Origin of the sequence: Bacillus sp. FJAT-25509, assembly GCF_001420605.1 — a bacterium.
GTDB lineage: Bacteria > Bacillota > Bacilli > Bacillales > Bacillaceae_G > Gottfriedia.
In genome coordinates, this window is the sequence record NZ_LJIZ01000021.1 from 115343 (window position 1) to 173013 (window position 57671).

The following is a 57671-nucleotide window of genomic DNA, read 5'->3' on the forward strand; positions in this document are numbered from 1 at the left end:
TTCTCTACTACGTTCTGAAGCAAAAGTAATCTAATTTTATTGAATATTAGAACTTAAATAATAGATTAATATCGTAATAGAAAATTTTGGAGGGAAATAACATGTCACGTAAAGTATTAGTATTAGGCGAAGTTCGTGAAGGATCACTACGAAATGTTTCATTTGAGGCAGTAAGTACGGCTAAAACAGTTGCTGAGGGCGGAGAAGTAGTTGCTGTTTTAGTAGGTAAATCAGTTAGTGCATTAGCTACTGAAATGATTCAATACGGTGCAGACCGTGCAATCGTTGTTGAAGATGAAAAATTAGCATCATATACTTCTGATGGATATTCTCAAGCACTTTTAGCAGTTATTGACCAAGAAAAACCAGAAGGTCTAGTATTCGGTCATACAGCTTTAGGTAAGGATTTATCTCCGAAACTTGCTGCTCGTATGCAAAGTGGTCTTATTTCAGATGTTACAGCAATCGAAGTAGCTGGTGGTAATATCGTTTTCACTCGTCCGATTTACTCAGGTAAAGCATTCGAGAAAAAAGTTATGGTTGATCCATTTATTTTTGCGACAATCCGTCCAAATAACATTTCAGCATTAGAAAAAGATGCTACTCGCACTGGTGATGTGGCAACTGTTTCAGTTGAAATTAAAGACTTACGTTCAATCGTAAAAGATGTTGTGCGTAAAGCGAGTGAAGGTGTAGACCTTTCAGAAGCGAAAGTGGTCGTTGCTGGTGGCCGTGGAGTTAAGAGTGAAGAAGGCTTTAATCCATTAAAAGAATTAGCTACAGTATTAGGTGCTGCTGTAGGTGCATCTCGTGGTGCGTGTGATGCTAACTATTGTGACTACTCTTTACAAATTGGTCAAACTGGTAAAGTTGTAACGCCTGATTTATATATTGCATGTGGTATTTCAGGAGCTATTCAACATTTAGCTGGTATGTCAAACTCTAAAGTAATCGTTGCAATTAACAAAGATCCAGAAGCTAATATCTTCAAAGTAGCTGACTATGGAATCGTTGGTGACTTATTCGAAGTATTACCTTTATTAACAGAAGAATTTAAAGCTGTATTAGTTAACTCTTAATATAGAAGTTATAAATGATGCCCACAAGGTTAGTATCTTGTGGGTTTTTTATGTTTTTTCAAGTGGTCGTCATATAAAAAAGAGGGTTCAAAAGTACTTTAACTTTTGATACACCTCCTTTATAGTTCTTCTATTCGTTTACAAGCCATTGTCATTACATCCTAACAATGACTGATCCACCGCCACTTGTTACAACTTGATTTTGCTTTTGTTCAAGTTGTCTAAGTAATTCATTATTTGCTTCGATTGCTTTTACAAGGTTCGTAATTTGATTTTCAAGATTCATGAACATTTGCATAATTGATTGATGATCAGTTTGCACATGACCTTGAATACCGTTTCTCATAGGAAGATGGGGATGATGCGGATGTGAATTCCAAAAAGGATGATGCATACTTTTACCTCCAATTTCTAGACCAATGTACTATATAGTACGTCTATATTATTGTAAGAGTTCGCCTATTTTAGTTGGTTCAGTAATTATTGCTACTTATATCTATATGAGAAGATTATAGTCAAATTTAATTTCGTTTTTATAAAATTTAGTGAAGAAATATTAGAGCATATATATAAGAAAGAAGGAGTTTTGTTTTTTACCTTAGGTGTTCGGATGTATGGGGACGTTGAACATGAACTAATAGGTAGATTCAAGGGAAAGGAACAAATCCTTTTAGAACAAAACAAAAAAAGTAATCCCTCTTAAGGATTACTAAAAATTTATGATATAGCTTTGCCTAGTTTATTTTTTTCGGATAATAAATCGTGGCGTTTTTCAATTTTTCTTTCAATTTTTTCAATTTCTTCTTTGTTTCGTAATAAAGATTGTTTATTCTCATTAACTAATTGATTAAACGATTTACGTAAAGGTTTTCTCATAACTGCCACTCCATTCGTGATAAATTTTTTGAATATTATTATTATATTCAATAATATATTAACATAAAAAAAATACAATAATCGGCTGAAATTTTACAAAATTGTGACAAAAGCGGTGGATGTGTCATTACTCATGAACTTGATGTTTTCATGGAGCAACAATCACTAATTTAACATTTAAATATGAAAATCTGATGAAAAAACTTTTTCATAAACTTCTACTTCAATTCCATCTGCATTCGTTTTATTTTCAACATATTTAAATCCGTGAGTTTTCCAAAAAGATTTTGCTTGTTGATTAGTAATTAACACGCCTAATCTTAACCGATGAATATTTCTTTTTATAAGTATCTCTTCAAATAAAATAAATGCGTTTGTTCCAAATCCAAATCCATGGTAATCATTATGGATCATTAAAAGACCTAGCCAAGGAAAACCATCTTTAGGATTTAGTGCTAAAAAATCAATTAATCCTATATAAGTATCATCTAATTTAATAAAATAAGTTTCTGTTTGGTGTGAAGAAGAATAATATTCCTTCATTAGTTCTTCTTTTGTTCGCGTTAAACGACCATTCTCCATTAAATTGTAATTTTGATTCGAATTTGTAATTTCTTCAATTACTTCTATTAAGTCAGTTGTAATTCTTTCAAATGTTATCACTTTTTTAGTCCTTTCATTGGTATATCAACTATTTGTTTGGAAATAGTAAGTTTGAGCAAATAAATAGAAAATGCTAATTCTCATATGGTATACTTTCTTTAAAATTATAACAAATTATGTCAAACTACATATTTTACTTATGTAGCTTGCGCAGGTAGGAGGAAAAATAAATGGCAATTGTTAATGCAACAAACGCAACGTTCGCAGAAGAAACAAAAGAAGGTGTAGTATTAGTTGATTTTTGGGCAACTTGGTGTGGTCCTTGTAAAATGATTGCTCCTGTATTAGAAGAATTAGCTTCTGAATATGGAGAAAAAGTTAAAATTGTTAAAGTTGATGTTGATGAAAACCAAGAAACAGCAGCTAAATTTGAAGTTATGAGCATTCCATCATTATTCGTTCTTAAAGACGGAGAAGTAGTTGAAAAAACTTTAGGTTTCAAACCTAAAGAAGCTTTAGAAGAATTAATTACTCCACATATTGGTTAATTATAATTTGTAAGAAATGCACTCATAATATGAGTGCATTTCTTTTTTTTTGCATTTTTAACTAAAAAAGTCTTGGCTGAAACAATCTATTTAAAACCTATTCCTTAAGCCAATGTAAATGTTTTCATTATAATTAGCAATTTTCTCAATTAGAGTAATGTTAAAAATTTCTAATGTAAATTAGATTGACTATTTTTCTGTCACGTTTTATATTTAATAAGCATTAATATTTAACATACATTAAATATTTATTTGGATTAATTGTTAAAGGAGGTTAACTTTCTTGGGAAACAAAAATGAGTACATTGAACGGATTCAAATCGCACTTCAAAGTGCTATTCATAAAATGCAACCAAAAGTGACAGAAAGCATGAATAGTCATGGTGTAACGGCCACTCAATTTTTTGTTTTGATGTACTTACGAAAAAAAGAAAGCTGTAAAATATCTGAAATAGCAGAGATGATGGGTGTAAAACCAAGTGCGGTATCATTTATGATTGATCGACTTGAACATAATGACTTTGTATATAGAGAACATGATAAAAAGGACCGAAGAGTTGTAAATATTATGTTAACTGAGGAAGGTATAAAAAAATTAGAATCAGTGATAAAAGATCGAAAAGAAATTTTTGAAAGTTTCTTGTTTAACCTTTCTGACGAAGAGTTATTACAATTTGCAAAGATTACTGAAAAGCTTGCAAATGCTGCAGCAGATTTATAGAAATTTTTACAAGATACTTTTTGGTATTAGTAATTATAAAAAGAAAAAAGATATGGGAGAGAAGGGAGAAATATATTTTGACTACAAATACAAATACAGTTGTACAAAAAGATAGCAATCGTAAACTATTGCTAATTGGTCTAATTATTGCAATGTTTTTCTCGGCATTAGATGGCACGATCGTTGGTACTGCAATGCCTAAAATCGTTGGGGACCTTGGTGGTTTAAGTATGATGACTTGGCTTACAACAGCATACTTATTAACTTCAACTACTGTAGTGCCAATCGCAGGTAAATTAGCAGACTTATTAGGTCGTAGAAGTGTTTATATAGCTGGTTTAGTTATATTTATGGCAGCATCAGCATTATGTGGTATTGCCCATAACATGACTGAATTAATTATTTACCGTGGTATTCAAGGTATCGGTGGCGGTGTAATGATGCCGATGGCGATGATAGTAATTGGGGATTTATTTACAGGTAAAGAACGTGCGAAATTCCAAGGGGTTTTCGGTGGTATTTACGGTTTAGCTTCAGTAATCGGTCCACAAATCGGTGGGTGGATTGTTGACTCATTAAACTGGAAATGGGTATTCTACATTAACCTTCCAGTAGGTATTATCGCAACAATTTTTATTGCATTAGGTTTAAAAGGAAGAAAAAATACAGGACCAATCAATTTCGATATCGCTGGTATGGTGACTATGATTGTCGGTGTTGTAAGCTTACTCCTTGCTCTAAGTTTAGGTGGAGTTAAATATGATTGGAATTCTTGGCAAATCATTGGTTTATTTGTATTAGCAGTAGTTGGAATCATTAGCTTCGTTATTGTTGAAAATAAAGCTAAAGAGCCAATTCTACCAATGCATTTATTCAAAAATAGAACTTTCGTAACATTAAACTTAATTGGTTTCTTTATGACAATAGCGATGTTTGGTGCAATTATGTTCGTACCATTCTTCATGCAAGGTATTGTTGGAGTAAGTGCAACACAATCGGGGACAATTATGACTCCAATGATGGTCACAATGATTATTGCAAGTATTATTGGTGGTCAGGTTGTATTTAAAGTCGGTATTAAACCACAAATTATTACGGGAATGTTCGTAATTGCATTAGGTTTATACTTATTAACAACTTTAGATATGAATTCAAGTAAAACAATTGCAACAATCTTTATGGGAGTTATGGGTCTAGGTATTGGTTTAGTAATGCCGACAATTACACTAGCTCTTCAAGAAGTATTCGATAAGAAGGAATTAGGGATTGTAACATCTTCTAGCCAATTCTTCCGTTCAATCGGTGGTACTTTTGGGGCAACTGTTTTAGGTGCTGTAATGAATAGTAAATCAGGAACACTTCTAAACCATGATTTAGTTCCATTTTTAAATAAATTACCAGCTCAAGCTGCACCATTAGTAGACAAATTTAAAGACATGATTAATACAACTCCTCAATCTGTATTTACAATGTTATTTAATGCTGATGCTAAGAAGCTAATTCCAAAGCCAATTTTAGACGGTATGTTACCGATCATTAAAACATCTTTAATGGATTCATTACACCAAGTATTCTTTGTTGGTTTAGGATTCATTATAATTGGTGCAGTCGTAACATTTTTCCTAACACCAATTAAATTAACAAATAAAAAAGCCGGAGATAAAGAAGGTAATGAGCAAGAACAAGTAGAAGTAGAAACTGCGACTTCTTAATTTCTGAAGCTACAATAAAAGTGAAAACCATCCAGAATTATTGAAGTGCACCCCAAATGTTAGACACGACTAACATTTGGAGGTGCATTTTTTATGACTAAATTTACTACTGAACATAAATTAGCGGTAGTTATGCGTTATTTAGAAGGTAAGGAAAGTTTTCGTTCTATTGGTAAGTTATTTGGAACGTCCCATGCTGAAGTGAGAAACTGGGTAGCTCAATATAAGGAAAATGGGATTAATGGCTTGCTTAAAAAGTCATATACAAGTTATTCGGTACAGTTTAAACTAAACGTATTAAAGTATATGAATGACCACGGGACGTCACCGAATGAAGCAACTGCAATTTTCAATATTCCTTCCCCTAGAACGATTCGAAAATGGAGGACTCAATTTGAAACACAAGGACAAGACGCCCTAGAATCAAAGAAAAAGGGGCGATCTTCCATGAAAAAAGAAACAAAGAAAACAACTCCACTTAAAGGATCAGTAGAAGAGCTTCAAGCTGAAATAGAACGTTTGCGCATGGAAAATGCGTATCTAAAAAAGTTGAATGCCTTAGTTCAAAACAAGGAAAAATCACGAAACAAGACAAAGTAAAAGTTGTCTGTGAATTAAGGCATGAGTTTTCGTTAAAAGAACTTCTACTGCTCGCCAGTATTCCGCGTAGTACGTACTATTATTGGATGAAAAATCTAGAACGTCCTGATCCAGACACTGAGATAAAAGTAATGATAAAAGAAATTTATGAGGAACATGAAGGTCGTTATGGCTATCGTAAAATTCGAGACGAGCTTACGAATCGTGGTTATAAAATAAATCATAAAAAAGTTCAACGACTCATGAAAGTACTAGGGATAAAATCACTTGTAAAGGTAAAGAAATATCGCTCTTACAAAGGTGAAGTGGGTAAGGTTGCGCCTAATATTTTAGATAGAAATTTCCAAGCAGATAAACCAAATGAGAAATGGGTTACAGATATTACTGAATTTAAATTATTTGGAGAAAAGCTATATTTTTCACCTATGTTGGACTTATATAACGGTGAAATAATTGCTTATACAATTGGTTCACGTCCAACTTATTCACTTGTATCAACTATGTTAGAACAGTCTCTTGAACGTTTAACAGATTCCGATATACTACTAATTCATTCAGACCAAGGCTGGCACTATCAAATGGAAAAATATCGTACTACCTTAATTAAACGTGGTATCACGCAGAGTATGTCACGAAAAGGAAACTGTTACGATAACGCAGTAATAGAAAGTTTCTTTAGTATCATGAAATCTGAACTACTTTATCTAAAAGAATTTAACAGTGTTGAACACTTTAAACAAGAACTAGCTAAATATATAGATTACTACAATAACAAACGAATTAAGGCAAAATTAAAAGGCATGAGCCCAGTAAAATACCGAGTTCATGCCCAACAAGCTGCCTAATTGAAGTAACCAGTCTAACTTTATGGGGTCACTACATTATTTGGATGGTTTTTATTTTGTGTAGTGTGAGGATGTACGAAAAAAAAAGAAAGGTTTCATAAAAAGTTTCCCTTTTTAGGAACACCCTCATTATTTTTTAAATAGCCATGGATACTTTTTCTTTTCTTTTTCTCATTTTTCGTTTATTACTCCACAAGATCCAAGATAAAGCTAATCCTGTTCCAGTAAGGATAAAAAGACCGATACCACTTATTAGACCAATTATGCCGGTATGTAAGCTTTTCACTGAAAATGCAGACTGCTCAGGTCTTTTTCCAAAATTTTGAAATGGGGTTTGAGTATTGTCACCACTTTGTCCATTTTGTTGGGTTGTGTTTTGATCGCTATTTTGAGATTGTTGGTTACCGTTAAATTGACCACCCGATGGAAACTGACCTTGCATTGAAAATCTTCCTTTTTCTTCGCCACCTTTATTGAAATACAGAATAATACCTGTAGTAGATTCGATTAGTAGGAAAACTGAAACAATCACACCAATCCAAAAATGAACTACTCTTACTTTTTTCATTTTGACATTGCTCCTTTTCTTCTTTTGATGAAATTAAAGTTACAATAGAAAGCTTAATTTTTACTTAATATCATTAAAGTATTTTCAGTTTTTGAATGTGGGGATTATAATATTAGTGTACAATTGCACGAAAGAGGTGAGAGGAAATGGACAATCACTTAAAAGAAAAATTAGCGCTTCTACCAGATCAGCCTGGTTGCTATTTAATGAAAGATATTCAAGGGACGATCATTTACGTAGGAAAAGCTAAAGTATTAAAAAATAGGGTTAGATCTTATTTCACGGGATCCCATGATGGTAAAACCTACCGATTAGTTCAAGAGATAACTGATTTTGAATATATTGTTACTTCTTCAAATATGGAAGCATTAATTCTAGAGATGAATTTAATTAAGAAATATGATCCGAAATATAACATCATGTTGAAGGATGATAAATCATACCCCTTTATTAAAATAACTGCTGAAAAACATCCTCGCTTATTGATTACGCGAAATGTAAAAAAAGATAAAGGAAAATATTTTGGCCCATTCCCTAATGCTACTGCCGCTAATGAAACAAAAAAATTATTAGATCGTTTATATCCATTACGAAAATGTACTTCAATACCAGATAAAGTTTGTTTATATTATCATATTGGTCAATGTCTTGCGCCTTGCGTAAAAGAAGTAACTGATGATCAAAATCAAGAGATAGTTACTGAAATTGTCCGTTTTCTAAACGGAGGGGAAGACCAAATACGAAAAGAGTTAGAGGCAAAAATGCTTGCGGCATCTGAACAATTAGATTTCGAGCGCGCGAAAGAGTATCGAGACCAAATTGTATCAATTGAAGCCACTATGGAAAAGCAGAAAATGATGAGTAGTGATTTAGTAGATCGAGATGTATTTGGATATGCGGTTGACAAGGGATGGATGTGTGTTCAAGTATTTTTTGTTCGAAGAGGAAAATTAATTGAGCGAGATGTATCATATTTTCCAATTTACGATGAACCAGAGGAAGAGTTCCTATCATTTATTGGGCAATTTTATGAAAAACCACATAATATAAAACCAAAAGAAATTTTTGTACCAGATAAAGTTGATACAGAAATTTTAAAAGATTTATTAAAAATCCCTGTATTCCAACCAAAAAGAGGCCAAAAAAAGGAACTTGTTGTATTAGCAAATAAAAATGCCAAAATTGGACTCGGAGAGAAATTTAAATTAATCGAGCGAGATGAAGAAAGAACAGTTAAAGCAATCGAAAAACTAGGGGATATTTTAAATATTGAAACTCCGTATCGAATTGAAGCATTTGATAATTCAAATATTCAAGGAACAAATCCTGTTTCAGCTATGGTTGTCTTTATAGACGGTAAACCTTCAAAAAAAGATTACCGCAAATATAAAATCAAAACTGTTGTAGGACCCGACGATTATGATTCAATGCGTGAGGTAGTACGTAGAAGATATTCAAGAGCATTAAAAGAGAATTTACCTTTACCGAACTTGATAATTGTGGATGGTGGGAAAGGACATCTAGCTGCTGTGGAAGATGTACTTCAAAATGAGTTAGGTTTATTCATCCCAACAGCTGGACTTGTTAAAGATGAGAAGCACCGCACTTCAGAGTTATTAATAGGACAACCACCTCAAATTGTCCAACTTGGTAGACAAAGCCAAGAATTCTTTTTATTACAAAGAATTCAAGACGAAGTACACAGATTTGCGATTGAATTCTATCGTCAACTCCATAGTAAATCAATGGTTCAATCTGCTTTAGATGGCATAGCTGGTGTTGGTGGTACAAGAAAGAAAGCATTGCTTAAACATTTTGGATCAGTCAAAAAAATAAAAGAAGCTTCAGTCGATGAATTAATGGCAGCTAAAATGCCCAAAAATGTGGCAGAAGAGATTTATCAGCATTTCCATAAAGAGTGACAGAGTTACCAAAAATTTTATCTTGACACTATTTTCAAAATAATTTATATTTTAGTTAAAATTAAATGATTTTCTCTCGTAATAGAGGTGCAAAACTTAAGAGTATGCTGTCATAGACGTGTGGCGTTGTGATGGACAGTTGAAAGGAAGTTTTGCCGAAATAAAATGAATCCACAATTCATTTTGTTGGGACTGCATTTAAGAAATGTAGTACTGTCGCATAATAATTATGCGGGGAGCTATTGAAGAGATGTTGATGATTTGTCTATTTTATTTTGTAAATTAGGCGCGTGAACATTGCTTCACGCGCTTTTTTGTATTCTTTTTTAAGTAAACAGGTGAGGATGAGAAAAATGGGAATTATTGTTCAGAAATTCGGTGGTACTTCAGTAGGCTCAATTGAACGAATTCAGCATGTTGCTGAAACAGTAACCAAATCATATAAAGAAGGAAACCAAGTAGTTACAGTTGTATCTGCGATGGGACATCATACAGACGAACTAGTTAGTTTAGCAGCTCAAATTAGTCCACAAAACAGTAAACGTGAATTAGATATGTTACTTACTACAGGGGAACAAGTTTCGATTTCTTTACTAGCAATGGCAATCCAAGCAAAAGGTTTTAAAGCAATTTCACTAACAGGTTGGCAAGCTGGAATTCAAACTGAACCTGTCCATGGTAATGCGCGTATAGATACAATTCATACAGAAAGAATTCAACAATTACTTGATGAAGGATATATCGTAATTGTTGCTGGTTTCCAAGGTTTAAGTGACAACAATGAAATTACGACATTAGGTCGTGGAGGTTCAGATACAACAGCAGTAGCATTGGCTGCGAGCTTAAATGCAGAACGTTGTGATATTTATACGGACGTATTAGGGGTTTATACTACGGATCCAAGAGTTGAACCAAGTGCATCTAAATTAAGCCATGTCTCTTATGATGAAATGTTAGAGCTTGCAGCTTTAGGAGCAGCAGTTTTACATCCAAGAGCAGTAGAATTCGCAAAAAATTATAATTTAATTATTCAAGTTCGTTCAAGTCAACATGATGAAATCGGTACATTTATTGGGGAGGAAACACAAATGGAACAACAATCAGTCGTAAGAGGAATCGCATTCGAATCTAATGTAACAAGGATGACTTTAAATGGTTTAAATAACCATGTTGATTTATTACCTAAAATTTTTACTTTACTAGCAAGTGAAGGTATTGATGTTGATATAATTATCCAAAGTGTAACATCAGATAACTTAGTAAATCTTTCATTCTCGATCAAATCTGAAAATATGATGGAAGCAATAACGCTTCTAGAATCGAAGAAAGAATTTTTAGGATACCGTTCATTTGATTTTGAAAGTGAACTTGCTAAAGTTTCAATTGTAGGTAGTGGAATGGTTTCGAATCCAGGAGTTGCTGCAAAAATGTTTAAATTTTTAGCTGAAAGTGAAATTCCTGTAAAAATGGTAAGCACTTCTGAAATTAAAGTATCAACAGTGGTACCAAAATCAAAATTACAAGAAGCAGTTCATGCTCTTCATAAAGGATATGAATTAGATCGTATTAATGAAGAAGTAGTAGTAGAAAACTAAATATTTTAATAAACCCTTTTAGGTGTACAAATTCTTATATATAGGCTTTGAAATATTGATTTTATCAATATTCATCACGTTCAGAGTTACTGAGCCGTATAGTATAGAGATGGAGCTTAAAAGGGTTTTTTATTCGTTAAGCGAATAAATTATATAAAGATTCTGTAAATTTAAAATAAGTAAGGCGAACGGCTAAATGGTAATTAAAAGAAGGAGGTATTAATAATGAGGCATAGTTTAATTGCCTACGGATATGGAGAAATTGTGCTACAGTTCGTTCTATTAATACTCGCCATTTTGTTTTTTGTTTGTATATGTTTATTCTTGTTAAATTCTATTATTAAAGGAGTTAAAAGAAACAAGAATTTTGAGGTAATTAGAAGGCAGGATCAAAGTAATGAAAAGAAAGAGAAGGGGTAGGAAATGAAAGATGATATCATGTCCTTAACTGAACTATTCTTAAATTAAAGTAAAAATTGAACTTGATCATTTATTTATAAATACTCAATTTATAAACTAGTTGTACCTGTATTTGAACTTATAATTCAATATTTCAAGAAAAAATCATTCAAATGAAAACACCACAAGGGACTTAAACCTTGTGGTGATTTTCATTTTATCTCCTTGTAATAGGATCCTTTAAATCCCATTTTACTTGGAACTTTACTTTGTCGCCTCTTTTGCTTTGCTCTTCATACGTTTCAGCTATAACATCGATTTGCTGTTGAATTTGCATCGCTAGAAATCCAGCTTCTAATTGGTAGGATACGTTCTTTTTTTGTTGATTTCTGTATGTAATTAATTCAGAAGATAGAGTTAAATGAACTTCTTGCTTCTTTTCTTCTTCTACAGTAAGAGTACCCCAACCAGCCTGATCAAAAAATTCTATAATTTCTTCAAAGGTTGCTAAAGGATATTTTCTGGCAATCATTTTACCCGCCCAATATAAAATATCATTTTGCTCTTTTCCTAATAAATCATTCAATAAGTCGTTACGTATTAGCTCATAGCCAAAACCAGAAATATTTCCCGGAATATTTAAATCTTCAATGCCGTTCGTCATGGTCGGATAACTCTCCCTTTCCTAAAAAACATGTTTTTATTATATACAATATTTAATAGTAAAAACAATAATTCGACACTTGTAGATTACAAGGATTACCAATTTAAATGAGAAGTTTTTTCAGTAAAGAAAAATGTACGCGTTTTCTTGACCTGCTATATTATCAGGAGTAAAATGGGTTGTAGATAAATGTCATAAAAATTTCGACTTTTTATGCGTCTTACTTATTTATTCTATTTTTTTAGAATAATAGAGGAGTTAAATTTTCATGTGCACAAACTAAAGGGGGCAGGGGTTTACATGAGCAACAAGAATGGAAGGGAGTTTTTCTTTAGAAAACTTCATTCATTGCTAGGAGTTATTCCGGTTGGAATCTTTTTAACACAGCACTTAGTTGTCAATCATTTTGCGACAAATGGAGCATCATCGTTCAACAAGGCTGCTGAATTTATGGCGAACTTACCATTTCGCTATTTTTTAGAAGTTTTTGTCATTTTCTTACCAATTTTATACCATGCAATTTACGGACTATACATTGCGTTCACAGGAACTAGCAATGTTAAAAATTATGGATACTTACGTAACTGGTTATATTTATTCCAACGTATTTCTGGTGTAATTACTTTAATTTTTATTACTTGGCACGTATGGCAAACACGTATCGCTGCTCAACTAGGAGCAACGGTTGATTATAATATGATGGCTGATATTTTTCATTCAAAATTTATGTTAGTTTTCTATATAGTAGGTGTTATTTCAACAATATTCCACTTTGCTAATGGATTATGGTCTTTCTTCGTATCTTGGGGAATTACTGTAACACCTAGATCACAACGTATTTCAACATATGTTACATTAGGTATTTTCGTTGTATTATCATTCGTTGGATTAACTGCTATCTTTGCATTCATTGATCCACAACTAGCGAATTTGTAAGGAGAGAGAGTCATGAGTGGGAAAATAATTATCGTCGGTGGCGGATTAGCTGGTCTTATGGCAACAATTAAAGCTGCTGAAGCTGGCACAAAAGTAGACTTATTTTCATTAGTTCCCGTAAAACGATCACATTCAGTATGTGCTCAAGGTGGAATTAATGGTGCGGTAAATACAAAAGGTGAAGGTGACTCTCCTTGGGAGCACTTTGATGATACAATTTATGGTGGAGATTTCTTAGCAAACCAACCACCAGTAAAGGCAATGGCAGAAGCAGCACCTGGCATCATTCATATGATGGACCGTATGGGTGTAATGTTCAACCGTACGCCTGAAGGATTATTAGACTTCCGTCGTTTCGGTGGAACGCAACATCACCGTACAGCATTTGCTGGTGCTACGACTGGTCAACAATTATTATACGCATTAGATGAGCAAGTTCGTCGTTACGAATCTGAAGGTCTTGTTCAAAAGTATGAAGGTTGGGAATTTTTAAGAGTTGTTGTTGATGATGAAGGAGTATGTCGTGGTATTGTTGGACAAAACTTAACATCAATGGAAATCGTAAGCTTCCCTGCGGATGCTGTAATTATGGCATCTGGTGGCCCTGGTATTATCTTTGGTAAAACTACAAACTCAATTATCAACACTGGTTCAGCTGCTGCAGCTGTATATCGTCAAGGTGCAGTTTATTCAAATGGTGAATTTATTCAAATCCATCCAACTGCAATTCCTGGAGATGATAAAAACCGTTTAATGAGTGAAAGTGCTCGTGGTGAAGGTGGACGAGTTTGGACGTATAAAGATGGTAAACCATGGTATTTCTTAGAAGAGAAATATCCTGCATATGGAAACCTTGTACCAAGGGATATTGCTACACGTGAGATTTTCTCTGTATGTGTTGACCACAAGCTTGGTATTAATGGTGAAAACATGGTTTATTTAGATCTTTCACACAAAGATCCACATGAACTTGATGTAAAACTTGGTGGAATCATCGAAATCTATGAAAAATTCACAGGTGATGATCCGAAAAAAGTTCCAATGAAGATATTCCCAGCAGTTCACTACTCAATGGGTGGATTATGGGTTGACTATGACCAAATGACTACAATTCCTGGTTTATTTGCTGCTGGTGAGTGTGATTACTCAATGCACGGAGCTAACCGTTTAGGAGCTAACTCATTACTTTCTGCTATTTATGGTGGAATGGTTGCTGGACCAAATGCTGTAAGATACGTAAATGGTTTAGCTAAATCTTCAGATGATGTTTCAAGTTCTGTATATGAATCAAATGCAAATGAAGAAAAAGAAAAAATGAACCGTATTTATAAAATGGACGGTAAAGAAAATGCATACCTTCTTCATAAAGAGCTTGGAGAGTGGATGACAGACAACGTTACTGTAGTTCGATTTAATGATCGCTTATTAAAAACTGATGAAAAAATTCAAGAGCTTTATGAGCGCTATCAAAACATTAATATTAATGATACAGCTAAATGGAGTAACCAAGGTGCTTCATTTACTCGTCAACTTGAAAACATGCTTCACTTATCACGTGTGATCACATTAGGTGCATATAACCGTAATGAAAGCCGTGGAGCACACTATAAACCTGAATTCCCAGAACGTAATGACGAGGAATTCTTAAAAACTACAATGGCTAAATTTGATGAGAAATCAAATTCACCATTATTCCATTACGTAGATGTTGATACATCATTAATTCAACCTAGAAAACGTGATTATTCTAAGAAGAAGGAGGACAAAGCAAATGCATAATGGAACAATGACTGCTGAAAAGACAATTACTGTAATCGTTAAACGTCAAGATTCACCTAATACTGCGCCATATGAAGAAACATTTACTGTCCCTTATCGTCCGAATATGAACGTAATCTCGGCGTTAATGGAAATTCGTAAAAATCCAGTTAATTCAAATGGAAAAGAAACGACTGCAATTTCTTGGGACATGAACTGTCTTGAGGAAGTTTGTGGAGCATGTTCTATGGTTATCAATGGTAAACCAAGACAATCATGTTCAGCGCTTATCGACAAATTGGAACAACCAATCCGTCTTGAGCCAATGAGCACATTCCCTGTAGTACGTGACTTACAAGTTGATCGTAGCCGTATGTTCGATTCTTTAAAACGCGTTAAAGCATGGATTCCAATTGATGGAACGCATGACTTAGGTCCTGGACCAAGAATGCCTGAAAGAAAACGTCAATGGGCTTATGAATTATCAAAATGTATGACTTGTGGTGTATGTTTAGAAGCTTGTCCAAACGTTAATAGTAAATCTAACTTTATTGGGCCAGCACCACTTTCACAAGTGCGTTTATTTAATGCTCATCCAACTGGAGAAATGAATAAGGAAGAACGTCTACATGCAATTATGGGAGACGGTGGACTATCAAACTGTGGTAACTCACAAAACTGTGTACAATCTTGTCCAAAAGGTATTCCTTTAACAACTTCAATTGCAGCATTAAACCGCGCAACTACAATCCAATCTTTCAAAGACTTCTTTGGAAGCGACGAAATTTAATAATTATAAAAGCATGTTCCTTAGGGACATGCTTTTTTTAATACTAAATGATATGGTATATAAAAATAAGTGAGATGTATTAACTATTGGAAAGCACTTTTACTTTAGCTACATGGAAACATGTGAGTGCACCATTTTTCAATTTGACAAAGGTATTAGAGAGAACAAATTAAGTGGAACTTTATTGATGTTAAAATTCATATTTTGACGATTTATTAATGATTTTAATTAATGTGTTTCAACAATTTAAATAAACAAATTATAGTAAATGTTTTTTCAGAAGGTAAAAATTTCAAGTGGAAATTTAGATAAATAATTTTTAATTAATTAGTTTGTATGTTGATGTTCAGATTTTAATTGACTTACAACCTGATTAATAAACTGTTATTTTACGCTAAGTAAAGGTATTAAGATAGCTTTTATCGCACCACTTTTTTTGATGAATAAGTTGATTGGAATGGAGGGGTGCTCGACTCCTATGGGAAATGCGGGAAGGCTGAGACCCCGCAGGAACGAGGAGGTTCAGGTCTCGCCCCATGGAAAGCGAGCATCCTGTAATGGAAATCAACCACACTCTACTCCTTTTACAAAAATTTGGTTATTATTTGACAAGACTATATTTCAACAGCGTGAAAATCATATTCCTTAGGACATGCTTTTTCTATTTGCATTAAAATAAATATCTTCTAATAAACTCGCATTTCAAATCATATCAATAGTAAAGGCAGCAAAGTGAAGTGTCTTACCCCACTCACTGCTTTCGAACGGAGGTTGATTGGAATGCAACAGTCTGAAGTGACATTTGAAACGAAATGCTATGAAAAAGATTGGGAAATTCTCTTAAAGACAGATCGTTTAGAAAAAATGATTGAATATAATCAATTTCAATTTAAAGAAAAAATTTTATATATTAATAACGTACAAGATGTAAGGGAAGTCAGTCGTCATGCAGACAAACTTATCGCAAGAAATGTTTTATCCTCATATGTAATAGTTGATGATTTTTCAAAAGAAGCCCTTAATTATTTTGATGTTACTAAGGAGAGTTTCAAAGGCGGTTATTACTATTCTATCTCGGAGCTTGTTAGTATTTATCTTTGCAACACAGAGTATTTACTTCATTTTTCAAGCGATTCTATTTTAGAAAAGCCTTTTAATTGGATTGATTTATCACTATTAAAACTTCAAGTAGATGAAAGAATCAAAGTAGCAAATCCAGTATGGAATGGAAATATTTTTGAGGCAAAACAAGAATCAATAGATGAAGATGAAAATTTTTATATTGGTTATGGATTTTCAGATCAATGTTACTTAATCAGGACAAATGATTTTAAAAATAAAATATATAATGAAAAAAATCCTATATCAGAAAGGTACCCAATTTATGGGGGAGAGCTTTTTGAAAAACGTGTTGATGCTTGGATGCGAAACAATCATTTCAAAAGAATCACATTCAAACATGGAAATTATATTCATCAAAATTATTGAATCTACTAGGTTAGGGTAAAGAAAGGGAGAGCAGAAGATAGAAAAGGCTAGTAGAGAAGATATTAGACATTTCTCTAAATGGTACCTTTTACTATTTTATAATCCATTATTTTTCCTTCATCCTGCCTCCTTGAAAACTGAATGAATACTCATTCTTTAATGGAATTAATGATATAATAAAGAAAGTAAGGGGGCAAATTCGATGGGGAAAATGAATTATGTATCTAATTTACAGGAATGGCAATCTGAGTTTTCATTTAAGATTACAATTAAAGTTCGATTTAGTGAAACCGATATGTTTGGACATATGAATAATACAGTTCCATTCGTTTATTTTGAAGAGGCACGTATTGAGTATTTAAAATATTTAGGACTTATGCAAGAATGGACGGCAAATCATAGTGAATTTATTCCAGTTGTCGCTGATTTACAATGTGATTACCTAAGACAAGTATTTTTTAATGAAATACTTGATGTGTACGTAAAAATTGCTAAAGTAGGAAATTCATCGATTGATTTACACTATATGGGAATTAATCCTCAAAATGAAATTTGCTTTACTGGTCGAAATTCATTAGTAAATATAAATCGTCATACAGGACGAAGTGAACAATGGAAAAGTGAATGGAAAGAAAAATTATTAAATGAAACAATGAATACAGTAGTTAATGTTTAAAACAAGTAAAATTGTCACATACTGATTGAAGATTGAATAGAATGATCAAACAATTAAATTTATCTTAAGAGTACTTGAAGAATTCAATGACATTCTATATAATACTTTTATACGAATAAGGAAAAGCAAAGATCAAGGACACGAGCGTTCAAGACGATAGTAAGAGAGGAATTCATTTGGTGCGAGAATTCTCTATACGTTGAATGACTTACCACCTTGTAGCTATAGTGGGGAACGTAATTTATTTACAAGTAACTACTATCGGTGTAGACCGTTAAAACGTTGAGATTTTGTATACTTATTTATGTGTACATTAAATTAGGGTGGAACCACGAGCACATTCGTCCCTACGAGTGTGCTCTTTTTTTATTGTCAAAATTAATATGAAAAAGGAGTGAACTTAAATGATTTCAATTAAATTACCAGATGGATCAATTCGCGAGGTGGAACAAAATACAACAGTTGAAGATTTCGCGGGTTCAATCTCCATTAGCTTAAAGAAAAAAGCGCTTGGTGGAAAAATTAATGGAAAGTTAGTGGATTTAAATACACCTATTACTGAAGATTGCGAAGTTCAAATAATTACTCAAGACGATCAAGACGGCTTAGAAATGATGCGTCATAGTTCAGCACATATTTTAGCTCAAGCGGTAAAACGTCTATATAAAGGCGAAAAAGCTGCATTTGGAGTTGGACCAGTAACTGCAGACGGATTCTATTATGATATTGATCTTCCAGTTTCAATTAAAGTAGAAGACCTACCGAAAATTGAAAAAGAAATGGAAAAAATTATTAAAGAAAACTTACCGATTACTCGTTCAGAGGTTAGTCGTGAAGAGGCAATTAAATTCTTCACTGAATTAGAAGATGAGTTTAAACTAGAATTAATTCGTGATTTACCAGAAGATGCAGTTATTTCAATGTATACTCAAGGTGAATTCGTAGACCTTTGCCGTGGACCACATGTTCCTACAACTGGCCGTGTAAAAGCGATTAAATTATTATCTGTTGCTGGTGCATATTGGAGAGGCGATGCGAATAATAAAATGCTTCAACGTGTTTATGGTACTGCTTTCCCAAGTAAGAAGGAATTAGAAGAGCATTTATACTTATTAGAAGAAGCTAAAAAACGTGATCACCGTAAATTAGGTAAAGAGCTTGAGTTATTCATGTTCTCTGAAGAAGCACCTGGTATGCCATTCTTCTTACCAAAAGGTACTATTATCCGTAATGAATTAGAACATTATGAGCGCGGATTACAAACTTCAAAAGATTATAAAGAAGTTCGTACACCATTCATTATGAATCAAAGATTATGGGAGCAATCAGGTCACTGGCATCACTACCATGAAAACATGTACTTTACTGAAGTTGATGAAACAAAATTCGCATTAAAACCGATGAACTGCCCAGGTCATATGTTAGTTTATAAAAATAAATTACATTCATATCGTGATCTACCGGTTCGTATGTGTGAAAATGGTCAAGTTCACCGTCATGAATACTCTGGTGCCTTAAATGGTATGATGCGTGTTCGTACTTTTACTCAAGATGATGCACATATCTTCTGTCGTCCGGACCAAATTGAAGGCGAAATTATTGAAGTAATTAACTTAATTAAAGAAATTTACGGCGTATTCGGATTCACTTACAAAGTAGAATTATCAACTCGTCCAGAAGATTCAATGGGTTCAGAAGAGTTATGGAACTCAGCAGAACAGGCGTTAGAAAATGTTCTAAAATCTGAGAACTTAGACTTTAAATTAAACCCAGGCGATGGCGCATTCTATGGTCCAAAAATCGATTTCCATATTCAAGATGCATTAAAACGTAGTTGGCAATGTGCTACAATTCAATTAGATTTCCAAATGCCTGAGAAATTTGATTTAACTTATGTTAATGAAGATAACCAAAAAGAACGTCCAGTTGTTATCCATCGTGCAATTTATGGTTCAATTGACCGTTTCTTAGGAATCTTAACTGAACATTTTGCTGGAGCATTCCCATTATGGTTAGCACCAGTTCAAGTTGCAGTATTACCAATTTCAAGTGTTCACAATGAATATGCACAAAAACTTGCTGATCAATTAAAAGCTGCAGGAATCCGTGTTGAAGCTGATTTACGTGGCGAAAAAATTGGATATAAAATCCGTGAAGCACAACTTCAAAAATTACCTTATATGTTAGTAGTTGGTGATCAAGAGGTTGAAAATAAAACTGTAGCTATTCGTAAACGTGGCGAAGGTGATATCGGTACTCAACCATTCGAGAGCTTCTTAGAAATGGTCAAACAACAAAAATTAGAAAAAGTTCTATTTTAATTTTAAAAATCCTCTATTTTTATAATAGAGGATTTTTTTATTTGACCGATATAATTAAAAACGATTGTTTTTATTTTCTGGGAAATATGACGAAATTTGCAAAAACATACTTCAAAAAAAAATTTAATAGGATAATACTCAATAATATCGAACTTATATGAAGGATGTCTTTTTTGTTATTTAGTCTTAATAAAATACATAGTTATGTTAAGAGGTGATGCAGTTGGATAATCAGAATCAAGATCTTCAAAAAAAGGTAGAAAAGCTTGAAGAAGAAGTTAGAGAAATGAAGAAACAAATTGAATTTCTCTTAATTACGAAGGGAACTTCAAACGAGACTAAACATATAAGCCAAACTAAAGTAAATAATCCTAAACCACAAATAACAGTTAGTAGACAGGTTAAAGTAACAGTCGAAAATGAAAAGGTTGATTATGAAGCACTTATTTTCCAAAAGTGGTTACCTAGATTTTTTATATTTATTTTCATACTTGGAGTAATGTGGGGATTTAAAGCGGCATCAGATTATGGGGTATTAAACAAGTATGCAAAAGTAGGAATTGGATTTATTATCGCCATTGCTTTATTCTGGTACGGAAATCGTCAAATGAAAGCTAAGCGATCAGCACTTGGCCAATCATTAATTGGTGGCGTGTTGCCAGTATTATTTTTAACTACGTTTGCTATGCATCATTTATATCTCATGGTTGGATCAACGATTGCATTTGTCCTTTTAATTATTTGGGTATGTATTGGTTTTTATTCTATGAATAGATACAAGTCAGAAGTAATTGGATTAATAAGTATAATAGGAGCCGTTTTTGTACCATTCCTAGTTAAAAGTGATTCGCCAAACTATTTATTTTTCTCTATCTATGAAACAGTGATTTATTTATGCTTTATGTTTTATGCAACATTTAAGAAATACAAATTCATCTATCTTTCGTCTGCAATATTATTGCATTTATCTTATTTAATAGTTGCTTTAGTTAATTTTAATACGAATGGAATTGAATATTTCGCACTAAGTATTCTCGTTCAGCATATTAGTTTGCTAGCTATATTGATTAAATCTAAGTTTGCTATTAAAAAGCAAGTATTAATTCTTCACACTAGTTTTATTTTAACAATCGGTTGGATCTTTAGTGCATTTGAAGATCTGAATAGAACAATGATTTTAATCTTTTTATGTGTAGGATACTTATTCCTGACTTTTTATTATAAAAAGAAATCGGATTTTTTCTTTGGATTTTCGACTAATTTTATATTGGCCATTTCATTCCTTTGTTTGGATAGTGTTTCAGAAAACTTACTATGTACAGTATTAATAATTCAAGCAGTATCATCTTATTTATTTTATTTAAAATATCGAGATCTGCTGAAATTAATTATAGCGGCTCTTACATTCATTCCTGTAGGCATATCCATTTTATCAGTTGGAATAGATTCTTTTTGGTCTTTTGAAACGTTGAATTGGTTTGTGCTAATTGTAGCGCTAGTTACGATTGGAATTTTGTCTTATAAAAATGAAGATGAAAAGCAATTTATCTTATTAAGCAGTTCTTTATTAATTACGGTTATATTGATTGCTTTTATAACACAAATTGTTCAAATAATTGCGGTAGATCAGTCTGACAATATGATTCGATTATTAATTAATATAAGTTGGATCTTGCTTTCGATTTTAGCTATGATACTTGGTAACATTAAGAAGTTTAAAGTTTGGACATATACTGGGATAGGTTTATTATTACTGACACTAGGAAAACTTGTATTAATAGATTTACCAAATATTACATTGATGGTTAGAGCTGGTTTATTTATACTGCTTGGCTTGATTGGTTTAGTAATTTCTAGAATATTTTTTAAGGGAAGTAGTAGTCAAAAAATCGAAAAAATTTAGTATACAGGAGTCAGTTAATGCTAATCACTGAAACTAAAAACTTATTATTAATGACTTTTACAGCAGATGCCATGGTTTCTGTTTTAAGTGGAAATAAAGAGTTAGAATTTGAAAATCAATTTTATACATTCGCTAATGGATGGCCAATTCTTGTATATAAAAATCTTTTCCCTTATAAAATCTCTCGTTTTCAAACTCACCCTACTGAGGAAAAATATGAAGGAATAATTATTCATAAAAAAGATCGAGTAATTATTGGGGACATGGGATTTAAAGGTGGTCCTGATGAAACTGGAATTATGGAAATAGGTTATAGTATCGCACCTAGTTATCAAGGTAAAGGATATGCAACTGAAATGGGTAGGGCTTTTTGTGAGTGGGGAATGAAGCAAAAGCATGTTACAAGAATAACTGCAATTTGTTCCATTTATAATCACGCCTCTATTAGAGTTTTAGAGAAAATTGGAATGATAAAAGTAAAAGAAGAAATTGAAAAATATTATTGGATGTTAGATAAAAAATAAATTAGTGATTTTCACTTATTAGAATGATTAATTTTTCTAGAAGAAGGTGGGCTTATTCTTACAACAAGAAATACATCTATCATCTTTATGGTCATAACTAAACGTGAATTTGGTCGATTCGTTTTGTACGATCTTATGATAAGCGGCTTAGTATATGGCTCTCTAAAAAAATACTACTCAAGTGACCTAATCGCAATTTTTGGTAGCTTTACAATACCGACAGTTTTAAAAAGAGTGGCTGTATTATTAGAACGGAAATAAAAAGAAGCACTAAATTGAGCATTCTTTCTCAGCTTGTTGAAATATAAAAAGGTCTATAGGGAAAAAATATTAATTAGAACATTATTGATGTTAAAATTCATTTTTTGGATGATCTATCTATTAATAGTTTTAAATTTTAATATGGTTGAGCAATTTTATGATTCAAATAACACTAGTAATGGTTTTTGAAGTTAAAAATATTATGAGCTTATTTTTAGAAGAACAATTTCAATTGATTAGTTTATTAAATAATGTTCGATATTAATTGACCTACAAACTGATTAATAAACAACTGATAGGATACTCTAAGTAAATGCTATTTGAATAAATTTTAATGGAGACTTTTTTTGATGAATAAGTTGATTGGAACGGAGGGTTGCTCGACTCCTATGGGAAATGCGGGAAGGCTGAGACCCCACAGGAACGAACGTGACGAGGAGGCTCAGGTCTCGCCCCATGGAAAGCGAGCATCCTGTAGTGGAAATCAACATCATTCTACTCCTTTTACGAAAATTTGGTAATTTAAGTAACAAAGTTGTTTTTCAACAGCGTAAAAAAAGGATGCTCATTGAGCATCCTTTCTAAATATTAACCTTGTTGTACAGGACTTTTAGGTTCAGTATCTAAATTCATTGCTGGTCCGAAGAATTCATAATGAATTTGTGTATCTTTAATACCTAATTCTTTTAAACTAGTAATAATTGATTTTAAAAACGGTACTGGTCCACATACGTAATAATCTGCATTGTCTGATTTAATATTGTTATTTAACCATTCTGCATCAATATAGCCTTGCTTTTTAAAGTTATTGTTTTGAAGATCTTCCTCAGAAGGATTCTCATAAACAAATGATAAATTGTAATTTGTTAATTGCTCTTTTAATTGGTTTAATTCATTTTCAAATGCTTGTAATTTACCGTTTCTTGAAGCACTAATGAAGTTAACTCGACGTTGTGGTTGATTACTTGCAATTGACTTAGCCATACTGATCAATGGTGTAATTCCAACACCACCACTTAAGAAAACAACATCTGAATCAATTTCAGTATTTAAAGTAAATTCACCTGCTGGGGCAGTAATTTCTAACGTATCACCAACATTTACTTGATTGTGTAGATAGTTTGAGAATTTACCTAGAGGTTGGTTTTCTTCAGCTTCTCTTTTTACTGAAATTCTAAAGTGATTTTTACCTGGTGCCTCAGATAAACTATATTGTCTGTTAGATAGATATTCTTCACCAGGAATTTGTGAACGAACAGTAATATATTGACCTGGTAAGAAAGTAGGCACTGAAGAACCATCTTTAGGAACTAAGTAGAATGATGTTATTACATCGCTTTCTTCAACTTTTTCGATGACTTTAAATTCTTTAAATTCAGACCATCCGCCTTCTTGAGATGAAGCTGCTTCATACATTTCTTTTTCGATATCGATAAATACTTGAGCAATAATTCCATATGCTTCAGCCCAAGCACCTAGTATTTCATCAGTTGCAGCATCACCAAGTACTTCTTTAATTGCCCCTAGTAGATGTTGCCCTACGATTGGATAGTGTTCTGCTTTAACTTGAAGACTGCGGTGCTTTTGCGCAATTTGTTTTACAACCGGAATAATTGTTGCTAGTTTATCAATGTTTTGTGCTGCAGCTAAAACAGTATTTGCAAGAGCCGTTTGTTGTCTACCTTTTTGTTGATTTGTATGATTGAATACATTTAATAATTCAGGATGATTAGTAAATAAATTTTTATAGAATACTTTAGTGATCTCTGTACCCTTTACTTCTAAGACCGGAACTGTTGACTTAATAATATCAATTGTTTTTTGAGATAGCATGAAAAATCCCCCTAATCACGTTTCAAAGTAGTATTGTAAATACATCTTTATCTTAGACCTAGAAATTATTTAAAGCAATATGTAAAATACTTCTTTTGTGATTTTTTTCGCAAAAATACATAAAAGTTTAAAAAATGTTCACAATTATGCTATGATTAAATTTAAATAAAACAGTGAGGACAAGTTATGCGTTTAACAACTTATTCGGATTACTCTCTTCGTGTACTAATATTTCTAAGCTCTGAGCCACGTGAAAAATTAGTTAATATTAAAGACATCGCTGAAGCTTATGGTATTTCTAAAAACCATTTAATGAAAATAATTTATAATTTAGGAAAGATGGGCTATATCGAAACGATACGTGGTAGAAACGGTGGAATCCGTTTAGCTAAATTGCCTACAGAAATAAATATTGGTGAAATAATTCGTAAAACTGAAGAAGACTTTAATATTGTAGAATGTTTTGAGCACGGCAATACTTGTGTAATCACACCAGTTTGCTCTTTAAAACATATATTTAATAAAGCGTTGGATCAATTTTTACAAGTTTTAGATCAATATACATTGGATGATATTGTAAAGAACAATGCCATGCTAAAAGATTATTTTTCCATTAATACAAAGGAATAATATAACATTGAAGAGCGCACGCAATTAAAAAACACAAAAACCAACAAAGGATTACTTTGTTGGTTTTTTCATTTAGAATGGTCTATAGTTTTATATATTTTACGTTTTCCATCGGTTCTTGGAATAAAGATGACGCTATTTTACTAAAAATGGTTGGATCCCCAGTTGTAAAAAATTCATGTGAAGTGATTTCGGAGTTAGATAAGATATTTTGTTGATCTAGTATTGCACTTACCTCTAAAGCTGTTTCATCGCCAGAGCTAATAAGTTGGATCGATGGTCCCATCACTTTTTGAATAATTGGACCGAGTAGTGGGTAATGAGTACACCCTAGTATTAGGGTATCAATATTTGAATCAATAAGCGGTGCAAGAGTGTGCTTAACAATATCAAATATTTCAGGTTTATTGTAGTCCCCATTTTCAACAATCCCAGCAAACTCTGGACATGCCAAACCTTCAATTAAAACTTTGTCATTAATCCTCTTTAATGCAGAATGATAAGCTTTACTATTAATAGTAGCATTCGTTCCGATGACACCGATTTGGTCATTTTGTGTTAATTTTATTGCTGCTCTGGCACCTGGGCGAACAACACCAATGACCGGGATATGAAGTTTTTCCCGCATTTCATTTAAGACGACTGAAGTTGCAGTATTACAGGCGATGACTAACATTTTTATATCTTTTTCCAGTAGAAAATTAGTCATTTCCCAAGTGAATTCCCTAATTTCCGTATATGGTCGTGATCCGTATGGACATCTTGCTGTATCGCCTAAGTATAAAATGTCCTCTTTAGGTAATTGTCTTATAATTTGTTTGGCAACTGTTAAGCCCCCAACACCTGAGTCAATGACTCCGATTGGTTTATTCAAAAAATCCCCTCATTTTACTTAAATATTGTTGATGTAGTATATTCTTTATTCATATAAGATTTTACTATAAGAAATGATATTTTTGTTTATCATTCTCTTTTTAAAAATGTTATAATTTCATAGTTTTATTACGCCTATTAACTGAGTATTAAAACAATTAAACGCAAGTTAAAAATAATTCGTAAATTCAACCATTATCTGTTATATTAATGAGGAAAAGTTTATATATGAGAAAAATGTGGAGGAGCCGGTGTTGCTGGCTGAGATAGCGTCCTTAAGATGTTGACTCTTAGAACCTGATCTGGGTGATGCCAGCGTAGGGAACAGTATCTCTTTTTAGATATGTTTTTTACAGCGCATTCACGTCCGGGTTAATATCCGGGCGTTTTCTTTTTGTATAAACAAAGAACAAAAAGGAGATATAGATAATGAAAAAATTAGTAGTATTTTTAGTGGCTATTTGTTTAATGTTAACTGGATGTGGTCAAAACAAAACTACCACTACTAAAAAGACAAAGCAATTAAAAAAGGTGACTGTCGTACTAGACTGGACCCCGAATACAAATCATACTGGGCTATTTGTTGCTAAGGATAAAGGTTACTTTAAGGAACAAGGACTTGATGTAGATATAATCAACCCGGGAGAAACAGGAGCAGACCAATTGGTGGCATCTGGTAAAGCAGATTTTGGGGTTTCTTATCAAGAGTCAATTACACAAGCAAGAGTTCAAAATGTACCGATTGTTTCAATTGCAGCAATTATTCAACATAATACTTCTGGGTTTGCATCACCAGTGAAAAAAGAAATTAAGTCTCCAAAAGATTTCGTTGGAAAAACTTATGGTGGATGGGGTTCACCGGTTGAAAAGGCTATTTTAAAATCACTTATGTCAGAAGAAAATGCGAATGTTAATAAGTTAAATATCGTTAATATGGGCGATGCTGATTTCTTTACTGCAGTAAAAAGAGATATCGATTTTGCGTGGATTTATCAAGGATGGACAGGAATTGAAGCTGAGCTTCGTGGAGAAAAATTAAACATGATTTATTTAACAGATTATAGTAAAAAGCTAGATTACTATACTCCAGTTTTAGCTACGAATGAAAAAATGATTAGTAAAAATCCTAAAATTGTAAAAGCGTTTGTTGCTGCAGCGTCAAAAGGATATAATTTTGCGATTGATCATCCAAAAGAAGCTGCATCAATTTTAATAAAGGATAATCCGGATTTAGATAAAAAATTAGTTGAAAAAAGCCAAGAATGGTTAGCATCTAAATATAAAGATGATGCAAATCGTTGGGGTGAGCAAAAATTATCAGTTTGGAAAAACTATGCAGATTTCTTAGCTGAAAATAAATTATTAGAAGGAAACTTTAAGCCAAAAGAAGCATTTACGAATGATTTCTTACCAGCGAAATAAGGAGGAGTTAATATGCAAACTACTTTAATGAGTGTCCAAATTATACCGAAAACAAATAATATTGAGGATGTTATTCCAGCAGTTGATGAAGCGATTAAAATTATTGATGAATCAGGTGTAAAATATCAAGTTCAGCCTTTAGAAACAACTATGGAAGGTGACTTGAATCAATTGTTAAATGTTGTTCAAAAAATGAATGAAAGAATGATTGAAATAGGTTGCCATAATGTTATAACTCAAATGAAAATACTTTACCAACCACAAGGTATCACTATGGATGTATTAACGGAGAAGTACCGTTAATGAAATCTAAAAATATAAAAGGATGGCAACCAATCGTTGTCATCCTGCTTTTTTTAATCTGTTGGCAGCTAAGTATTAAAATTTGGAAAATCGAATCTTGGTTATTGCCAGGGCCGATCTCAATCTTTAAAGAAGGAATGAAATCATCTGATTCACTACTTCCTCACATTTCTTCTACAATTCAATTAACGATTATTGGTCTGTTAATTGGTAGTTTATTAGGATTTTTAATAGCATTTCTATTGCATTTAATACCTGGTGTTAGGGAAGCTTTTTACCCGTTATTAATTCTTTCGCAAAATGTACCAATTATCGTTTTGGCACCGCTTTTAATTATTTGGTTTGGATTTGGTGTATTACCTAAATTAATTATAATTTCTCTTGTTTGTTTTTTCCCTGTTACAGTTTCAGCGTTGGATGGTTTCAGACAAACACCAAGTGAACTAATAAATTATATGAAAATGGCAGGAGCATCTAAATCACAAATTTTTTGGAAAGTTGAGTTACCTTTTTCTCTACCTTCCATTTTTTCCGGCTTAAAGATTTCAGCAACTTATAGTGTTATGGGGGCAGTCATATCTGAATGGCTAGGAGCAAAATCTGGAATTGGGGTATATATGACTTTAGCTTCATCTTCATTTAGAACTGATCGAGTATTTGTTTCAATTTTTATCATTATGTTTTTAAGTATGCTTTTCTTCTTCCTAATAGTCGTAATTGAACGTTTTACTGTTAAATGGAAAGTTAAAGGGGAGAAACGGAAATGACATTACAAGTAGAACAATTATCAAAGAGTTATAGCGGGCATCAAGTGTTAGATAATATCTCCCTTTATGTAAACGAGGGTGAATTTGTATCAATTTTAGGTCCATCTGGTAGTGGGAAAAGTACGTTGTTTCATCTTATAGGTGGTTTACTAAAACCTGATTCTGGAGAAGTAAGGTTAAATGGGTCGATAATAAATGGAGAACTTGGTCATATTAGTTTTATGCCCCAGGATCATTCATTACTACCTTGGAGAACAGTATTAAAAAATATTGTTTTGTCACAGGAATTAAAACATAAACCTGATGAAAAGTTGGCAAGAGACTGGCTTAAAAGAACTGGTTTAGAAAACTATGAGAATGCTTACCCTCATGAATTATCTGGTGGGATGAAGCAACGAGTTTCATTTTTAAGATCATTACTAGCACCGCAGTCGTTTATGTGTATGGATGAGCCTTTTTCAGCTTTAGATGAATTCACTAGACTTGAAATGCAACAATGGCTTTTATCAATTTGGGAAGAGCAACGACGATCAATTTTATTGGTTACACATAATATTGATGAAGCGTTGTTAATGTCTGATCGAATATATATATTTTCTGACAAACCTGCCAAAATCAAAGAAGAAATCATTGTGCCATTTCCAAGACCACGCAAAAAAGAATTATTATTAAGTGACGAATTTATGGAATATAAAAGAAAAATCTATTTGGCTTTAGAGAAGGAGTAGTACGATGAAAATGATAGATGCTCATATTCATTTAGATTCTTATGATACTAGTCAAAGAGAAGAAATATTAACTAATATAGAAAGACACGAAATCGAGGCGATCATTTCGGTTTCGATGAATTTAAAATCTAGTAAGAAAAATTTAGAGTTAAAAAAACAAAATAATAGTGTATATCCAGCATTCGGATTTCATCCTGAACAACAAATTCCATCTGATGAAGAGGTTGATAAATTAATTGAATGGATTAAGTTCCATCAGGATGAAATGGTCGCAATCGGAGAAGTTGGATTACCATATTATAAGAATTTGGTAGAAAAGATTAATTACGTACCTTATATTAGGTTACTAGAAAAATTTATCTCACTTGCAAGAGAGTTAAATAAACCGATCATATTACATGCAGTGTATGAGGACGCCGAAACCGTATGTAATCTATTAGAAAAATATTTTATTCAAAAAGCTCATTTTCATTGGTTTAAAGGAGACGATCATTCAATTAAACGGATGATAAAAAATGAGTATTTTATCTCAATTACACCAGATGTATTATATGAAAATGAGATTCAAGATTTAGTAAAAAAGTATCCTTTAGAATTAATGATGGTAGAAACTGATGGTCCTTGGCCATTTGAAGGGCCTTTTGAGAATGAGTGGACACATCCTAAATTTATGCATCAATCGGTTGCAAAGATAGCTGAGTTAAAAGACATAGATTTATTAGTTGCATATAAAACTTTATATGAAAATACTAAGAAATTTTATAGTATTTAAAATAAGAAGATCGTTTTCTAAATGGAAACGATTTTTTATTTTAGATAGGTAAAAAGAGTTAAAATAAAATCCCCCTATAGCAGAGTTTCTATCCTAATATACGGATAGGCTTTTTTATCTACTATAAGTAGGATATAAAGTGAAAATTTCATTTCAGATAAACAGATTCTTACAAGCTAGAAAATAGAGAAAAATAAAACTTAAGTTTCAATGTAAATACCAAAACCGGCATGTCGATTAGAATGCCGGCAGTATGTTGGTTTGTAGAAGTGTTTCTACAAAATAACTACAGTTCAAGCTCTCCCATACGAAGAAGCTCAATAACTGCTTGTGATCGCCCCTTAACCCCAAGCTTCTGCATTGCATTTGAAATATGATTTCTCACAGTTTTTTCACTTATAAAAAGTTCTTCAGCAATTTCTCTTGTAGTCTTATCTTGAACAAGAAGCTCAAATACTTCTTTTTCACGCTTTGTGAGTGTGTGCTTTGTTTGATAGTCTCTATCCTTCAACTGTGCTAACCCTCCTTGCTTGACCGAGCTGTTCTTCGGATGGGTATTCATTTAGTCTTTTTATCATATGAACGATAGGTCTTTTAGGTGAATATTTCCAGTAAATTTAGAGCTAGATTTAAATTATTTATTTTTTTCTATTTAGCTTGTTCTAAAAAATGTACATGCTCGTATAAATAATAAAAAAGCGTGGGGGGAGTATGGTGATGAAAAAAAGATTGTTAGTAACAGCAGCGGTATGTGGAATCGCAACAATGAGTGGATGTAGTTTACTTCCAACAAAATCTTCAACTGACATTGATCCACCTAAAACTGTAGTTTATAAAAGTGATCAACCTTCAAAAGAAGTAGCAAAGAAGGAAGAAACGGTAAAAAGGGAATTATATTTAATTGACCGTAACGGGTATGTTGTACCGCAAACTTTCCAATTACCTAAGTCTACTAGCTTGGCTAAACAAGCGTTAGAGTACTTAGTAAAAGATGGTCCTGTTACAGATGAATTACCAAATGGTTTCCAAGCAGTTTTACCTCCGAATACAGAAGTTTTAGGTGTTCAAACTCAAAAGGATGGTACGATTATTGCTGATTTTTCACCAGAATTTAAGCAATACCGTGCTGAAGATGAATTAAAAGTGTTTCAAGCTGTTACTTGGACTTTAACTCAATTTGATAATGTGACAAAGGTGAAAATTCGAGTAAACGGAAAAGAGCTTGCATCAATGCCAGTAAATAAGGCTCAGATTGGTGATGGGTTAACAAGAGATGATGGAATTAACTTTGATAAGGGTGACATTGTAGATATTATGAACTCAAGACCAGTTACGCTATATTATGTTTCTCAAGGGGAAATGGGAGACACTTATTATGTACCTGTAACGGCAAGGATTTCTAATGCTGAAACGGATGCATATTCAGCAATCGTAAATGAACTTGTAAAAGGTCCATCCGAATATTCAAATTTAGTTTCCGATTTTGGAACTGATACGAAACTTGTTAGTCAACCTGTTTTCAAAGGCGGTAAGTTAGTACTTAATTTTAACGATGGTATCTATGGCAATATAGCAAAAAATATGATCAATAATGATGTATTACAGCCACTTGTTCTTTCTTTAACAGAGCAAAAAGGAGTTAAGTCTATTGAAATTCAAATCAATGGTAAATTAACTGCGCTAGACCAACAAGGTAAGCCTTTAAGCCAACCTGTTTCTAGGCCTAAGGATGTAAATACGAAAAAGTTGTAAGCTGGTAGTTAGGAAAAAATCATAATTGCCTTTTAAAAAATGTTAAAATATCAACCTTGTACAAAAATTATGATGATTTTTGTACAAGGTTTTTAATTTTATCTTTAAATTACACTTAATAAGTAGAAATGAAATCATATTTTTGTCTATACTAGTATTTGGAAGATTTTGTAGGAGGAACGAACATGACAAGAACAGATGGAAGATTAAATAATGAACTTAGACCAATAGAGATTATTACTCACTATACAAAACATGCAGAAGGTTCTGTACTTATAAGTATTGGTGATACGAAGGTAATTTGTAATGCAACAGTTGAAGACCGTGTACCACCATTTTTGAGAAATAGCGGAAAAGGTTGGATTTCAGCAGAATATTCTATGTTACCTAGGGCTACTCAAGAGCGTACAATTCGTGAATCATCTAAAGGGAAAGTAACTGGTCGAACAATGGAAATTCAACGATTAATTGGAAGAGCTTTAAGAGCAGTTGTTGATTTAGAGGCACTTGGTGAAAAGACAATTTGGATCGACTGTGATGTAATTCAAGCAGATGGAGGAACAAGAACTACTTCAATTACTGGTGCATTTGTTGCTATGATGCTAGCTTTTGATAAATTAATTAAAATGGATAAATTAAAATCGTATCCGGTAAAAGATTATTTAGCAGCAACTTCAGTTGGTATTTTAGATGAGCTTGGACCAGTACTAGATTTATATTATGTAGAAGATTCGGCTGCAAGTGTTGATATGAATATTATTATGACTGGAAAAGGGCAGTTTGTTGAACTTCAAGGGACTGGTGAAGAAGCAACATTTTCAAGAGAAGAATTAAATGAATTATTATCTTTAGGTGAATTAGGAATTAAATCTCTAATTGAAAAACAAAAAGAAGTGTTATTACAAGAAGGTATTAAATTTCAATAATTATTTCGAGGAGAGACTTTCAGGATGGAAACAATCATTATTGCGACTAATAATCAAGGCAAAGTGAAGGATTTTGAAGCGCTTTTTAACCCGATGGGATTTCAAATTAAATCTTTAAAAGACTTTCCTGAAATTCAAGAAGTTGAAGAAACAGGAACTACATTTGAAGAAAATGCGATTTTAAAAGCTGAGTATTTAGCAAGAGAGCTAAATACGCCTGTAATTGCAGATGACTCTGGATTAATAGTGGATGCACTTGATGGTAGACCAGGCGTTTATTCTGCTCGATATGCTGGATTACATAAAAGTGACGAAGATAATTTACAAAAAGTATTAAATGAATTAGAAGGCGTTTTTCCTGGCAAAAGAACTGCGCGATTTTATTGTGCTTTAGCTTTAGCAGTTCCTGGTAAAAAAACAATCACTGTTTATGGTACAGTTGAAGGGTATATTGCCAATGAAAAAAGAGGAACAAACGGATTTGGCTACGATCCAATATTCTTTTTGCCAGAATTAGATAAAACCATGGCTGAATTAACAACAGATGAAAAAGGTGGCTTAAGTCATCGTGCAAATGCAATTAAATCATTAATGAATGTTATAAATAAAGAAGATAAAGACTTGTTATTTAGAGGATCAAATTAATGAAAGTACTAATTGCAAGTGATAGCCATGGATTGACGAAACCATTACAAGAAATCGCCGACCGATATCGTGACAGTGTAGATTTAATGATACACTGTGGAGATTCGGAATTAGAAGTAAATGCTAAGGAACTAAAGGATTATAATGTTGTAAGAGGAAATTGTGATTTCAGAGGAGAATTCCCTGAAGAATTTATTCACCGTGGGAATGAATATACAATCTATGCAACACATGGTCATTTACATGGAATAAAACAGTCATTACAAAAGCTGTATTATCGTTGTAAAGAGGTTGGAGCAACAATTGCTTGTTTCGGTCACTCACATGTATTAGGAGCCGAGGTAATTGATGGTGTGCTTTTTATAAACCCTGGCAGCATTTTATTACCGAGAATGCGTAAAGAAAAGACTTATGCTATTCTTGAAACAATTGGTAAGAAAGCTAATGTTACTTTTTATAATACAGATGGAACGGAGCTTATAACTACTTCATTTGAATTATAATGAATAAAGGGAGGTTAGTAGCTTAACATGCTACTAACCTTATCTAAAAACAAAAAATTTCTAAGTACTAAAAGCCGAAAAACCCTAATAAACTAAGGTAATTATATAACTTATAAATTTTTTCCTTTATTTTGGAAAAAAAGTTTTAAAATAGTGTTGACTTTAATTTGCATAGTGACTATAATAAATATTGTCGACAGGGTGATGTCGCAAAGAAATAAAAAAACAAAACATATGCGGGTGTAGTTTAATGGTAAAATAGAAGCCTTCCAAGCTTCGGTCGTGGGTTCGATTCCCATCACCCGCTCCATATGTCCTGGTAGCTCAGCAGGATAGAGCAACGGCCTTCTAAGCCGTCGGTCGGGGGTTCGAATCCCTCTCAGGACGTCCAAAAGACACTTGTTTTACGAAATGTAAAATAAGTGTCTTTTTTTGTGTTTTAACTACTTTTAATTTAAGAACCTTAGAAATAAAATGATGAATTACGTTTACTATATAAATTAGTAAGGATTCCTTTCAATTATTAGAAATCTTAGATCATCATAAAATTTATACTAGATATGTTATTCTAGTATAAAAAAAGAGTGGAGTGATATAAATGAACGAAAAAGAATTTTGGAGTTTAATATCCAAAATGCATATTGTTGAAGAACCATATAAATGGGTAATAAATCATTTAGCTAAACAATCAGAGGAAGAGATAGCTAGTTTTGAAATTCAATTTGAAACTTTTTTTTCGAAAGCGTATACCACAAATCTTTTAGGAGCTGCATGGATCATCATGGATGGCTGTTCTGAGGATTCATTTGCAAATTTTAGAGCGTGGTTAATCGGTCAAGGAGAACAAGTTTACAAGAAAACGTTAAATGACCCGGATTATTTAGCTGAATACATCTTTCCTATTTATGAAGAAGAGGGACTTACGCCAGAATTAGAAGATATGTTAGATCTAGCTTTACAAGCATATACAATCAAGCGTAAAGGCGATGATGATTGGGATGATCAATTGTGGAATGAGTTCAATTCACTAATTGAAAGCAAAGGCTATGATTATCCTGAACAACAATTAACGATCGATTGGAAGTCGAAAGACGAATTAAAAGCTAAGTTTCCAAAGTTATGGAAAAGATTTGGCAATAAACCATTAGGATACTAAAAAATAGCTAAATACAGTAGTTGGAATAAATGGTAACTTAAAAACTGATTCATCCATATGCGTATCTTTAATATTTTAAATAATTTTAATTCATGATACACTTTTTCATAACTAGTTTGTGCAGGAAATAACAAATGTTAGGGGAGAGTAACATGGAAGACAATATTGTCTTTTTTCCTAAACTGAAGGATCGGATCATAAATTTAGGTAAAAAAGCATTAGAAGAAAAAAATTATAGTAAAGCTTTAATGTTATGTAATCAATTAAAAGAAATGAATGAGCATAATTCACAAACAGAACTTGCTGCAGTCGCGTGTCTTTTAGAAGGGAATCAGGCTAGGGAAGCTAAGGAGAGATGTGAGGATTTAGTTTTCGGGCCATTTGAGAGTGATGAAGCAATTGAAGTATACATAAGCATTTTATTCCAATTAAAAGAATATGAAGAATTACAAAAAAATATAAAAAGACTACTCACTCAAAAACGGATTGATGAAAATCAAATGGATAAGTTTCAGGCGATGCTCTCATTATCAAAGAAAGTAATTTCAGATCGTGAAGGCATTAAGGGTGAAGTTCTTAATTTACATATGATAGTTGAAAACTCTGAGCCCATTGATAAACAGCTCGAATTAATTAATGAATTAAGGGGATTGGATTGTAACCTTGTTATCGACCAAATTAGCGAAATATTAAAAAGCCCCAGAGCAAATCCGTTAATTCAAAGTTTTATTTTGTTTATTTTACAAGAACAATCAATCGATAAAGATTTTGAACTTAACAAAGTAAACCAAAGAATGGTTTGGAATACATCAGTTTCAGTCGATGAACATAAAACATTTGTAGATGCTATATTAAAAAAATTAAGTGACGTATTAGAAAGTGAAGACCCTTCTGCTTTCGAAATCGCAAAAACACACTTCCAGCACTTTATTACAATTTACTTCCCTTTTATCCCAATACCAGCGGATATCAATACATGGGCAGCTTGTTTCTATTGCATCGTTCAACAATTTTTTGATCGTAGCGTAGATGAAGAGGAACTAAAAGACTTATTTAATGTAGAATATTTTCCTGTAAAAAGTGCAATTGCTTTAGTAAAACGCTTTGAAGATGAAGGATACTTTAACATAAAATAACATAGTTGGAAAAACATAGATGGTCCATTCGGTCTTCTATGTTTTTTAAGTTAAAAAAGGAATGGAAAATAAGTACTATAAAGGAAGACTAGAAGGATTAGGTCGCGGCCTACTATAAAAGTAATATAAAAATAAAAATGATTTACTTCCTAAATTAAAAAATCCTAATATTTTCTCCTTATAAAAATAGGAAATATTGAAACAAAAAAGGAATGTGTTATAATAGAATGGTTGTAACGACTATTTACTTAATTATACATGCATTTTCTTTATTAAATATGGACAGGCATGTATAGTACGAAAATACGTAAACACATATATTTTTTTAGATAATTTTGGAGGGAACTAACAATGACTGCTAAATGGGAAAAATTAGAAGCTAACGTTGGTCTATTAACTGTAGAAGTTGAAGCTTCTGAAGTAGATAAAGGTTTAGATGCAGCTTTCAAAAAAGTTGTAAAAACTATCAATGTACCGGGATTCCGTAAAGGTAAATTACCTCGCCCAATTTTCGAACAAAAATTTGGTATTGAAGCACTTTATAATGATGCTTTAGATGTAATTTTACCAGAAGCTTACGGCAAAGCTGTTGAAGAGGTTGGTATTGAGCCAGTTGACCGTCCAGAAGTTGACGTTGAGCAAATGGAAAAAGGTAAAACTTTAATCTTCAAAGCAAAAGTTACTGTAAAACCTGAAGTAAAATTAGGCGAATACAAAGGCTTAGAAGTTGAAGAAATGGATGCAACTGTAACTGACGAAGACGTACAAGCTGAATTAACTACATTACAAGAGCGTCAAGCTGAGTTAGTAGTTAAAGAAGATGGTACTGTTGAAAACGGAAATACAGCTGTAATTGATTTCGAAGGTTTCGTTGATGGCGTAGCTTTCGAAGGTGGAAAAGGTGAAAACTATCCACTAGAAATCGGTTCAGGTTCTTTCATTCCTGGATTTGAAGAAGCTTTAATCGGTACTAAATCTGGTGTAGAAACTGATGTTAATGTAACATTCCCAGAAGAATACCACAGTGCTGAATTAGCAGGAAAAGCTGCTACTTTCAAAGTAACTGTTCATGAAATTAAAGCGAAAGAACTTCCTGAGTTAAACGACGAGTTTGCTAAAGACGTAAATGACGAAGTAGAAACTTTAGAAGATCTTAAAGCTAAAATCAAAAATGATTTAGTTGAATCTAAAAAATCTCAAGCTGAAGGTAGCTTACGTGATGCTTTAGTTCAAAAAGCAGCTGAAAATGCTGAAATCGAAATCCCAGACGTAATGTTCGAAAGCCAAGTTGACCGTATGGTTAAAGACTTTGAACAACGTATTGCACAACAAGGATTAAACTTAGAACTTTACTACCAATTCACAGGTACTAAAGAAGAAGATCTTCGTGCTCAAATGCGTCAAGATGCTGAAGCTCGTGTAAGAATCGACTTAACAATCGATGCAATCATTGAAGCTGAAAAAATCGATGCAACTGAAGAAGAAATGAACGAAGAATTAGCTCGTTTATCTGCAATGTATAACATTCCTTCTGAGCAATTAGTAACTATGCTTGGTGGAACTGACGCTGTACGTGATGATATTCAAATCCGTAAAGCTGTTGAGTTATTAGTTGATAGCAGAAAAAAATAAGCGTTAAATAAACAAATATTGACTTAAACAAGGCGCGAGATTTTTCGTGCCTTGTTTTTAAATAATGAAATATTTGGTAAAGAGAACTGTTTCCTTTAAAATACACATATACATATGTTAGAATCTGTTATACAGATTTTAAAAAATTATTGTGGCTATACTAAAAATAATTCTTCAAAAGAAGGATTATCAGCTTTAGATTAGAATATATATATTCTAAAAATTTAAACAATTTTAGAGTAGTATTTAATTGCTTTGTTTGTTTTGTATGCTATCATATAGCTACAAGATACATATTTTTGGGATTACATACATATTGAGTGTTTTTAGAAATTTTTAGAGGGAGTGAACATATGTTCAAATTTAACGAAGAAAAAGGACAGCTAAAATGTTCGTTCTGTGGGAAGTCACAGTCTCAGGTAAGAAAATTAGTTGCAGGACCTGGTGTATATATTTGTGACGAGTGTATTGAGCTTTGTACTGAAATTGTTCAAGAAGAGCTAGCAAAAGAAGAGGAAGTAGAGTTTAAAGACGTTCCGAAACCGAAAGAAATTTGCGAAATTCTTGATGAATACGTTATCGGTCAGGATAATGCGAAAAAAGCTTTATCTGTTGCTGTTTATAATCATTACAAACGTATTAATTCAAATAGCAAAATTGATGAGGTTGAGTTATCAAAAAGTAATATTGCAATGATTGGGCCAACTGGTAGTGGTAAAACATTATTAGCTCAAACTTTAGCACGAATTTTAAATGTACCATTTGCGATTGCGGATGCAACTTCATTAACAGAAGCTGGGTATGTTGGGGAAGATGTTGAAAACATTCTTTTAAAATTAATCCAAGCAGCTGATTATGATGTAGAACGCGCTGAAAAAGGTATTATTTATATCGATGAAATTGATAAAGTTGCACGTAAGTCTGAAAACCCTTCAATTACACGTGATGTGTCTGGTGAAGGTGTTCAGCAAGCGCTTTTAAAAATTCTTGAAGGAACTGTTGCAAGCGTACCTCCTCAAGGTGGTCGTAAGCATCCTCATCAAGAATTCATTCAAATTGATACGACAAATATTTTATTTATTTGTGGTGGAGCATTTGATGGCATCGAACAAATTATCAAACGCCGTTTAGGTAAAAAGGTAATTGGTTTCAGTGGTGATTCTGAAAAGAGCGATTTAAGCTCAAAAGAAATTTTAAACCACGTATTACCAGAAGACCTATTACGCTTTGGTTTAATTCCAGAGTTCATTGGTCGTTTACCAGTTTTAGCTAATTTAGAGCAACTTGATGAAGCATCATTAGTTGAAATTTTAACTAAACCAAAAAATGCTTTAATTAAGCAATATCAAAAATTACTAGAGCTTGACCAAGTTGATCTTGAGTTTGAGGATAACGCATTAACTGAAATTGCTAAAAAAGCAATTGAGCGTAAAACTGGAGCTCGTGGACTACGTTCGATCATTGAAGGGATTATGTTAGATATTATGTTTGAATTACCTTCACGTGAGGATATTCAAAAATGTATTATCTCAGCAGAAACTGTAAAAACTGGTGCAGCTCCTAAGCTTGTATTAGAAGATGGAACAGAATTAGATTTAAAGAAAAAAGAAAATAAATTAGCATAAGTAAAAAACCAAATGCATTTGCATTTGGTTTTTTATTTTGACTTTATTTAAGTGAGTTTTTTTAATCTTTCTTAAATGATTAAAAACTTTACTCGGTAAACCTTGCCTTTAATTTTTAAAATTTGGTTTATCCTTCCATTTAGAGGGCGATACTAAAATTAATTTCTACTTCAGTGGAGGGGTAAATAATGAGTTTAACAACTATTATATTATTAGCTCAATTAGCATTAGGTACAATCGTTGCATTGTATTTTATTCATTTATTAAAAGGTCAACGAACAACTAAAGTTTCGATTGACAGAGAATCAAAAAAAGAAATGGAGCAGTTACGTAAATTAAAGTCAATCTCTTTAACTGTTCCGTTAGCAGAGAGAGTTAGACCAACTACTTTTGATGATATAGTTGGCCAAGAGGATGGAATAAAAGCGTTAAAAGCTTCACTTTGCAGTGCTAATCCTCAACATGTGATCATTTATGGGCCACCTGGTGTCGGAAAAACGGCAGCAGCTAGACTTGTATTAGAAGAAGCGAAAAAGAGCCCAAATACTCCTTTTAAACAAGATGCAGTATTTATAGAATTAGACGCTACAACTGCTCGATTTGATGAAAGAGGGATTGCGGATCCTTTAATTGGTTCAGTTCACGATCCAATTTATCAAGGTGCAGGGGCGATGGGGCAAGCAGGCGTTCCTCAACCTAAAAAAGGAGCAGTAACCGACGCGCATGGCGGGATTTTATTTATTGATGAAATTGGCGAGCTTCATCCAATTCAAATGAACAAAATGCTTAAGGTACTTGAAGACCGAAAAGTAAAATTTGAGAGTGCATACTACCAAGAAGAAAATCCTTCTATACCCGCACATATTCATGAAATTTTCAAACACGGTTTACCAGCGGATTTCAGGTTAGTTGGTGCAACAACAAGATCACCAGAAGATATCCCACCAGCAATTCGTTCACGTTGTTTAGAAATATTTTTTAGAGAATTAGAACAGGATGAAATTCAAGCAGTAGCTAAACGTTCTGCTGAAAAAATTGAATTAAGCCTCTCGGAAAAAGCTTTAGAATTAGTCGGTACATATGCAAAAAATGGTCGTGAAGCGATTAACTTAATTCAGTTAGCTGGCGGAATGGTTTTAACTTCTGGTCGAAAAGAATTAATAGAAGATGATATTGGTTGGGTTGTTTCTGTAAGTCGTTTATCACCAAGACTTGTTAACAAAATTCCAGAAGCACCAACTGTAGGATTAGTAAACGGTTTAGCTGTTTATGGTGCAAATATTGGTGCATTGCTACCGATTGAAGTAAGTGCAATGAAGGCAAAAGAAATCGGTAAAGGTTCAATTACAATTACTGGGATTGTTGAAGAAGAAAGCTTAGGTAATCAAGCTAAATCTATTCGAAGAAAAAGTATGGCAAAAGGCTCTTTAGAAAATGTTACGACAATCTTACGTAAAATTGGTGTACCAATCGATGATTTTACGATTCACATTAATTTTCCAAGCGGCGCATTAATTGATGGCCCATCTGCAGGGATTGCCATGGTAGTAGGCATTTTTTCAGCGGTTAATAATGTTCCAGTATTAAATACAATCGCTTTGACTGGCGAAATGAGCATTCAAGGTGATGTAAAACCAGTTGGTGGTGTTCCAGAAAAAGTAAAGGCAGCTGTTAAAGCAGGAGCAACTAAAATTATTGTACCGAAAGAAAACGATCAAGCTACATTACATCAATATAAAGATGTAGAAATATTAGCAGTAGATCGCATTGAAAAAGTTCTTCATGAAGTCTTTAAAGATAATTGGAAATTTGAAGTACCAACTCAAACAAAAACTGATTTCCAACAATTAACATTGTTTGAAGAGAATCAATCGCAATCTATGTAGATAAAAATAAGTGTTCGAATCATTTCATTTTGAATAAATAAAGAATACAAACTATTTTTGCATTCTATTTTTCAATGAAGTGATCGAACACTTTTTATTTTGTGGAAATACATTCTATATGATTTAATCTTATTACGAGTCTTACTGCGTATTTTTAGTAAAAATCAAGATTATCGCTAAAAACATTTATTTATGGTATGTTTCTAGGCAGTTGTTGATTGATTATATTGCTTCTTTATTTCTTTTGATGCATATCATTGTAAATGATATATATGTTAAGGTAAAATAACTAAATAGAATGAAAAACATGGAGGTGTAACGTGATGAATGTTACAAAAGAAAAAGTTGTACCCCTCCTACCTTTAAGAGGAATTAGTGTATTTCCTGCCACTATTGCACATCTAGATGTAGGAAGAACGAAATCGATAAAAGCTATACAAGAAGCTGATGAGTTAGATCATTTAATTTTTGTTGTTACTCAAATAGATGCAGATACTGAAAATCCAAAGATCGATGAATTATACCAATTTGGAACTTTAGCTAAATTAACACAAAAAATTACACTTCCAAATGGTACTGTTCGTATTACTGTCGAAGGATTACACAGAGGAAAAATCAAATCAATTATTGATCAAAATGATTTCTTAACTGCAAAGGTAGAAGAATATCCAGATGTAGAAGATGAATCTAAAGAGCTTCGTGCTTTAATGAGAACTTTATTGCAGCATTTTAAACAATACAGTAAATTATCGAAGCGAATTTTGCCAGAGACAATTGCATCAATTGTTAAGCAAGACCATCCAGGTAAACTTGCAGATGCAATGATCGATTCAATTCCATTAAGGGAAGAAGAAAAACAAAAAATATTAGCAACAATTGATGTTACTGAACGAATACATATTATCTTAAATTTCCTTCAAGATGAAAAAGAATTACTAAAGCTTGAGGAAAAGATTGGTCTACAAGTTAAGAAAAATATTGATAAAACTCAAAAAGAATATTTCTTAAGAGAGCAATTAAAGGTTATTCAACGCGAATTAGGTGATCGTGAAGGTAAAACTGAAGAAGTTGATAAGTTTTTAACAAAAATCGAAGAGGCAAATATGCCTGAAGAAACAAAGGAAGTAGTACTAAAAGAGTTAGCTAGATATGAGAAACTACCTCCTAATGCTGCAGAAGCAGGTGTAGTTCGTACATATTTAGATTGGATGGTAGCTCTACCATGGTCTAAGCAAACAGAAGACACACTGGATATACATCGTTCTGAAAAGATACTGAATAATGAACATGAAGGTCTTGAAAAAGTAAAAGAAAGAATATTAGAATATCTAGCTGTTCAACAACTTACGAATTCATTACGTGGTCCAATTTTATGTTTAGCAGGTCCTCCTGGAGTTGGTAAAACATCTTTAGCGAAATCAATCGCAAACGCTCTGTCTAGAAACTTTGTACGTGTATCTCTAGGTGGTGTAAGAGATGAATCAGAAATAAGAGGCCATAGAAGAACATACATCGGAGCTATGCCAGGTCGAATTATCCAAGGGATGAAGAAAGCAGGAACAAATAACCCTGTATTCTTACTTGATGAAATTGATAAAATGTCGAGCGATTTTAGAGGGGATCCGGCATCAGCAATGTTAGAAGTATTGGACCCTGAACAAAATCATACATTTAGTGATCATTACATCGAAGAGCCATTTGATTTATCTCAAGTTTTATTTGTAGCAACTGCAAATGATTTATCAACTATTCCAGGTCCATTACGTGATCGAATGGAGATAATTACTTTATCTGGATATACTGAACTTGAAAAAGTTAATATAGCTAAAAAACATTTATTCCCTAAAAAATTAGCAGAGCATGGCTTAAATAAATCTACTGTACAAATTCGCGAAAGTGCCCTGAGTGCAATTATTCGTCATTATACACGTGAAGCTGGAGTAAGATCGTTAGAGCGAGTTCTTGCGACACTATGTAGAAAAGCTGCTAAGTTGATTGTTTCAAACGAAAGACAAAAAATAATATTTACCGATAAAAATATTGAAGAATTTTTAGGTAAGAAAACATTCTCTTATGGTCAAATGGAAAGCGAAGACCAAATTGGTGTAGCGACAGGTTTAGCGTATACTGCATTTGGTGGAGACACACTTTCTATAGAAGTATCACTATATCCTGGAAAGGGTAAGCTAACTTTAACTGGTAAGCTAGGGGATGTAATGAAGGAGTCAGCACAGGCTGCGTTTAGCTATATTCGCTCAAAAGCAGAAGAGCTGAATATTGACCAAAACTTCCATGAGAAATATGATATTCATATTCATGTTCCTGAAGGTGCAGTTCCAAAAGATGGCCCTTCAGCAGGTATAACGATGGCAACAGCATTGATTTCAGCATTAACAAATAAACCAATCCGCAAAGAGGTTGGAATGACTGGTGAAATCACATTACGTGGTCGCGTATTACCAATAGGTGGATTAAAAGAAAAAATGCTTAGTGCGCATCGAGCAGGCTTAACGACTGTTATCATACCAAAAGAAAATGAAAAAGATTTAGAAGATGTACCACCAATGGTGAAAGAAGGTTTAACTGTTATACCTGTTTCCCATTTAGATGAAGTGCTTGTGCATGCAATAGTAGGAGTGAAAAAATGAAAGTAACAACAGCGGATATTGTCATTAGTGCAGTCCGACCAAATCAATATCCAGAAACACAGTTTCCTGAAATCGCTTTGGCAGGTCGTTCAAATGTTGGGAAATCTTCATTTATAAATAAAATGTTAAATCGTAAGGCATTAGCCCGAACATCATCAAAACCTGGAAAAACTCAAACATTAAATTTCTTCCTAATTAATGAACAGCTTTTCTACGTTGACGTACCAGGTTATGGTTATGCTAAAGTTTCCAAAAAGGAACGAGAAGCATGGGGGAAAATGATCGAAACATATATTACAACTCGTGAGCAATTAAGAGCTGTTATTTTATTAGTTGATCTACGTCATTCACCAACAGAAGATGATGTCATGATGTATGATTTCTTAAAGCATTACGGAATCCCAGTCATTATAGTAGGAACAAAAGCAGATAAAATCCCTAAAGGAAAATGGGATAAACATGCAAAAGTGGTTCGTGAAAAGTTAAAGATTGAAGAAGGCGATGAATTAATTTTATTCTCATCTGAAACTGGTATGGGTAAAGAAAAAGCATGGTCAGTAATTGATCGTATGTGTAAATAAAAAATGCTGGTGGCTAAAAGGCCACCAGCATTTTTTTGTGTCCAGGTCTCGAGCAACCTGTTAGTATTTTTAGTTTAAAATAATCCTTAATAAAAGCTTTTTTAGTTATCTTTTTTAATAAAATTTTCCTAGCAATAAATTAACAATTAGTAGAATTCAATTTACATTCCCTTAGCTTTGGAATATTTAATTGTTCATTTAAATTTGGAAAGGTTTCTAGTTCTAAAATATGTATGGTTATTGAACCAAAAGAAACAATTAGAATAGATAGAATTATAATTGAAGCATAATTAAATGATACAAATTTTTTCCAAAGTACAAGGAAGTATACAAAGAATATTCCTCTTTTTAAAACGGCTAGTTATGTATAAAAAAGAATGTTTATTTTTTAGAAAATAGAAGATATAAACCGACAACAGCAATTAATATTGGCCAATATTGCTGGAAATAAGAGACTTGTGATTGAAGCGAACTTAGCATTGTTGCAAGCTTTTCATTAAAAAGGAAAAATAGAGACATAATAAATAATAGTAAACCTGGTAATAGCTCACCTTTTCCATTTCGAGATTGTAGCAACATTCCGATTGAAATGATGAGTGTAAGAACCGACCAATGGTTTGGCCAAGTTTGAAAATGTTCGATGGCATAAAAATGAATGCCAAATCCAAGGACGACTATTCCTGGAAATACATAATGGTATTCTCTTCCTTTAAAAGCTTGAACGAGAAGTGCAATTCCAGTAATCAAGATCGGAGTCGTCCAAAATGTAAAAATGTGTAAAGCTGGGACTTGCCATTTTGAAATAAGATAATAAATGCCAAAGCCAATTAATAGGATTCCAATAAATAATCGATTTTTTTTCATAACAACTCCTGTTTAACATTATTTGTAATCACTTTTATTTTAAAATTATTGTATAATAAAATTTGTGAACATTTAATAGTATAAATCGGATTAAAAATTCTACAAAATATTACATTTATGATAGCATATTGATGTAGAACATAGATATGATATTTTGATAAGTAAAGATAGATATAAAAACACAAGTTTGTACAAAGTTTTTAGGGGGGCTTTAGGGCATGCACATCATAACAATAGGGATTAATTATAAGACTGCCCCAGTTGAAGTGCGAGAAAGGGTAGCATTTGCTCCAAATGAACTACAGGACGCAATGAACTCATTAAAAAATGAAAAAAGCATTTTGGAAAACATTATTGTTTCTACTTGTAATCGTACGGAGATTTATGCAGTTGTCGATCAAATTCATACTGGTCAATATTATATGAAACGCTTTTTGTTACAACGTTTTGGCTTAAAAGACGAGGAATTATCACCATATTTAATCATTAAAACCGGAGATGATGCAATCAACCATTTATTCACTGTAGCAAGTGGTTTAGATTCAATGGTAATTGGTGAGACTCAAATTCTTGGACAAGTAAAAGATAGTTATTTACTTGCTCAAGAGAATAATGTAATTGGTACGATTTTTAATCAATTATTTAAGCAAGCAATTACATTTGCAAAAAAAGTTCACTCAGAAACTGGAATCGGTGAAAATGCTGTATCTGTAAGTTATGCTGCTGTAGAGCTTTCAAAAAAGATTTTTAGCAATTTAAAAGGCTGCAATGTACTGATTGTTGGAGCTGGGAAAATGAGTAACTTAGCTTTACAAAACTTGTATTCTCAAGGTGTAGGGAAAGTTACAGTTATTAACCGAACTGTTGAAAATGCAGTTAGACTTGCAGACCAATTTAATGGAATCGGAAAAGGGTTAGAATCACTTGAAAATGCTCTAAAAGAAGCAGATATCGTTATTAGTTCAACTGGATCAAAAGAATACGTGATTACGGAAAAAATGATTCGTCGAATTGAAAAATCAAGAAAAGGTAACCCGCTATTCTTAGTCGATATCGCTGTTCCAAGAGATATTGAACCATCAATTCATCATATTGATAGTGCATTCTTGTATGATATTGATGATCTTCAAGGAATTGTTGCAGAGAATTTAGCAGAACGTGAACGCGAGGCAGTAAAAATTAAAAAGTCAATAACTGAAGAAATTGATATTTTCCAATCTTGGTTATCAATGTTAGGTGTTGTTCCAGTAATCTCTGCATTACGTGAAAAGGCGTTAGATATTCAAGCAGATACAATGAGTAGTCTAGAGAGAAAGCTACCTCATTTATCCGAAAGAGATTTAAAAATTATTCAAAAGCACACAAAAAGTATCGTAAATCAACTTTTACGAGATCCAATTATGAAAGCTAAAGAAATGGGTACATCTAAACACTCAGAAGCACAAATTGCCCTTTTTAAAGAAATTTTTAGTCTAGATGAAATTTTCCAAGAATCTAAAGATGAAAAACACATGCAAACTAACAAAGAAAAAGAGACTATTTCTTTAAAACAAAATTTAGGTTTTTTATGAGGTTTAGCTAGTGGCGCTTTTGGAAAGTAGTTTTATCTATCATTTATTAATCTTATTGTTTGCATGGAGTATCGTTTTTTCTTTTATAGATTTTATAGATTCAAATAGGATGGCAAGTCGAGTAGCATTTTATTTGCTAGCGATTGTTTGGGTGTTTTCTTCTGTTTTAATGATTTACACTATTAGCCAATACAGTTTATACTCCTTTATTACTTCCAGAGAAGGGCTATATATTTATGTATGGATCATAATATCACTTTCAATGGTTATTAATTGGGTAGTAAAACTAGAGTACTTAGTTTTCTTTACAAATGTTGTTTCATTTTTAGTATTTTCATTATCAATTTTAATTCCGAAGGCGGGTAAAACAGCTACTTTAGTCGATCAGTTAAAATCGGAGTTATTATATATCCATATTGGACTTGCTTTCTTAGCATACGGTGCTTTTACCCTGTCCTTTATTTTTTCAGTTATGTACATTTTTCAATATGTATTACTAAAAAAGAAGAAATGGTCAACACATTTAAAGAAATTGGGGAGTTTAGGTAAGTTGGAAAAAATGTTTATTACATTTAACTTATTTGGAGTTCCACTAATGCTAACTTCCCTTATTTTAGGTGTTATTTGGGCGAGTATTCGAGTACACACATTTGTTTGGTATGATATGAAAGTAATAGGCTCATTTTTCGTTTTAATCATGTATAGTACATTTATGTATTTAAAGGTAAGCAACCGTTTCTATGGCAAATCTCTTTGCATATTTAACATCTGTTGCTTCTTAGTTTTGTTCGGAAATTATGTTGTTTCAAATCTATATTCAAAGTTTCATTTATGGAGTACGTAAGGAGATGTAACAATGCGTAAAATAATAGTTGGTACAAGAAGAAGTAAACTAGCATTAACACAAACTAAATGGTTTGTAGAGAAACTAAAAGAAGTAGCACCCGATTATGAATTTGAGTTAAAGGAGATCGTTACAAAAGGTGATGTAATACTTGATGTAACGCTTTCAAAGGTTGGAGGAAAAGGTTTATTCGTTAAAGAAATTGAACATGCAATGCTAACGAGTGAAATTGATTTAGCTGTACATAGTATGAAGGATATGCCGGCTATTTTACCTGAAGGTTTGATGATTGGATGTACTCCAAAACGTGTTGATCCTAGAGATGCGCTACTTTCAAATAGTGGAAAAGGTTTAATGGAACTTGAAGAAGGAGCAATTGTCGGTACAAGTAGTTTAAGAAGAAGTGCTCAAATTAAAGCAGTTCGTCCAGATCTACAAATCAAATGGATTCGTGGAAATATCGATACACGTATTCAAAAGCTAAAGGATAATGAATATGATGCGATTATTCTTGCAGCAGCTGGTTTAACTAGAATGGGTTGGGCTGAAGAAAGTATAACTGAATACATTGATGAAACAATCTGTGTACCAGCAGTAGGCCAAGGTTCACTTGCAATCGAATGTCGTGAAAATGATACAGAAATCCGTGAATTACTAAATAGACTGAATGATGAATTAACATATACAACAGTAGAAGCTGAACGTGTATTTCTTCATAAAATGGAAGGTGGTTGCCAAGTTCCTATTGCTGGATTTGCAACGATCGATGAAAAAGATGAAATCTCGCTAACAGCATTAGTAGCTAAACCAGATGGAACAATTATCTTAAAAGAAACTGTTAAAGGTACTGATCCAACTGAAATTGGTGAAAAAGCTGCAAATCTATTAATTGAACGTGGAGCAAAGGATATTATTGATTCTGTAAAAGAGGCAGCGGATGAATAATTCCTTAAATGGAATGAAAATATTAGTGACAAGGGCAGAGCACCAAGCTGATGAATTCAATCAATTAATTCATCAGTTTGGTGGTTGTCCTATTAATCTTCCACTTCAAAAAATAGTTAAAAGTGATATTTCAATGAATGAATTGGAAAAATTAGTACTTGAAACAGAATGGATTTTATTCACAAGTGTTAATTCAGTAAATTACTTTGTGCAAAACGTTACAAAGGATCTTAAACAAAAAATTCTTCAAAAAAAAATTGGTGCTGTCGGGGAAAAAACAAAGAATCGATTAATTGAAGAAGGATTTGAAGTAGCTTTCCTTCCAAGTCAATTTACTGGTAAAACATTTGCTTCTGAGTTAAGTTACATAGTAGAAAAAGGAACAAAATTTTTATTTTTACGTGGCTCTTTAGCGAGTGATAACGTACCAAAAATACTAGGAGAAAATGGTCATGTAGTTAATTTATTAACCGTTTATGAAACCATTGCAAATCTAGGGATTAAAAATGAACTGTTAAATTTATTAATAAATAAAAAACTTGATGTGATTACATTTTTGAATCCATTTAGTGTAGAACAGTTTTGTTTTTTGATTGGAAATGCATTTAGTATGGAAGATTTAAAGAACATTCAAATTGCTTGTATCGGCGAAGTAACCGCGCAAAAAGCTAGAGAAAAAGGTTTGAATAATATTATTGTTCCTAGTAAATTTACAACAGAGGCTTTAATTAAAAAAATAGTAGATGATATTGATTAATCAGTTCGTCTTTAAAAAGAAGGAGAAAAAAATGACTTATTCTATTCCGTTTGATCGTCACCGTCGTTTAAGAAGCACACAAGCATTACGCTCTATGGTTAGAGAGACACATTTACATAAAGAAGATTTTATTTATCCTCTTTTTGTTGTTGAAGGACAAGGGGTTAAAAATCCTATTAGTTCAATGCCAGGTGTATTTCAATTTTCGTTAGATGAATTAAAAAAAGAAATGGATGAAATTGTATCATTAGGTATAAAATCTGTCATATTCTTTGGTATTCCTGATGTTAAAGACGCAGTAGGTTCAGAAGCTTATTGTGCAACTGGAATTGTTCAACGTGCGATTTCACAAACAAAAGAACAATATCCTGAAATGATTGTTATTGCAGATACATGTTTATGTGAGTATACAGATCATGGACATTGTGGAGTTTTAGAAGATGGGTATGTTAATAATGATGAATCGTTAATACTATTAGCAAAAACAGCTGTAAGCCAAGCACAAGCTGGCGCAGATATTATTGCTCCTTCAAATATGATGGATGGATTCGTAGCAACAATTCGTCATGCATTAGATGAAGCTGGATTTGATAATATTCCAATTATGTCATATGCGGTAAAATATGCTTCAGCATTTTATGGACCATTCCGTGAGGCAGCTCAAAGTGCTCCAGGACAAGGTGATCGTAAAGCATATCAAATGGACCCTGCCAATCGTTTAGAAGCATTCCGTGAAGCAGAATCAGATACAGTTGAAGGTGCAGATTTCTTAATCATTAAACCAGCTCTTTCATATTTAGATATCATTCGTGATATCAGAAATAACTATCACCAACCAATCGTTGCTTATAATGTTAGTGGAGAATATGCAATGGTTAAAGCTGCTGCTATAAATGGTTGGATTGAAGAAGAAAAGGTTGTAATGGAAAAATTAATTAGTATGAAACGTGCTGGTGCAGATATGATTATGACTTATCATGCTAAAGATGCTTGCAGATGGTTATCAGAAGGGAAGTAATAATAAATGAGATCATATAACAAGTCAATTGAAGCGTTTGAAGAGGCTAAACAAGTACTTCCTGGCGGAGTAAATAGTCCTGTACGTGCATTTAAAAGTGTTAATATGTCACCAATTTTTATGAGCCATGGAAAAGGTTCTAAAATATATGATATTGACGGAAATGAGTATATTGATTATGTACTATCATGGGGACCACTAATTTTAGGTCACTCAAATGAGCGTGTAGTTGAAGGCTTAAAGCGAACAGCAGAAACTGGAACTAGCTTTGGGGCACCAACATTAAAAGAAACAGAATTAGCTAAGCTTGTGATCGAGAGAGTACCTTCGATAGAAGTTGTTCGAATGGTAAACTCAGGAACAGAAGCGACAATGAGTGCTTTACGTCTTGCTCGCGGATTTACTGGTCGAAATAAAATTTTAAAATTTGAAGGCTGCTACCACGGACATGGTGACTCTTTATTAATTAAAGCTGGTTCTGGTGTTGCTACACTTGGATTACCAGATAGCCCTGGTGTACCTGAAGGTGTTGCATCTAATACAATCACTGTTCCTTATAATGATTTAGAAAGTATAAGATATGCTTTTGAACAATATGGAGATGACCTAGCAGCGGTTATTGTTGAGCCGGTTGCAGGTAATATGGGTGTTGTTCCACCAGTTGAAGGTTTCTTACAAGGCTTAAGAGAAATTACGACTCAATATGGTACATTATTGATATTTGATGAAGTTATGACTGGCTTCCGTGTAGGTTATAATTGTGCTCAAGGTCATTTTGGTGTAACACCTGATATCACTTGCTTAGGAAAAGTAATCGGTGGAGGATTACCAGTAGGTGCATATGGTGGTAAAGCTGAAATTATGAATCAAATTGCTCCAAGTGGCCCGATTTATCAAGCTGGAACTCTTTCAGGAAATCCTTTAGCGATGACGGCTGGTTTCGAAACATTAAGTCAGCTATCTAAAGAAGATTATGTAGAATTTAACCGTAAAGCTGATCTACTAGAAGCAGGTTATAAAGCTGCAGCTGAAAAATACAATATTCCACATTGTATTAATCGTGCAGGTTCAATGGTTGGATTTTTCTTCACAAACGAAAAAGTTGAAAATTACGAAACAGCAAAAACTTCTAATTTAGAAATGTTTGCTAAATACTATCAACTAATGGCTGAACAAGGTGTCTTCTTACCACCATCACAATTTGAAGGTCTATTCCTATCAACTTCACATACAGACGAAGATATTCAAAAAACGATTGCAGCTGCTGAATACGCATTTTCGCAATTAGTTTAATTTAAAGTGGTGTCCTCTTTTAGAGGCACCATTTTTTGTTATAGCAAAATAGAGTTAGTAAAGTTTTAGTAGAATGATTGTAGAGAAAAATAGAGAAGTTCAAGCCGCCAATAGATGTAGAGAATCGCAAATAAGATGACGATCTGTGCAAAAATAGATAAGGAGAAGTTGCAAATAAGATGACAACCTATGCAAAAAATTGAAGTGAATCTACAAAGAAAAGTAAACTGCAAATAAAATCCTCAAATCGCAAATAAAATCAGAGCATCGCTAATATGATTAGCAAAACTGCAATAAAATCTCGAAGAAAAATCTATAAATATAATCCATTATAGTAATTGCGAATAAAAAGCATCCTATGGTTACCCGTATTAGTATTTAGTAATTAATTTTAATGACTTATATTGCCCATTTTTCTCTTTAGTTTTTCTGATACTATTCGTCCAGTGCTTCCCAAATCTTACTTTTGATTTTTCTTTTTCCCATTCCTTTATTACTGTTTTTCTTTAATCCTTCGATTATTAAACCTTTCTTAATATAAAATAACAATCTTTTCTTCATAAATTTTTCGTTTCTTTCATAAAAATGTAATGTCATAGACCAAATTGGACGATGAGAGGAGGACATTAAGGTGTCTTCAGAAAATCAAACAAACATTCGCTTTTCATTGAAAGAAACTGTCTGGTTCCAAAAAGGACAGGAAGTTAAAGAGGTAAGGTCACTCTCGTTAAATCCAGACATTACTATACAGCAATTTGAAGAATATGTTCAGGTGAAGGGTGTCTTAACCTTAGAAGGTAATTACACACCTGATTTGGCGAATCAAGGTGATTATTATTCATTAAGAGAACTAGCACCTTCAAGAATGATTGAAAATGTAATCGCTCTTGAAGATGGAAGTTGTGAATTGAGTCATCAGTTCCCTGTAGATATTTCAATACCATTAACTAGAATTACTGATCTTGAAAATCTATGTGTTTCTGTAGAGACATTTGATTATCAATTAGCTGAAAAAGGAAGTATTCAAATTGCTGCTGATTTATGTATTTCTGGTCTACACGACCATAATAGGGCAGTAGAAACTTATCAAGAACAAAGAGGCTATGAGCAATATAATAACTACTCATACGAAAATGAATATCGCTCAAGTAATGAGGGAAATGAAGGATATGAGTATCAGCCAGAAAGAGAACAAGAAGAACAATTCCAGTTCTTTCATCAACCAACTTCGGAACAGGAAGCAAGTGAACAAAATAATCTTTACGGCAGTGATTGGATTCAATCCCTTGAAGAGAATGATGAACAAGAAGAACAAGACACATATCCTGGGCAACCTACTTACTTAGAGGTTTTTCAGCCTGAAGAAGTAGTTGAAGATCGAGTCGAAGAAGTTGAAAATGAAGTGGAACATTATTATGAGTTAGTAGAAAGCAATGAACAAAGTTTTGAAGAGGAACAACAAGTCGAAGAACAATTTAATGTTGAAATTATGGCTCAGTCAGAGCAGTCAGAACAGTTAGAAGAACAATCAGAAGCCCAAGAGGAAGAAGAATATGAAGACGTATTTAGAGGCTTTAATATATCAGCCGAAGCAATGGAGCCACAAGTGTTTGAACCACAAGCAATGGAACCACAAGCAATGGAACCACAAGCAATGGAACCACAAGCAATGGAACCACAAGCAATGGAACCGCAAGCAGTGGAACCGCAAGTAATGGAGCCACAAGCAGTGGAAACAACCCCGAGCTTCTTAATGAATAATAATGATGCAGAAGCTAGTCAAAGTGTAAATGATGCACAGGAATCTAACAGTGTAAATAATAAGTATAATGAGCGACCTAGTTTCTTGAATAATGATTTTAATGTACACAGCTATTTAAACAATTCATTAAATAGTAGACCTAGCTTCTTAGATAATGATTTTAGCACTTTACAAAATGCTAGTAATGAAAGTAATGCTCAAAAAGAAATAGAAAAATATGAAGAACTATATAATCGAACTTTAGAGCAAAACTATCAACCATATGTTAACCAACAATTTCAGCAAGCACCATTTGCATATAATCAAAATCAGCAACAATACTATCAAAATCCATTCCCTCAAGTAAATCAAGAAAATTCTTTCGTGAGTCCAAATGATGATGTTCGTCAAACACCACCTTATTATGCGGATTATTATCAAGCTCAAGTAGAGCAACAAGAAGCACCACCTGAATTACCAAAAGTAGAAATAAAAGCTGAACCAGTTGTAAACAAGGAAGTAAAAGAAGAAGTAAGCGAAGCAAGAAGTGTTAAAAGTGACAATCTACTTTCAAGTTTGTTTACAGGCGAAGGAAGAGAAGATTCTTATACAAAATTAAAATTATATTTAGCTCAAAATGGAGATACAATTGAATCCGTAGCTAAAAAATATAACTTACAAACTCAGCAGTTAAATCGTGTTAATAACTTGAATGATGAATTTTTATCAGAAGGGCAAATCATTTATATTCCCGTAACTGCAATAAAACAATAACAATATGGTGAGAGCTTTGTATTAGTTAAGACACTTGTCTACTAATACAAGGCTTTTACGCATTTAGAAAGTGAGAGTGACGCATCTTGTATAGAAAACCTAAAGATGAAATAAGCGTCATTTTAGCACAGTATCATATTGTCCCAAATTATTTTGAAACTGTTGGTAAAGTAGTTAAAATCTATACGAATCAAGGTGTATTCGCACTAAAAGAGGCAAATGTGAATCGAGTTTATAGAAATAATTTGATTGATAATGTTCGTTCTTTACAAGATAAAGGCTTTCGAAATGTTGTGCCAATTTATCATACCCAGAGCGGGGATTATATTGTTGAATTTAATACGAAGCATTACTATTTAATGCCGTGGATTGAGAGTGTTGATGAAAAGTCAGATGAGAATTTACATTTTCAACGAATGTTTACTTCACTAGGTAAAATGCACAACAGTACACAAAAAGAGAAAAAGGTAGATAAAGATCAATTACAAATCCATTATGATACGTTAACAAAAAGATGGAGTAAAGATAAAGATGTATTGGAAAATTTCATTGAAGCTGCTGAAGATAATTGGTATATGTCACCTTATGAACTAAGCTATTGCACGTATTTTCATAAAATATTAAGTGCACATCAATTTGCTAAGGGTCAGTTAGATGAATGGTTTAAAAAAATGAAGGAAACTGAAAATACAAGAGTTGTCATGAACCATGGAAATTTATCTATTTCGCACTTTCTTGTAAATAAAAGAGGTGAAGGTGTCTTTATTAATCTAGAAAATGCACAAGAAACTACACCAATTCAAGACTTAACTAACTATTATAAGAATTCTTTTAAAACCTATCCTATTCAGCAATCTGATCGTAATAATTGGCTTAATATGTATGAAAAGAATTTTTCATTAAGAGAAGAGGAAAGAATGTTATTTTTAAGCTATATGGCATATCCAACTCAGTTTGCTTCCAAAATTTCTAAATATTTAAAGCGATCCGAGGTTAATAATGAAAAAGACAATGTAAGAGATTTATTAAATGCATACTGGCATATGATTAATATTGAATATTTTGTCTCTAAAATTCAAGAGGATATTGAAGCAGCGAAATCTATAGATGATTTATGAATTCAGACTGCCTAATTAAGAGAAAATAAAACATCTATCCAAAAAATGTATCACCGCATTAATGGTAGCAACAACTAATGGTGTTGGAGAATACATGGATAGATGTTTTTTTATATTTATTATTTTACATGACGTTTAATAGCATTAACTACACTCTTACGTACAAAATCCTTGTCCGTAATATGATCCTTTGAAAAAGAGATTCGAACATTATTTTCATCAGTACCAAATAACTTAGAAAACTTACTTGTTGTTTCTTTTTGTTTTTGATTAAGTTGAAGAATTAAGTCGACTGTTTTGTCAAAGCTTAAATAATTAACCTCAACCTCTTCTAATTTTCCACGGAATTCGCCATTCATTGGATAAAATTCAAATTCTTGAATAATTTTTCCATATTTCTTTTTGTTTTCACTATCTCTTAATACAAATCCTTCTTCTTGAAGTGCTTGGATTACCGTTTTTAAGCCAACTGAAGGAACTACTTGAACGCCATCAGCATCATATTGGTCAACAGCCTTTTCTATTTCTAAATGAGTTTTAATCCAAATATGGGATTTGTGAAGTGATACCGGTGTATTTTCAGATAAGGTGAAAAAGAAAGGAATAACAACTTCTTCATTTGCATTTATTATACGATCAACTGATACGATAAATTTTTGTAAAGTACCATTCTTATTAATAATCTTATCATTTGATTCAACTTGATATTCAGTCATTACATGTAAAAAGACGGAATCTAGTTCTTGCTTAACTCGTCCACCTTTTATATATAATTCACCTTTTACTCGTTCACCAGCTTGATATTCTTTTTTTTCAAGCTTTGTATCGATTCTCGTTCCACCGATTCCGAGAACACGAGCTAATGTATTTTTAAATAAACCCATGAATATCCCCCTAAAAATTATATCTACATACTTTATAATTATCGCATAATTAAATAAGTACTAGTATACCAGAATGTTAAATAATCATTACAATTATTTTTCGTATTTTTTTTATGTGTTAAAAAATATGGTACTATATTGACACTTATTGAATAATCTACAAAGAAATAAGAAATACTGTTGACTAAGCTTAAGTAAATTTTGTAGACTATTACATATATTCATAATGAAATGCATTGATAGGGAAGAGTACAACGAACTAGTTCTTCAGAGAGGAAACCATTTGGTGAGAGGTTTCTAGAAAATAGAGTTGGAATGTCGCCCTTGAGCAGTGGCTTCGAAAGCTTTTTGTGATTAGAAGTTACCGGATGATCCGTTATCTTTTTTAAGTGTGTCAGCTAAACACAAGTTTTTTCTGACAAAAAAAGGTGGTACCGCGAATTCAACTCCATTCGTCCTTTTCAAGGATGAGTGGAGTTTTTTTATTTTTCAATAATTATTAGAGGAGATGAATCCGAATGGAAACTACAAAAAAATCATTACCAACAAAATATGATCCAAATTTAGTTGAAAAAGATCGTTACCAATTTTGGTTAGATGGGAAATTCTTTGAAGCACAAGTGGAATCAGAAAAGCCAAAATATACAATCGTAATTCCTCCACCAAACGTAACTGGAAAATTACACTTAGGTCATGCATGGGATACAACATTACAAGATATTTTAACTCGTACTAAACGAATGCAAGGTTATGATGTACTTTATTTACCTGGTATGGACCACGCTGGTATTGCTACACAAGCAAAAGTTGAAGCAAAATTACGTGAAGAAGGCTTATCAAGATATGACTTAGGACGTGAAAAATTCCTAGAAAAAGCTTGGGAGTGGAAAGAAGAATATGCTTCTCATATTCGTTCTCAATGGGAAAAAATCGGTTTAGGTTTAGATTACTCTCGTGAACGCTTCACATTAGATGAAGGTCTATCAGATGCAGTAAAAGAAGTATTCGTTAAGCTATACAAAAAAGGATTAATCTATCGTGGTGAATATATCATCAACTGGGATCCAGCAACAAAAACAGCTTTATCAGATATCGAAGTTATTTATAAGGATGTTCAAGGTGCATTCTACCATATGCAATACCCATTAACAGACGGAACTGGAAACATTCAAATTGCAACTACTCGTCCTGAAACAATGCTTGGAGATACTGCAATTGCGGTTCATCCAGAGGACGAAAGATATAAATCAATGGT

52 protein-coding genes, 2 tRNA genes, 2 riboswitches and 1 other annotated feature (2 of these 57 running past the window's edge) are annotated in these 57671 nt (G+C 32.8%); of the genes, 44 read left to right on the forward strand and 10 right to left on the reverse strand.

The features are described 5' to 3' along the window. Both AN960_RS13650 and AN960_RS13655 read left to right on the forward strand, forming a co-directional pair. Positions 1 to 34 carry the 3' portion of an electron transfer flavoprotein subunit beta/FixA family protein gene (locus tag AN960_RS13650; RefSeq protein ID WP_056472378.1) on the forward strand. Its footprint begins 740 nt before the window's first position, so the window shows 34 of its 774 coding nt (coding positions 741–774); its start codon lies off the left edge, out of view; the stop codon is at positions 32 to 34. 67 nt (positions 35 to 101) lie between these two features. Further along, the gene (locus AN960_RS13655) at positions 102 to 1079 is read left to right on the forward strand and encodes an electron transfer flavoprotein subunit alpha/FixB family protein (protein ID WP_056472382.1); all 978 of its coding nucleotides are present in this window, start codon (positions 102 to 104) and stop codon (positions 1077 to 1079) included. Between the two features lie 154 nt (positions 1080 to 1233). Here AN960_RS13655 and AN960_RS13660 read toward each other — a convergent pair whose 3' ends face one another. From AN960_RS13660 to AN960_RS13665, 3 genes are all read right to left on the reverse strand, one after another. Then, entirely contained in the window at positions 1234 to 1473 is a 240-nt protein-coding gene (locus tag AN960_RS13660; RefSeq protein WP_056472385.1) for a hypothetical protein, read from the reverse strand. 323 nt (positions 1474 to 1796) lie between these two features. After that, positions 1797 to 1955, reverse strand: a complete 159-nt coding sequence (locus tag AN960_RS24055) for an FbpB family small basic protein (RefSeq protein ID WP_082459507.1) — start codon at positions 1953 to 1955, stop codon at positions 1797 to 1799. Between the two features lie 177 nt (positions 1956 to 2132). Next, a complete protein-coding gene (locus AN960_RS13665; RefSeq protein ID WP_056472388.1) occupies positions 2133 to 2618 on the reverse strand; it encodes a GNAT family N-acetyltransferase in 486 nt (161 codons plus the stop codon). Between the two features lie 170 nt (positions 2619 to 2788). Here AN960_RS13665 and trxA point away from each other — a divergent pair, with 170 nt between their 5' ends. The 4 genes from trxA to AN960_RS24060 all read left to right on the forward strand — a co-directional run bounded on the left by trxA (position 2789) and on the right by AN960_RS24060 (position 6984). After that, positions 2789 to 3106 (forward strand): thioredoxin, encoded by a 318-nt coding sequence (trxA, locus tag AN960_RS13670; protein ID WP_056472391.1) that lies wholly within the window; start codon positions 2789 to 2791, stop codon positions 3104 to 3106. A gap of 283 nt (positions 3107 to 3389) precedes the next feature. Next, complete coding sequence (locus AN960_RS13675) at positions 3390 to 3827, forward strand: MarR family winged helix-turn-helix transcriptional regulator (protein ID WP_056472394.1); 438 nt, start codon at positions 3390 to 3392, stop codon at positions 3825 to 3827. A 77-nt stretch (positions 3828 to 3904) separates the two neighbouring features. Beyond that, entirely contained in the window at positions 3905 to 5539 is a 1635-nt protein-coding gene (locus AN960_RS13680) for an MDR family MFS transporter (RefSeq protein WP_286131710.1), read from the forward strand. 93 nt (positions 5540 to 5632) lie between these two features. Then, positions 5633 to 6984, forward strand: a protein-coding gene (locus AN960_RS24060) for an IS3 family transposase (protein ID WP_156339689.1) whose coding sequence is annotated in 2 segments (ribosomal slippage) — positions 5633 to 6080 and positions 6080 to 6984 — 1353 coding nt in all. Because the reading frame shifts where the segments join, the coding sequence is not laid out codon by codon here. A gap of 136 nt (positions 6985 to 7120) precedes the next feature. On the opposite strand, the gene AN960_RS13695 is transcribed toward AN960_RS24060, so the two are convergent. After that, positions 7121 to 7552: a PepSY domain-containing protein gene (locus AN960_RS13695; protein WP_056472403.1), complete on the reverse strand. Its 432-nt coding sequence runs from the start codon at positions 7550 to 7552 to the stop codon at positions 7121 to 7123. A 146-nt stretch (positions 7553 to 7698) separates the two neighbouring features. On the opposite strand from AN960_RS13695, the gene uvrC reads away from it, so the two are divergent. Then, positions 7699 to 9474 (forward strand): excinuclease ABC subunit UvrC, encoded by a 1776-nt coding sequence (gene uvrC / locus AN960_RS13700; protein ID WP_056472406.1) that lies wholly within the window; start codon positions 7699 to 7701, stop codon positions 9472 to 9474. A 74-nt stretch (positions 9475 to 9548) separates the two neighbouring features. After that, positions 9549 to 9724, forward strand: a riboswitch (Lysine riboswitch). A 103-nt stretch (positions 9725 to 9827) separates the two neighbouring features. Then, positions 9828 to 11069, forward strand: coding sequence for an aspartate kinase (locus AN960_RS13705; RefSeq protein WP_056472410.1), 1242 nt, complete (start codon positions 9828 to 9830; stop codon positions 11067 to 11069). Positions 11070 to 11685: 616 nt separating this feature from the next. On the opposite strand, the gene AN960_RS13715 is transcribed toward AN960_RS13705, so the two are convergent. Beyond that, on the reverse strand, positions 11686 to 12132 hold the full coding sequence (locus AN960_RS13715) for a YslB family protein (RefSeq protein ID WP_056472416.1): 447 nt from the start codon (positions 12130 to 12132) through the stop codon (positions 11686 to 11688). A 300-nt stretch (positions 12133 to 12432) separates the two neighbouring features. Between AN960_RS13715 and AN960_RS13720 the strand changes: the two genes are divergently transcribed. The 8 genes from AN960_RS13720 to AN960_RS13755 all read left to right on the forward strand — a co-directional run bounded on the left by AN960_RS13720 (position 12433) and on the right by AN960_RS13755 (position 22528). Next, positions 12433 to 13068 carry a succinate dehydrogenase cytochrome b558 subunit gene (locus AN960_RS13720; RefSeq protein WP_056472418.1) on the forward strand — a complete coding sequence of 212 codons (636 nt, stop codon included), beginning with the start codon at positions 12433 to 12435 and terminating at the stop codon, positions 13066 to 13068. A 12-nt stretch (positions 13069 to 13080) separates the two neighbouring features. Further along, the gene (sdhA, locus tag AN960_RS13725; protein WP_056472420.1) at positions 13081 to 14847 is read left to right on the forward strand and encodes a succinate dehydrogenase flavoprotein subunit; all 1767 of its coding nucleotides are present in this window, start codon (positions 13081 to 13083) and stop codon (positions 14845 to 14847) included. A 7-nt stretch (positions 14848 to 14854) separates the two neighbouring features. Further along, a complete protein-coding gene (gene sdhB / locus AN960_RS13730; RefSeq protein ID WP_056473098.1) occupies positions 14855 to 15616 on the forward strand; it encodes a succinate dehydrogenase iron-sulfur subunit in 762 nt (253 codons plus the stop codon). Positions 15617 to 16396: 780 nt separating this feature from the next. After that, on the forward strand, positions 16397 to 17104 hold the full coding sequence (locus tag AN960_RS13735) for a hypothetical protein (RefSeq protein ID WP_056472423.1): 708 nt from the start codon (positions 16397 to 16399) through the stop codon (positions 17102 to 17104). A 202-nt stretch (positions 17105 to 17306) separates the two neighbouring features. After that, complete coding sequence (locus AN960_RS13740; RefSeq protein WP_056472426.1) at positions 17307 to 17780, forward strand: acyl-CoA thioesterase; 474 nt, start codon at positions 17307 to 17309, stop codon at positions 17778 to 17780. Positions 17781 to 18184: 404 nt separating this feature from the next. Further along, positions 18185 to 20101 carry a threonine--tRNA ligase gene (gene thrS / locus AN960_RS13745; RefSeq protein WP_056472431.1) on the forward strand — a complete coding sequence of 639 codons (1917 nt, stop codon included), beginning with the start codon at positions 18185 to 18187 and terminating at the stop codon, positions 20099 to 20101. A 223-nt stretch (positions 20102 to 20324) separates the two neighbouring features. Next, positions 20325 to 22004 (forward strand): DUF2339 domain-containing protein, encoded by a 1680-nt coding sequence (locus tag AN960_RS13750; RefSeq protein WP_056472434.1) that lies wholly within the window; start codon positions 20325 to 20327, stop codon positions 22002 to 22004. Between the two features lie 17 nt (positions 22005 to 22021). Next, positions 22022 to 22528 carry a GNAT family N-acetyltransferase gene (locus tag AN960_RS13755; RefSeq protein ID WP_056472436.1) on the forward strand — a complete coding sequence of 169 codons (507 nt, stop codon included), beginning with the start codon at positions 22022 to 22024 and terminating at the stop codon, positions 22526 to 22528. Between the two features lie 849 nt (positions 22529 to 23377). Here AN960_RS13755 and hmpA read toward each other — a convergent pair. Beyond that, on the reverse strand, positions 23378 to 24622 hold the full coding sequence (gene hmpA, locus AN960_RS13760) for an NO-inducible flavohemoprotein (protein ID WP_056472439.1): 1245 nt from the start codon (positions 24620 to 24622) through the stop codon (positions 23378 to 23380). A gap of 186 nt (positions 24623 to 24808) precedes the next feature. On the opposite strand from hmpA, the gene AN960_RS13765 reads away from it, so the two are divergent. Then, complete coding sequence (locus AN960_RS13765) at positions 24809 to 25252, forward strand: RrF2 family transcriptional regulator (RefSeq protein ID WP_056472442.1); 444 nt, start codon at positions 24809 to 24811, stop codon at positions 25250 to 25252. An 82-nt stretch (positions 25253 to 25334) separates the two neighbouring features. Here AN960_RS13765 and racE read toward each other — a convergent pair whose 3' ends face one another. Beyond that, positions 25335 to 26126, reverse strand: coding sequence for a glutamate racemase (gene racE / locus AN960_RS13770; protein ID WP_056472443.1), 792 nt, complete (start codon positions 26124 to 26126; stop codon positions 25335 to 25337). Between the two features lie 230 nt (positions 26127 to 26356). After that, a riboswitch (TPP riboswitch) is annotated at positions 26357 to 26466 on the forward strand. Positions 26467 to 26554: 88 nt separating this feature from the next. Here racE and AN960_RS13775 point away from each other — a divergent pair. From AN960_RS13775 to AN960_RS13795, 5 genes are read left to right on the forward strand one after another with little or no spacing between them, the layout of a single operon-like run. Then, complete coding sequence (locus tag AN960_RS13775) at positions 26555 to 27547, forward strand: ABC transporter substrate-binding protein (RefSeq protein WP_056472447.1); 993 nt, start codon at positions 26555 to 26557, stop codon at positions 27545 to 27547. 12 nt (positions 27548 to 27559) lie between these two features. After that, complete coding sequence (locus tag AN960_RS13780; protein ID WP_056472450.1) at positions 27560 to 27850, forward strand: thiamine-binding protein; 291 nt, start codon at positions 27560 to 27562, stop codon at positions 27848 to 27850. After that, positions 27850 to 28617: an ABC transporter permease gene (locus tag AN960_RS13785; protein ID WP_056472454.1), complete on the forward strand. Its 768-nt coding sequence runs from the start codon at positions 27850 to 27852 to the stop codon at positions 28615 to 28617. The genes AN960_RS13780 and AN960_RS13785 overlap by 1 nt, the downstream gene beginning before the upstream one ends. Then, positions 28614 to 29345, forward strand: coding sequence for an ABC transporter ATP-binding protein (locus AN960_RS13790; RefSeq protein ID WP_056472457.1), 732 nt, complete (start codon positions 28614 to 28616; stop codon positions 29343 to 29345). Before AN960_RS13785 ends, AN960_RS13790 begins: the two co-directional genes overlap by 4 nt. A 4-nt stretch (positions 29346 to 29349) precedes the next feature. Continuing rightward, positions 29350 to 30117 (forward strand): TatD family hydrolase, encoded by a 768-nt coding sequence (locus AN960_RS13795; protein WP_056472459.1) that lies wholly within the window; start codon positions 29350 to 29352, stop codon positions 30115 to 30117. A gap of 286 nt (positions 30118 to 30403) precedes the next feature. On the opposite strand, the gene AN960_RS13800 is transcribed toward AN960_RS13795, so the two are convergent. Continuing rightward, positions 30404 to 30628 carry a helix-turn-helix domain-containing protein gene (locus tag AN960_RS13800; RefSeq protein WP_056472461.1) on the reverse strand — a complete coding sequence of 75 codons (225 nt, stop codon included), beginning with the start codon at positions 30626 to 30628 and terminating at the stop codon, positions 30404 to 30406. Positions 30629 to 30834: 206 nt separating this feature from the next. On the opposite strand from AN960_RS13800, the gene AN960_RS13805 reads away from it, so the two are divergent. From AN960_RS13805 to yihA, 13 genes are all read left to right on the forward strand, one after another. Next, positions 30835 to 31869, forward strand: coding sequence for a GerMN domain-containing protein (locus tag AN960_RS13805; protein ID WP_056472464.1), 1035 nt, complete (start codon positions 30835 to 30837; stop codon positions 31867 to 31869). A gap of 185 nt (positions 31870 to 32054) precedes the next feature. Then, a complete protein-coding gene (rph, locus tag AN960_RS13810; RefSeq protein ID WP_056472467.1) occupies positions 32055 to 32795 on the forward strand; it encodes a ribonuclease PH in 741 nt (246 codons plus the stop codon). Positions 32796 to 32819: 24 nt separating this feature from the next. Further along, positions 32820 to 33440, forward strand: a complete 621-nt coding sequence (locus AN960_RS13815; RefSeq protein ID WP_056472469.1) for an XTP/dITP diphosphatase — start codon at positions 32820 to 32822, stop codon at positions 33438 to 33440. Beyond that, a complete protein-coding gene (locus tag AN960_RS13820) occupies positions 33440 to 33943 on the forward strand; it encodes a YfcE family phosphodiesterase (protein WP_056472472.1) in 504 nt (167 codons plus the stop codon). Before AN960_RS13815 ends, AN960_RS13820 begins: the two co-directional genes overlap by 1 nt. 236 nt (positions 33944 to 34179) lie before the next feature. Beyond that, a tRNA-Gly gene (locus AN960_RS13825) sits at positions 34180 to 34253 on the forward strand. A 3-nt stretch (positions 34254 to 34256) separates the two neighbouring features. Continuing rightward, positions 34257 to 34330, forward strand: a tRNA-Arg gene (locus AN960_RS13830). 211 nt (positions 34331 to 34541) lie between these two features. Further along, positions 34542 to 35099 (forward strand): DUF4240 domain-containing protein, encoded by a 558-nt coding sequence (locus AN960_RS13835; RefSeq protein ID WP_056472474.1) that lies wholly within the window; start codon positions 34542 to 34544, stop codon positions 35097 to 35099. A 152-nt stretch (positions 35100 to 35251) separates the two neighbouring features. Then, positions 35252 to 36235 carry a hypothetical protein gene (locus tag AN960_RS13840; RefSeq protein ID WP_056472477.1) on the forward strand — a complete coding sequence of 328 codons (984 nt, stop codon included), beginning with the start codon at positions 35252 to 35254 and terminating at the stop codon, positions 36233 to 36235. A gap of 351 nt (positions 36236 to 36586) precedes the next feature. Then, positions 36587 to 37867, forward strand: coding sequence for a trigger factor (gene tig, locus AN960_RS13845; RefSeq protein WP_056472479.1), 1281 nt, complete (start codon positions 36587 to 36589; stop codon positions 37865 to 37867). Positions 37868 to 38220: 353 nt separating this feature from the next. Further along, entirely contained in the window at positions 38221 to 39492 is a 1272-nt protein-coding gene (clpX, locus tag AN960_RS13850; RefSeq protein ID WP_056472482.1) for an ATP-dependent protease ATP-binding subunit ClpX, read from the forward strand. Between the two features lie 188 nt (positions 39493 to 39680). Continuing rightward, a complete protein-coding gene (gene lonB, locus AN960_RS13855; protein ID WP_056472485.1) occupies positions 39681 to 41378 on the forward strand; it encodes an ATP-dependent protease LonB in 1698 nt (565 codons plus the stop codon). A gap of 323 nt (positions 41379 to 41701) precedes the next feature. Beyond that, on the forward strand, positions 41702 to 44026 hold the full coding sequence (gene lon, locus AN960_RS13860; protein ID WP_056472488.1) for an endopeptidase La: 2325 nt from the start codon (positions 41702 to 41704) through the stop codon (positions 44024 to 44026). Further along, complete coding sequence (yihA, locus tag AN960_RS13865) at positions 44023 to 44607, forward strand: ribosome biogenesis GTP-binding protein YihA/YsxC (protein ID WP_056472491.1); 585 nt, start codon at positions 44023 to 44025, stop codon at positions 44605 to 44607. The genes lon and yihA overlap by 4 nt, the downstream gene beginning before the upstream one ends. Before the next feature lie 381 nt (positions 44608 to 44988). Here the strand turns inward: yihA and AN960_RS13870 are convergent, their stop codons facing one another. Further along, a complete protein-coding gene (locus AN960_RS13870; protein ID WP_056472493.1) occupies positions 44989 to 45471 on the reverse strand; it encodes a LiaF transmembrane domain-containing protein in 483 nt (160 codons plus the stop codon). Positions 45472 to 45689: 218 nt separating this feature from the next. Here AN960_RS13870 and hemA point away from each other — a divergent pair, with 218 nt between their 5' ends. From hemA to ysxE, 8 genes are all read left to right on the forward strand, one after another. Continuing rightward, the gene (gene hemA, locus AN960_RS13875) at positions 45690 to 47042 is read left to right on the forward strand and encodes a glutamyl-tRNA reductase (RefSeq protein WP_056472496.1); all 1353 of its coding nucleotides are present in this window, start codon (positions 45690 to 45692) and stop codon (positions 47040 to 47042) included. 10 nt (positions 47043 to 47052) lie between these two features. Then, a complete protein-coding gene (ccsA, locus tag AN960_RS13880; protein ID WP_056472500.1) occupies positions 47053 to 47886 on the forward strand; it encodes a cytochrome c biogenesis protein CcsA in 834 nt (277 codons plus the stop codon). Positions 47887 to 47898: 12 nt separating this feature from the next. Continuing rightward, positions 47899 to 48831, forward strand: a complete 933-nt coding sequence (gene hemC / locus AN960_RS13885) for a hydroxymethylbilane synthase (protein WP_056472503.1) — start codon at positions 47899 to 47901, stop codon at positions 48829 to 48831. Further along, complete coding sequence (locus AN960_RS13890; RefSeq protein ID WP_056472506.1) at positions 48824 to 49588, forward strand: uroporphyrinogen-III synthase; 765 nt, start codon at positions 48824 to 48826, stop codon at positions 49586 to 49588. The genes hemC and AN960_RS13890 overlap by 8 nt, the downstream gene beginning before the upstream one ends. 31 nt (positions 49589 to 49619) lie before the next feature. Beyond that, positions 49620 to 50606, forward strand: a complete 987-nt coding sequence (hemB, locus tag AN960_RS13895) for a porphobilinogen synthase (RefSeq protein ID WP_056472509.1) — start codon at positions 49620 to 49622, stop codon at positions 50604 to 50606. A gap of 6 nt (positions 50607 to 50612) precedes the next feature. After that, a complete protein-coding gene (hemL, locus tag AN960_RS13900; RefSeq protein WP_056472512.1) occupies positions 50613 to 51899 on the forward strand; it encodes a glutamate-1-semialdehyde 2,1-aminomutase in 1287 nt (428 codons plus the stop codon). A gap of 631 nt (positions 51900 to 52530) precedes the next feature. After that, positions 52531 to 54414 carry a LysM peptidoglycan-binding domain-containing protein gene (locus tag AN960_RS13910; RefSeq protein ID WP_056472518.1) on the forward strand — a complete coding sequence of 628 codons (1884 nt, stop codon included), beginning with the start codon at positions 52531 to 52533 and terminating at the stop codon, positions 54412 to 54414. An 86-nt stretch (positions 54415 to 54500) separates the two neighbouring features. Then, a complete protein-coding gene (gene ysxE / locus AN960_RS13915; protein WP_056472520.1) occupies positions 54501 to 55532 on the forward strand; it encodes a spore coat protein YsxE in 1032 nt (343 codons plus the stop codon). 119 nt (positions 55533 to 55651) lie between these two features. On the opposite strand, the gene AN960_RS13920 is transcribed toward ysxE, so the two are convergent. Further along, positions 55652 to 56416 carry a sporulation protein gene (locus AN960_RS13920; RefSeq protein ID WP_056472523.1) on the reverse strand — a complete coding sequence of 255 codons (765 nt, stop codon included), beginning with the start codon at positions 56414 to 56416 and terminating at the stop codon, positions 55652 to 55654. Positions 56417 to 56643: 227 nt separating this feature from the next. Then, positions 56644 to 56879: a binding site (T-box leader), on the forward strand. A 55-nt stretch (positions 56880 to 56934) separates the two neighbouring features. Here AN960_RS13920 and AN960_RS13925 point away from each other — a divergent pair. Continuing rightward, a protein-coding gene (locus tag AN960_RS13925) for a valine--tRNA ligase (RefSeq protein ID WP_056472526.1) crosses the window boundary here: on the forward strand, positions 56935 to 57671 show its beginning. The gene runs 1906 nt beyond the window's last position; only the first 737 of its 2643 coding nucleotides appear in the window; its start codon is at positions 56935 to 56937; the stop codon falls past the right edge of the window.

Bases quoted from the DNA above. Each gene is read 5' to 3' on its own strand.
- clpX (WP_056472482.1), top strand. From the start codon at position 38,221: ATGTTCAAATTTAACGAAGAAAAAGGACAGCTAAAATGTTCGTTCTGT.
- AN960_RS13795 (WP_056472459.1), top strand. From the start codon at position 29,350: ATGAAAATGATAGATGCTCATATTCATTTAGATTCTTATGATACTAGT.
- hemB (WP_056472509.1), top strand. From the start codon at position 49,620: ATGACTTATTCTATTCCGTTTGATCGTCACCGTCGTTTAAGAAGCACA.
- AN960_RS13765 (WP_056472442.1), top strand. From the start codon at position 24,809: ATGCGTTTAACAACTTATTCGGATTACTCTCTTCGTGTACTAATATTT.
- AN960_RS13715 (WP_056472416.1), bottom strand. From the start codon at position 12,132: ATGACGAACGGCATTGAAGATTTAAATATTCCGGGAAATATTTCTGGT.
- AN960_RS13655 (WP_056472382.1), top strand. From the start codon at position 102: ATGTCACGTAAAGTATTAGTATTAGGCGAAGTTCGTGAAGGATCACTA.
- AN960_RS13695 (WP_056472403.1), bottom strand. From the start codon at position 7,552: ATGAAAAAAGTAAGAGTAGTTCATTTTTGGATTGGTGTGATTGTTTCA.
- AN960_RS13870 (WP_056472493.1), bottom strand. From the start codon at position 45,471: ATGAAAAAAAATCGATTATTTATTGGAATCCTATTAATTGGCTTTGGC.
- hemL (WP_056472512.1), top strand. From the start codon at position 50,613: ATGAGATCATATAACAAGTCAATTGAAGCGTTTGAAGAGGCTAAACAA.
- AN960_RS13840 (WP_056472477.1), top strand. From the start codon at position 35,252: ATGGAAGACAATATTGTCTTTTTTCCTAAACTGAAGGATCGGATCATA.
- AN960_RS13920 (WP_056472523.1), bottom strand. From the start codon at position 56,416: ATGGGTTTATTTAAAAATACATTAGCTCGTGTTCTCGGAATCGGTGGA.
- AN960_RS13755 (WP_056472436.1), top strand. From the start codon at position 22,022: ATGCTAATCACTGAAACTAAAAACTTATTATTAATGACTTTTACAGCA.
- AN960_RS24055 (WP_082459507.1), bottom strand. From the start codon at position 1,955: ATGAGAAAACCTTTACGTAAATCGTTTAATCAATTAGTTAATGAGAAT.
- lonB (WP_056472485.1), top strand. From the start codon at position 39,681: ATGAGTTTAACAACTATTATATTATTAGCTCAATTAGCATTAGGTACA.
- AN960_RS13820 (WP_056472472.1), top strand. From the start codon at position 33,440: ATGAAAGTACTAATTGCAAGTGATAGCCATGGATTGACGAAACCATTA.
- uvrC (WP_056472406.1), top strand. From the start codon at position 7,699: ATGGACAATCACTTAAAAGAAAAATTAGCGCTTCTACCAGATCAGCCT.
- AN960_RS13815 (WP_056472469.1), top strand. From the start codon at position 32,820: ATGGAAACAATCATTATTGCGACTAATAATCAAGGCAAAGTGAAGGAT.
- trxA (WP_056472391.1), top strand. From the start codon at position 2,789: ATGGCAATTGTTAATGCAACAAACGCAACGTTCGCAGAAGAAACAAAA.
- sdhB (WP_056473098.1), top strand. From the start codon at position 14,855: ATGACTGCTGAAAAGACAATTACTGTAATCGTTAAACGTCAAGATTCA.
- rph (WP_056472467.1), top strand. From the start codon at position 32,055: ATGACAAGAACAGATGGAAGATTAAATAATGAACTTAGACCAATAGAG.
- AN960_RS13835 (WP_056472474.1), top strand. From the start codon at position 34,542: ATGAACGAAAAAGAATTTTGGAGTTTAATATCCAAAATGCATATTGTT.
- AN960_RS13785 (WP_056472454.1), top strand. From the start codon at position 27,850: ATGAAATCTAAAAATATAAAAGGATGGCAACCAATCGTTGTCATCCTG.
- AN960_RS13775 (WP_056472447.1), top strand. From the start codon at position 26,555: ATGAAAAAATTAGTAGTATTTTTAGTGGCTATTTGTTTAATGTTAACT.
- AN960_RS13720 (WP_056472418.1), top strand. From the start codon at position 12,433: ATGAGCAACAAGAATGGAAGGGAGTTTTTCTTTAGAAAACTTCATTCA.
- AN960_RS13780 (WP_056472450.1), top strand. From the start codon at position 27,560: ATGCAAACTACTTTAATGAGTGTCCAAATTATACCGAAAACAAATAAT.
- AN960_RS13660 (WP_056472385.1), bottom strand. From the start codon at position 1,473: ATGCATCATCCTTTTTGGAATTCACATCCGCATCATCCCCATCTTCCT.
- hemC (WP_056472503.1), top strand. From the start codon at position 47,899: ATGCGTAAAATAATAGTTGGTACAAGAAGAAGTAAACTAGCATTAACA.
- AN960_RS13805 (WP_056472464.1), top strand. From the start codon at position 30,835: ATGAAAAAAAGATTGTTAGTAACAGCAGCGGTATGTGGAATCGCAACA.
- thrS (WP_056472431.1), top strand. From the start codon at position 18,185: ATGATTTCAATTAAATTACCAGATGGATCAATTCGCGAGGTGGAACAA.
- AN960_RS13740 (WP_056472426.1), top strand. From the start codon at position 17,307: ATGGGGAAAATGAATTATGTATCTAATTTACAGGAATGGCAATCTGAG.
- hemA (WP_056472496.1), top strand. From the start codon at position 45,690: ATGCACATCATAACAATAGGGATTAATTATAAGACTGCCCCAGTTGAA.
- lon (WP_056472488.1), top strand. From the start codon at position 41,702: ATGAATGTTACAAAAGAAAAAGTTGTACCCCTCCTACCTTTAAGAGGA.
- AN960_RS13735 (WP_056472423.1), top strand. From the start codon at position 16,397: ATGCAACAGTCTGAAGTGACATTTGAAACGAAATGCTATGAAAAAGAT.
- hmpA (WP_056472439.1), bottom strand. From the start codon at position 24,622: ATGCTATCTCAAAAAACAATTGATATTATTAAGTCAACAGTTCCGGTC.
- sdhA (WP_056472420.1), top strand. From the start codon at position 13,081: ATGAGTGGGAAAATAATTATCGTCGGTGGCGGATTAGCTGGTCTTATG.
- AN960_RS13890 (WP_056472506.1), top strand. From the start codon at position 48,824: ATGAATAATTCCTTAAATGGAATGAAAATATTAGTGACAAGGGCAGAG.
- AN960_RS13705 (WP_056472410.1), top strand. From the start codon at position 9,828: ATGGGAATTATTGTTCAGAAATTCGGTGGTACTTCAGTAGGCTCAATT.
- tig (WP_056472479.1), top strand. From the start codon at position 36,587: ATGACTGCTAAATGGGAAAAATTAGAAGCTAACGTTGGTCTATTAACT.
- yihA (WP_056472491.1), top strand. From the start codon at position 44,023: ATGAAAGTAACAACAGCGGATATTGTCATTAGTGCAGTCCGACCAAAT.
- AN960_RS13790 (WP_056472457.1), top strand. From the start codon at position 28,614: ATGACATTACAAGTAGAACAATTATCAAAGAGTTATAGCGGGCATCAA.